At 42.7% G+C, this 50,347-nt stretch carries 45 protein-coding genes and 1 riboswitch; of the genes, 9 read left to right on the forward strand and 36 right to left on the reverse strand.

Going from position 1 to position 50,347, the window contains the following annotated elements:
* Nucleotides 1–169: 169 nt before the first annotated feature.
* Together BUB77_RS26675 and BUB77_RS26680 are read right to left on the reverse strand one after the other, a co-directional pair.
* Nucleotides 170–1,135, reverse strand: coding sequence for a Gfo/Idh/MocA family protein (locus BUB77_RS26675; RefSeq protein WP_073280228.1), 966 nt, complete (start codon nucleotides 1,133–1,135; stop codon nucleotides 170–172).
* Between the two features lie 80 nt (nucleotides 1,136–1,215).
* Nucleotides 1,216–2,301 (reverse strand): Gfo/Idh/MocA family protein, encoded by a 1,086-nt coding sequence (locus BUB77_RS26680; protein ID WP_073280229.1) that lies wholly within the window; start codon nucleotides 2,299–2,301, stop codon nucleotides 1,216–1,218.
* A 122-nt stretch (nucleotides 2,302–2,423) separates the two neighbouring features.
* On the opposite strand from BUB77_RS26680, the gene BUB77_RS26685 reads away from it, so the two are divergent.
* Together BUB77_RS26685 and BUB77_RS26690 are read left to right on the forward strand one after the other, a co-directional pair.
* Nucleotides 2,424–3,314 (forward strand): AraC family transcriptional regulator, encoded by an 891-nt coding sequence (locus tag BUB77_RS26685; protein ID WP_170866766.1) that lies wholly within the window; start codon nucleotides 2,424–2,426, stop codon nucleotides 3,312–3,314.
* 461 nt (nucleotides 3,315–3,775) lie between these two features.
* The gene (locus BUB77_RS26690; protein ID WP_073280230.1) at nucleotides 3,776–6,790 is read left to right on the forward strand and encodes an insulinase family protein; all 3,015 of its coding nucleotides are present in this window, start codon (nucleotides 3,776–3,778) and stop codon (nucleotides 6,788–6,790) included.
* Between the two features lie 223 nt (nucleotides 6,791–7,013).
* Here the strand turns inward: BUB77_RS26690 and BUB77_RS26695 are convergent, their stop codons facing one another.
* From BUB77_RS26695 to BUB77_RS26730, 8 genes are all read right to left on the reverse strand, one after another.
* A complete protein-coding gene (locus BUB77_RS26695; protein ID WP_073280231.1) occupies nucleotides 7,014–8,138 on the reverse strand; it encodes a glycerate kinase family protein in 1,125 nt (374 codons plus the stop codon).
* Between the two features lie 25 nt (nucleotides 8,139–8,163).
* Nucleotides 8,164–9,846 (reverse strand): phosphoenolpyruvate--protein phosphotransferase, encoded by a 1,683-nt coding sequence (gene ptsP, locus BUB77_RS26700; RefSeq protein ID WP_073280232.1) that lies wholly within the window; start codon nucleotides 9,844–9,846, stop codon nucleotides 8,164–8,166.
* A 13-nt stretch (nucleotides 9,847–9,859) separates the two neighbouring features.
* Complete coding sequence (locus tag BUB77_RS26705; protein ID WP_073280233.1) at nucleotides 9,860–10,126, reverse strand: HPr family phosphocarrier protein; 267 nt, start codon at nucleotides 10,124–10,126, stop codon at nucleotides 9,860–9,862.
* A gap of 54 nt (nucleotides 10,127–10,180) precedes the next feature.
* Nucleotides 10,181–10,813 carry a hypothetical protein gene (locus tag BUB77_RS26710; protein WP_073280234.1) on the reverse strand — a complete coding sequence of 211 codons (633 nt, stop codon included), beginning with the start codon at nucleotides 10,811–10,813 and terminating at the stop codon, nucleotides 10,181–10,183.
* A gap of 88 nt (nucleotides 10,814–10,901) precedes the next feature.
* Nucleotides 10,902–11,786: a class II fructose-bisphosphate aldolase gene (locus BUB77_RS26715; protein ID WP_073280235.1), complete on the reverse strand. Its 885-nt coding sequence runs from the start codon at nucleotides 11,784–11,786 to the stop codon at nucleotides 10,902–10,904.
* Nucleotides 11,787–11,847: 61 nt separating this feature from the next.
* Entirely contained in the window at nucleotides 11,848–12,933 is a 1,086-nt protein-coding gene (locus BUB77_RS26720; RefSeq protein ID WP_073280236.1) for a PTS fructose transporter subunit IIC, read from the reverse strand.
* Nucleotides 12,933–13,241 (reverse strand): PTS fructose transporter subunit IIB, encoded by a 309-nt coding sequence (locus BUB77_RS26725; RefSeq protein ID WP_073280237.1) that lies wholly within the window; start codon nucleotides 13,239–13,241, stop codon nucleotides 12,933–12,935. The genes BUB77_RS26720 and BUB77_RS26725 overlap by 1 nt, the downstream gene beginning before the upstream one ends.
* Nucleotides 13,242–13,244: 3 nt before the next feature.
* On the reverse strand, nucleotides 13,245–13,703 hold the full coding sequence (locus tag BUB77_RS26730; RefSeq protein WP_073280238.1) for a PTS sugar transporter subunit IIA: 459 nt from the start codon (nucleotides 13,701–13,703) through the stop codon (nucleotides 13,245–13,247).
* A gap of 329 nt (nucleotides 13,704–14,032) precedes the next feature.
* Between BUB77_RS26730 and BUB77_RS26735 the strand changes: the two genes are divergently transcribed.
* A complete protein-coding gene (locus tag BUB77_RS26735) occupies nucleotides 14,033–15,211 on the forward strand; it encodes an iron-containing alcohol dehydrogenase (protein ID WP_073280239.1) in 1,179 nt (392 codons plus the stop codon).
* A 16-nt stretch (nucleotides 15,212–15,227) separates the two neighbouring features.
* Here the strand turns inward: BUB77_RS26735 and BUB77_RS26740 are convergent, their stop codons facing one another.
* The 5 genes from BUB77_RS26740 to BUB77_RS26760 all read right to left on the reverse strand — a co-directional run bounded on the left by BUB77_RS26740 (nucleotide 15,228) and on the right by BUB77_RS26760 (nucleotide 22,872).
* A complete protein-coding gene (locus tag BUB77_RS26740; RefSeq protein ID WP_073280240.1) occupies nucleotides 15,228–17,186 on the reverse strand; it encodes a BglG family transcription antiterminator in 1,959 nt (652 codons plus the stop codon).
* Nucleotides 17,187–17,288: 102 nt separating this feature from the next.
* Nucleotides 17,289–18,479 carry a thiolase family protein gene (locus tag BUB77_RS26745; protein ID WP_073280241.1) on the reverse strand — a complete coding sequence of 397 codons (1,191 nt, stop codon included), beginning with the start codon at nucleotides 18,477–18,479 and terminating at the stop codon, nucleotides 17,289–17,291.
* 206 nt (nucleotides 18,480–18,685) lie between these two features.
* Nucleotides 18,686–19,531, reverse strand: a complete 846-nt coding sequence (locus tag BUB77_RS26750) for a 3-hydroxyacyl-CoA dehydrogenase family protein (protein ID WP_073280242.1) — start codon at nucleotides 19,529–19,531, stop codon at nucleotides 18,686–18,688.
* 132 nt (nucleotides 19,532–19,663) lie between these two features.
* Complete coding sequence (locus tag BUB77_RS26755; RefSeq protein WP_073280243.1) at nucleotides 19,664–21,244, reverse strand: acyl CoA:acetate/3-ketoacid CoA transferase; 1,581 nt, start codon at nucleotides 21,242–21,244, stop codon at nucleotides 19,664–19,666.
* Nucleotides 21,241–22,872 (reverse strand): class I adenylate-forming enzyme family protein, encoded by a 1,632-nt coding sequence (locus BUB77_RS26760; protein WP_073280244.1) that lies wholly within the window; start codon nucleotides 22,870–22,872, stop codon nucleotides 21,241–21,243. Before BUB77_RS26760 ends, BUB77_RS26755 begins: the two co-directional genes overlap by 4 nt.
* A gap of 406 nt (nucleotides 22,873–23,278) precedes the next feature.
* Here BUB77_RS26760 and BUB77_RS26765 point away from each other — a divergent pair, with 406 nt between their 5' ends.
* The gene (locus BUB77_RS26765; RefSeq protein WP_073280245.1) at nucleotides 23,279–24,292 is read left to right on the forward strand and encodes a LacI family DNA-binding transcriptional regulator; all 1,014 of its coding nucleotides are present in this window, start codon (nucleotides 23,279–23,281) and stop codon (nucleotides 24,290–24,292) included.
* A 215-nt stretch (nucleotides 24,293–24,507) separates the two neighbouring features.
* On the opposite strand, the gene BUB77_RS26770 is transcribed toward BUB77_RS26765, so the two are convergent.
* Nucleotides 24,508–24,903, reverse strand: a complete 396-nt coding sequence (locus tag BUB77_RS26770; RefSeq protein WP_073280246.1) for a hypothetical protein — start codon at nucleotides 24,901–24,903, stop codon at nucleotides 24,508–24,510.
* A gap of 207 nt (nucleotides 24,904–25,110) precedes the next feature.
* Here BUB77_RS26770 and BUB77_RS26775 point away from each other — a divergent pair, with 207 nt between their 5' ends.
* The gene (locus BUB77_RS26775) at nucleotides 25,111–25,824 is read left to right on the forward strand and encodes a response regulator transcription factor (RefSeq protein WP_073280247.1); all 714 of its coding nucleotides are present in this window, start codon (nucleotides 25,111–25,113) and stop codon (nucleotides 25,822–25,824) included.
* Complete coding sequence (locus tag BUB77_RS26780; protein ID WP_073280248.1) at nucleotides 25,805–27,196, forward strand: sensor histidine kinase; 1,392 nt, start codon at nucleotides 25,805–25,807, stop codon at nucleotides 27,194–27,196. Before BUB77_RS26775 ends, BUB77_RS26780 begins: the two co-directional genes overlap by 20 nt.
* Before the next feature lie 98 nt (nucleotides 27,197–27,294).
* On the opposite strand, the gene hypE is transcribed toward BUB77_RS26780, so the two are convergent.
* The 13 genes from hypE to BUB77_RS26845 all read right to left on the reverse strand — a co-directional run bounded on the left by hypE (nucleotide 27,295) and on the right by BUB77_RS26845 (nucleotide 39,413).
* A complete protein-coding gene (gene hypE, locus BUB77_RS26785) occupies nucleotides 27,295–28,272 on the reverse strand; it encodes a hydrogenase expression/formation protein HypE (protein WP_073280249.1) in 978 nt (325 codons plus the stop codon).
* A 219-nt stretch (nucleotides 28,273–28,491) separates the two neighbouring features.
* Nucleotides 28,492–29,529, reverse strand: coding sequence for a hydrogenase formation protein HypD (gene hypD / locus BUB77_RS26790; RefSeq protein ID WP_073280250.1), 1,038 nt, complete (start codon nucleotides 29,527–29,529; stop codon nucleotides 28,492–28,494).
* The gene (locus BUB77_RS26795; RefSeq protein ID WP_073280251.1) at nucleotides 29,498–29,746 is read right to left on the reverse strand and encodes a HypC/HybG/HupF family hydrogenase formation chaperone; all 249 of its coding nucleotides are present in this window, start codon (nucleotides 29,744–29,746) and stop codon (nucleotides 29,498–29,500) included. The genes hypD and BUB77_RS26795 overlap by 32 nt, the downstream gene beginning before the upstream one ends.
* Nucleotides 29,715–32,030, reverse strand: a complete 2,316-nt coding sequence (hypF, locus tag BUB77_RS26800; protein ID WP_073280252.1) for a carbamoyltransferase HypF — start codon at nucleotides 32,028–32,030, stop codon at nucleotides 29,715–29,717. The genes BUB77_RS26795 and hypF overlap by 32 nt, the downstream gene beginning before the upstream one ends.
* Entirely contained in the window at nucleotides 32,000–32,659 is a 660-nt protein-coding gene (hypB, locus tag BUB77_RS26805) for a hydrogenase nickel incorporation protein HypB (RefSeq protein WP_330392709.1), read from the reverse strand. The genes hypF and hypB overlap by 31 nt, the downstream gene beginning before the upstream one ends.
* Before the next feature lie 99 nt (nucleotides 32,660–32,758).
* Nucleotides 32,759–33,100 carry a hydrogenase maturation nickel metallochaperone HypA gene (hypA, locus tag BUB77_RS26810; protein ID WP_073280254.1) on the reverse strand — a complete coding sequence of 114 codons (342 nt, stop codon included), beginning with the start codon at nucleotides 33,098–33,100 and terminating at the stop codon, nucleotides 32,759–32,761.
* Complete coding sequence (locus BUB77_RS26815; RefSeq protein WP_073280255.1) at nucleotides 33,093–33,431, reverse strand: 4Fe-4S binding protein; 339 nt, start codon at nucleotides 33,429–33,431, stop codon at nucleotides 33,093–33,095. Before BUB77_RS26815 ends, hypA begins: the two co-directional genes overlap by 8 nt.
* A gap of 36 nt (nucleotides 33,432–33,467) precedes the next feature.
* Nucleotides 33,468–34,547, reverse strand: a complete 1,080-nt coding sequence (locus tag BUB77_RS26820) for a hydrogenase large subunit (protein WP_073280256.1) — start codon at nucleotides 34,545–34,547, stop codon at nucleotides 33,468–33,470.
* Entirely contained in the window at nucleotides 34,544–34,891 is a 348-nt protein-coding gene (locus BUB77_RS26825) for an NADH-quinone oxidoreductase subunit C (protein ID WP_073280257.1), read from the reverse strand. Before BUB77_RS26825 ends, BUB77_RS26820 begins: the two co-directional genes overlap by 4 nt.
* Before the next feature lies 1 nt (nucleotide 34,892).
* The gene (locus tag BUB77_RS26830) at nucleotides 34,893–35,351 is read right to left on the reverse strand and encodes an NADH-quinone oxidoreductase subunit B family protein (RefSeq protein WP_073280258.1); all 459 of its coding nucleotides are present in this window, start codon (nucleotides 35,349–35,351) and stop codon (nucleotides 34,893–34,895) included.
* A gap of 46 nt (nucleotides 35,352–35,397) precedes the next feature.
* Nucleotides 35,398–36,258, reverse strand: coding sequence for a respiratory chain complex I subunit 1 family protein (locus BUB77_RS26835; RefSeq protein WP_073280259.1), 861 nt, complete (start codon nucleotides 36,256–36,258; stop codon nucleotides 35,398–35,400).
* Nucleotides 36,258–38,168: an NADH-quinone oxidoreductase subunit 5 family protein gene (locus BUB77_RS26840; RefSeq protein ID WP_073280270.1), complete on the reverse strand. Its 1,911-nt coding sequence runs from the start codon at nucleotides 38,166–38,168 to the stop codon at nucleotides 36,258–36,260. The genes BUB77_RS26835 and BUB77_RS26840 overlap by 1 nt, the downstream gene beginning before the upstream one ends.
* A 651-nt stretch (nucleotides 38,169–38,819) precedes the next feature.
* Nucleotides 38,820–39,413 (reverse strand): TetR/AcrR family transcriptional regulator, encoded by a 594-nt coding sequence (locus BUB77_RS26845; protein WP_073280260.1) that lies wholly within the window; start codon nucleotides 39,411–39,413, stop codon nucleotides 38,820–38,822.
* A 156-nt stretch (nucleotides 39,414–39,569) separates the two neighbouring features.
* On the opposite strand from BUB77_RS26845, the gene BUB77_RS26850 reads away from it, so the two are divergent.
* Nucleotides 39,570–40,331: an EFR1 family ferrodoxin gene (locus tag BUB77_RS26850; RefSeq protein ID WP_073280261.1), complete on the forward strand. Its 762-nt coding sequence runs from the start codon at nucleotides 39,570–39,572 to the stop codon at nucleotides 40,329–40,331.
* 13 nt (nucleotides 40,332–40,344) lie between these two features.
* Nucleotides 40,345–41,202, forward strand: a complete 858-nt coding sequence (locus BUB77_RS26855) for an SDR family NAD(P)-dependent oxidoreductase (RefSeq protein WP_073280262.1) — start codon at nucleotides 40,345–40,347, stop codon at nucleotides 41,200–41,202.
* 232 nt (nucleotides 41,203–41,434) lie between these two features.
* Here the strand turns inward: BUB77_RS26855 and BUB77_RS26865 are convergent, their stop codons facing one another.
* The gene (locus tag BUB77_RS26865) at nucleotides 41,435–42,526 is read right to left on the reverse strand and encodes a helix-turn-helix transcriptional regulator (protein WP_073280263.1); all 1,092 of its coding nucleotides are present in this window, start codon (nucleotides 42,524–42,526) and stop codon (nucleotides 41,435–41,437) included.
* A 416-nt stretch (nucleotides 42,527–42,942) separates the two neighbouring features.
* A riboswitch (cyclic di-GMP riboswitch) is annotated at nucleotides 42,943–43,026 on the forward strand.
* Nucleotides 43,027–43,099: 73 nt separating this feature from the next.
* On the opposite strand from BUB77_RS26865, the gene BUB77_RS26870 reads away from it, so the two are divergent.
* Complete coding sequence (locus BUB77_RS26870) at nucleotides 43,100–44,812, forward strand: bifunctional diguanylate cyclase/phosphodiesterase (protein ID WP_073280264.1); 1,713 nt, start codon at nucleotides 43,100–43,102, stop codon at nucleotides 44,810–44,812.
* 59 nt (nucleotides 44,813–44,871) lie between these two features.
* Here the strand turns inward: BUB77_RS26870 and BUB77_RS26875 are convergent, their stop codons facing one another.
* The 6 genes from BUB77_RS26875 to BUB77_RS26900 form a co-directional block, all read right to left on the reverse strand.
* Nucleotides 44,872–45,999, reverse strand: a complete 1,128-nt coding sequence (locus tag BUB77_RS26875; protein WP_073280265.1) for a DUF4825 domain-containing protein — start codon at nucleotides 45,997–45,999, stop codon at nucleotides 44,872–44,874.
* Nucleotides 45,983–46,477 (reverse strand): RNA polymerase sigma factor, encoded by a 495-nt coding sequence (locus BUB77_RS26880; RefSeq protein ID WP_073280271.1) that lies wholly within the window; start codon nucleotides 46,475–46,477, stop codon nucleotides 45,983–45,985. Before BUB77_RS26880 ends, BUB77_RS26875 begins: the two co-directional genes overlap by 17 nt.
* A 346-nt stretch (nucleotides 46,478–46,823) precedes the next feature.
* Nucleotides 46,824–47,768: a hypothetical protein gene (locus BUB77_RS26885; protein WP_073280266.1), complete on the reverse strand. Its 945-nt coding sequence runs from the start codon at nucleotides 47,766–47,768 to the stop codon at nucleotides 46,824–46,826.
* A complete protein-coding gene (locus tag BUB77_RS26890) occupies nucleotides 47,765–48,595 on the reverse strand; it encodes a helix-turn-helix domain-containing protein (protein ID WP_084124787.1) in 831 nt (276 codons plus the stop codon). The genes BUB77_RS26885 and BUB77_RS26890 overlap by 4 nt, the downstream gene beginning before the upstream one ends.
* A 125-nt stretch (nucleotides 48,596–48,720) precedes the next feature.
* Nucleotides 48,721–49,218: a hypothetical protein gene (locus tag BUB77_RS26895; protein ID WP_139241338.1), complete on the reverse strand. Its 498-nt coding sequence runs from the start codon at nucleotides 49,216–49,218 to the stop codon at nucleotides 48,721–48,723.
* 30 nt (nucleotides 49,219–49,248) lie between these two features.
* A complete protein-coding gene (locus tag BUB77_RS26900) occupies nucleotides 49,249–49,932 on the reverse strand; it encodes an AlkZ-related protein (RefSeq protein ID WP_073280268.1) in 684 nt (227 codons plus the stop codon).
* Nucleotides 49,933–50,347 lie beyond the last annotated feature (415 nt).

The following is a 50,347-nucleotide window of genomic DNA, read 5'->3' on the forward strand; positions in this document are numbered from 1 at the left end:
ATTTTAATATTTAATATTATTTTACTGCCTGATGCCATTTTAATATTTAATATTATTTTACTGCCTGATGCCATTTTAATATTTAATATTATTTTGCTGCCTGACGTCATTTTAATTTCTGGCATTATTCTACTGCCTGACATCCTTTTTATTTCTTATATGATATTTACTATCTGATAGCTGCCTTCTTCCCCGTAATCTGGGATTCATAGGCTGCTTCCATTAGCTTAGTAAGGGTTATGGCATCTTCAATACCAAAGGTCACCTTATCCTCTAACTGATTGTTTGCCCACATAACCAGGGGTGAAGGAAGAGCTTTGGGAAGCTCTGTTACCGTAATCCATTCTCCACTAGTTCCTTTTGTTGCATAGCGGATATTTTCCCCTATCATAAGGGTTCCTTCCGTTCCGCTTACCTCCAGTATCGGAGGTGTGTAAAGGGATACAAATCCTGTCTCGGCCACGCCAATGGTTCCTTCGCCAAATTCTATCACAGAGACAGCATTGTCCTCTACTCCATGACCTGTAACATCCGTAAACAGGGACTGAACGCTTACAGGTGTTCCAAGAAGCCATGCAAGCAGATACATGGGGTGGGCTCCTAAGTCAATCATGGCTCCTCCGCCGCACTGCTCCCTGCTATAGAAATGCTCCGGCAGCCAGTTGCCGATACTTCCGTCATGTACATTCCTCATTCTGGCATAGGTGATATGTCCAAGGCTTCCCTTTTCAATGAGCTCCTTTGCAAAGAGAAAGCGGCTTTCACATTTCTTTACCAGGGACAGGGTAATGTCACTGCCCTGCTTTAAAAGGGAATCCTTTATCTCCAGGCAGTCCGGCACCGTAAGGGCCAGAACCTTTTCGCTGAATACCTGCTTACCTGCTTTAACAGCTTTCAGGATCAGTTCCTTATGAAGGGAGGTAGGGGCGGTTATTACCACTCCCTGTATGTCTGCGTTAGCCAATAACTCGTCATAATCCTTATAAAAGGGGACTAAAAACTCCTTTGCATAGCCCCTTCCCCTTTCTTCTTCCTCATCCCAGACAGCAACAACCTTACTGCCTGTCTTTTCTATTATCTCTTTTGTATAACCCTCTGCATGAACATGCCAGTAGCTGATAATCGCTATATTCATTGATATACCCATTACACCATAAACAGAATACCTGTAAAAGAATCGTAATATGGCAGCCTTTCCTGAGATTTTTATTTTAATTACTCAAAGTATACCGGCTGGCCTGTTTTTGCTGAAGTATAAATAGCTTCCAGTATCTCTGATACCACGCAGGCCTGCTCCGGCTTTACAACAACTTCCGTATCGTTCTTAACGGCATCAATCCAGCGTCTTGCTTCCACTTCGGCAGGATTATCGGATATTCCCTCATAGAAGGCAACACCGCCGCTTGACAGATCAGGCTTAATCTCAACCAGTCTGTTGAACTCTGCCTTGTTGATGGTAACTCCGCCCTTAATCTGTGCTCCCGCATCCGTTCCGCAAAGAACCGTGCTTCCTTCCTGAATTGGCTCTATGGTATTTAAGGCCCAGCTTGATTCCAGGATAATGGTTGCTCCGTTTTTCATTACGATAAAGCCGAAGGCAGAGTCCTCCATGGTATTTTCTCCTTCTTTCCAGCCGCCCCAGGGGTTGCCGCATTCCGGATTGCTTACCTTCTTATATTTTGTACCTACAACCATCCTAGGCTCATAGTTGTTCATAAGGTATAAGGTAACATCCAGAGAGTGGGTGCCGATATCGATTAAGGGACCGCCGCCCTGCTCATATTCATTTAAGAATACACCCCAGTTAGGAGTTCCTCTTCTTCTTACGGCATAGGCCTTGGCAAGGTAAATCTCACCCAGGTCACCTCTTTCAATAACACTCTTCAGATAGATTGCTTCCGGTTTATGCCTGTGCTGGTATCCGATAGTCAATTTCTTGCCGGTCTCTTTTGCTGCCGCTACCATCTTTCTTGCATCCTCTGCTGTCTTTGCCATAGGCTTCTCACACATTACATGCTTGCCGGCATAGAGGGAATCAATGGATATAGGGGCATGGGAACGGTTGGGAGTGCATACATGAACTACTTCAATCTCCCCATCCTTTAACAGCTCCTTATAATCGGTGTAAACCTTGGCATCAGGAGTGCCGTACTGTTCCTTTGCCTTGATTGCCTTTTCTTCTACCAGATCGCAGAAAGCAACCAATTCTACATCAGATAATTTACTCAAGGAAGGCATGTGCTTCCCATTTGCAATACCGCCGCAGCCGATGATTCCGACTTTTACTTTTCTCTCCATCATATCTTCTCCTTTTTGTTTGAATAATTTTATTGAATTTTCTTAAATATAGCATAATTCCTTTGCCCATGATATAATAAATGCATAAAAAAATATCAAAAATTTGTCCTCAGAGGAGTATAGACTTGGAACAGTCATATTATATCGAAAAGCGAAATCCCAATGCGGAACTGCCCTTGCAGTTTAGTGTACATCCCCAGGAAAAAAGGGGGGCAGGGGTTATGGTTCATGCCCATATCCATGATTATATTGAAATCCTTTATGCACAGTCAGGGCATTTCCGCATTCTGCTAAACAGCAGGGATTATACCTTTGATGCGGGGGATATGGTACTCATCAATTCCAATGAAATACACAATGTCTTCTCCCTGGGAGAAGGGTTAAACAGCTATATATGTATCAAATTTGAACCGGAAATACTCTTCACCTCCCAGTCTCTGCTGGAAATGAAGTATTTAATGCCCTTTATCCTAAAGGAATCCACCCATCAGAAGATATTTACAGAGGAAGAAATCAGGGCTACCATTCTTCCCTCCATCCTCCATAATATTTACACCGAATACAAAGAGGCCAGCTATGGCTTTGAGCTTGCTATCCGGACAAATATCCTGACACTTTTTTTATATATTCTAAGGAACTGGCACAAGCAAAATATTGACTTAAATATCGATGTTCCGGTAAATAAGGAAATGGAAAAGCAGCTCAAGAAGGTCTTTGATTATGTCGAGGAAAATTATCAGGAGGATATTACCGCAAGAGAAATGGCAAAGTACTGCAATATGAGCTACAGTTATTTTTCCAGAAGCTTCAAGAGAATTATGAAGAAAAGCTTTAAGGAGTATTTAAGCTATATCAGAATTTCAAAAGCGGAAAGGCTGCTGATAAGCGCTGACAGTAATATTACGGAAATAGCCCAGGAATGCGGCTTTTCTACCTCCAGCTATTTTATCAGCCAGTTTAAGGAGCTGAAGGGAGTAAGTCCCAAGCAGTACCGGATGAATTACAGGAAGCATTGAATTGTTGCCTTTCCATCTATGCTCCGGATTTTGCGGCCTGCTATTGCTGTATATCCCCCAAAATAATAAGGATGCAGAACTAAACCCGTTCTGCATCCTTTTAATATTGTTCAACTAAATTTTTTCTTATTTAATCTGCTTACATAACAATCCTATTTAAAGAAAAGTTCCCTTCTAACAGATGTAAACAGTGCTTCTTTTTATCATTAGTGCTTGCATAAAATAATGCAGCCGTTTCCTTTAATGCAATATTTGGGATTTTTTATTAATCTTACATAAATGTAAGATACGCCTTCAAAATGTAAGCTTATCCTAAGGCTGCCCTCAGAAAAAAATTGTAAAATAAACCTGTATAGTAATCAGTATTGGTCGTAACCAGATAAAAAAGCCAGCTTAACCAACCCAATCTGATTATTAGGATTCTGTTGAATAACTAAAAAAAGAAAAAAAGGAGTTTAAAAATGGAAAAAAAGCTTTCCTTAACGTTAGTATTGATTCTCGTTCTAAGCTTGTGTTTTTCGCCCCATACAGCTGCAAGCGCTTCCCAAACTGCATTAATACCCCTGCCCGAAACAGGAGAAGTGATTTCGGGTTTTAAAACGGTAGAAGCAGGGGATATGGCGCTGATTAATTCCAAATCTGTTTTGTTCGAACATGAAAAAACAGGTGCAAAACTTTTGTACATACAGAATAAAGACATGGACAGGTCCTTTGATATCTCTTTTAAAACCCCCGCACTAGATAATGCCGGTGCAATTCATGTACTTGAACATATGTCGATTTCATGCTCTAATAAGTATCCGTTGAAGGATCTCATATTTGCAATATTGAATCAGACCTACTCAACCTACGCAAATGCATATACCAGGCAGAATTTTACAACCTATCCGGTTTCATCACTGAGTGAAGAACAGCTGCTTAAACTGACGGATGTCTATTTAGACAGCGTATATCACCCTTCCGTAAGTAACAGTAAAAATTTATTTTCAAGAGAAGCCTGGAGATATGAGATGCAGGATGCAAATGCCCCCCTCACTTTAACCGGAACCGTTTATAATGAAATGAAGGGTGATCTGGGAAATATATCTTCAGCAGCCAGCCAGAATGTTTTACAGGCTTTGTTCCCGGGCAGCATACAATCCAATATTGCGGCAGGTGTTCCCGACAATATAAAGGAGCTGACTTATGAACAGGTCCTGAATTTCCGTAATACCTACTATCATCCCTCCAATTCACTTATGGTACTTTACGGTAATGTGGATTATCGGAGATTCCTGAAACATATAAACGATGAATTTCTTTCAAAATATGATAAAAAAGAGATTGCTGTTGAAACCGGTAAAATAACCCCTTTAAAAGAAAAGGCGGAAAGGACTGTTAAATTTCCCGTTGCCGCTTCCTCCAATACAAAAAATTCTTCCCAAATTGATTATGCTTTTGCATTCACGGATATTTCAGAGGAGGACACCGTTGGACTGGGCATCCTTGCTGACATTTTAAATCAGGAAACCTCTCCGGTAATGGAGGCATTAAAAAAATCAGATATAGGAGGCAGCTATTCCGTCAGCTTTGATGCAGCCTTCACTCAGCCAATATTGACCTTTTCTGCAGCTAACGCTGATGAAAGTAAAAAAGCCGAGTTCAAAATGCTGATTGATAATTCCATGAGTAATATCATATCAACCGGCTTTGATAAAACAGCAGTAGATGCCGTCATATCAAATACACTCTTAACCAACTCCAATTTAGCGGAAAACAGAAATACAGGAGTTAACCTGTCTATGAAAATCGCCTCCATGTGGGCAAATCATGGTAGTTTAGATTATTATAATCATTTAATTAAAAATATTAAAACAATTAAGGATAAGGCAGAGGATAATTACTTTGAAAAATTACTGAAAAAGTATATTGAAAACAATAACCATGCAGCCTTAGCTATCACTGTTCCGGAAGCAGGACTTGCCGAAAAGCTGGCAAATGCGGAAAAGAAACACCTGTCAGATTTAAAGGCAGCAATGAATAAACAGGAGCTGGACAAGATCACTGCTGATACCAAAGCATATAATGAGTGGAACAATCAGCTGCCGGATCCCAAAATCGTTGAGAGCTTACAGGCGGTTAAGATCGCTGACTTACCGGAAGAAGTGAAAACTTATAAAACGAATGACAGTTTCACCTCAGACGGAGTAAGGCTCTTATCAGCAGAAGCAAATGTGGGGGAAACGGAAACCTCTTCCCTGCTTTTCGATACCTCTGCCGTTCCAATGAAGAAGCTGCACTACTTACAGCTCTATGCAGACCTGTTCGGCAAACTCAGTACAAAAAACTACACACAAAAACAATTGAATACACAAAAGCTTAGATATTTAAACAATGCTGAATTTCATATAGCCAATGTCACACAGAACAACGCCAGGCAGTATACACCCTATTTCTCAATCTCATGGATGGGCATCGCCAGCGAGTATGATAAACAGCTTTCGTTAGTTAAGGAAATTTTACTGAATACAAACTTTGATAATAGTAAAGCTCTATTAAACCTGGTAAGAGCTCAGGTATCCAATTTAAAATCACAATATACCAATGACCCCTTGTCTATCCTGCTTCTGAGAAATTTAGCTCAAATTGATGAGAGCAGCACTTATCAAAACTATATCAGCGGCCTTGATTATTACAACTTCCTGCTAAAACTTGAAAAGGACCTGGTTTCTAATCCAAAGGCGGCAGCTGCGGAATTAAAAAATATAAACGCATTGATTCTTAACAAGACCAACCTGGTAACCACTTATGTAGGAAATAAGAATGCCATAAAAAATTATGAAGATTCCATAAAAATAATAACAGATGCTTTACCTAAGAAAAAAATTACCAGCCAGGATTACGGAAAGCTGCCAAAGCCCGCACTCAGGGAGGGAATTGCAGTGGATTCAACGGTTCAATATAATGCCATATCCGCCAGCTATAAAAAAATGGGGTTTGCCTTTACCGGAAAACTATTACCGATACAGACTTTAATCGATCAGAATTATATTACGCCTAAATTAAGATTTGGGTATGGTGCATATGTAAGCATCGTAAGTTTTAATTCAAACGGACTTCTGACAGCCTCATACCGTGATCCGAACATCAGGGAAACCTTTGAAGTATATAAGGGATTACCGGCGTATATTAAAAATATGGATTTGACCCAGGAAACCCTGGACCGGTTTATTTTAAATGCCTTTAGTGATTACTCTGCTCCCAGGGGAGAACTTGCCGGCGCGGAAAGTGCTTTGCTAAATTACTTGTCCGGTAAAAAAGCGGAAGATAAATTAAAAATCCTTCATGAAATTAAATCAACAACCGTACAGGATGTAAAGGACACCTTTGCAATGTTCCAAAGCTTTATTAAGAACGGTTCCTATTCCACTGTCGGAAGTAAACAGAAATTGCTGGAAAATAAAGACCTCTTTGATGAAATTCTCTCAATAAAATAAGAAACGAACAAGGGCTCCCTCATTATAAAGGGGCTGTTGCAAATAGAACATTTCTACCAGATACCTTGCATAAATTAGTTTATGTGTACTGTATCCGGCAGTAGTTGTTCTTATTACTACAGCCCCTTTTTAATGAATCTTCTTGAAGATTACTTTTATGTATTATTCCATACCCTTAGTCTGATAGTAACATAAACACTGTGATAGAGAGTGCTGAGCTCCCTTACAACAGCAGCCTGAATACCTGCTCCGCTGTCTCTCTTAAGTTTTCTTTGGCATTTAAGGGGTTCATTGCTTCCTCCAGAGTGGTAATTCCTCTTACAATAGGAAAGAATGCATCAATCCTTCTCCTGTTGCACTCTGCGGCTTCTTTGGTAACACTTCCGGCAAAGGCTATGACCTTTTTATTGTATTTCTTTGCCAGCCCGGCAACCCCGACCGGAGCTTTTCCCATACCGGACTGTCCGTCAAGGCGCCCTTCTCCAGTTATAACATAGTCCGCATCTTTTATATCCTCTTCCAGCTTAACTGCTTTCATGACCATCTCTATCCCCGGTATCATCTGCCCCTTTAAATACGACAAAAAGCAGAAGCCAAGTCCTCCTGCAGCTCCTGCACCCGGATGTTCCGAATAATCCGTGCCTGTAAATGCTTTTGTAAGGGCCGCATAATTTCTCATTCCGGCCTCCAGTTCTTTCAGTGCAGCTTCTGCTGCTCCCTTCTGAGGTCCGTAGACATAAGTGGCTCCAAGGGGTCCGCATAAAGGATTATTCACATCGCAGGCAATCTTAAAACGGCATTCTGCAAGCCTGGCCGGTACCTTTTTGGCAGATATTTTCACAATATCCTTCAGGCTTCCTCCTCCTTGTCCTGCTATTCCTTCGTCCTCTTTCAGGAATTCGTATCCCAGAGCAGTAAGAAGTCCCATACCGCCGTCATTGGTGGCACTGCCTCCGATACCTATAAGAAACTCCACACAGCCTTTGTCCATGGCATCCAGGATCATTTCTCCTACGCCAAAAGTAGTGGCTGTCATGGGATTCTTATTTCTACAGAGGGTAATGCCCGCAGCCTGGGCCATCTCCATGACGGCCGTCTTATTATCCGCCAGAATTCCGTACATAGCTTCCACCGGTTCCCCCGATGGCCCGCTGACCTTTTTATAAATCCTTCTGCCTCCCATTCCGCTCAGCAGGGCTTCTACCGTACCTTCTCCACCGTCTCCCAGAGGCTTTACGATAATCCTGGGATTTTTACTTACCCTTTGTATTCCTTCCTTTACGGCATTACCCGCTTCCATGGAAGTTAAGCTTCCCTTAAAAGAATCCATTGCCACTACTATCTTCATATACCCATCTCCTATTATTTCTGCCCTATATCAGGCAGTTGATAACCCCTTTCACAGAGCTCTGGGAAAGAATATTATCCGCAGCTTTCCTTGCAGCTTTGCAATCTGTCTCCCGTAAGCGGCTCTTGATACGGGATATTTCACCTGCGGACATACTGAATTCATCCAGGCCCATTCCAAGCAATAACACCGATGCCTTTTCATCACTTGCAAACTCTCCGCACATACCTGCCTTAATCCCCTGCTTATGGGCTGCCTGTATCGTTAGGGCAATGGCCCTCAATACGGAGGGATGGTAAGAATTATAAACTTCTGCTACCTTTTCATTCCCTCTGTCCGCCGCAAGAAAATACTGAGTCAGGTCATTGGTACCAATACTGAAAAAATCTGCTTCCCCCGCCAGTTCCTCTGCTATCATAACGGCTGCCGGCGTTTCAATCATAATTCCTGCCTGTATATCCTTTTTATAGGGAAGCCCTTCCCCTTCCAGTTCCATTTTACACTCTTCAAGGATTTTATTGGCTTCTCTTATCTCTTCCACAGAAGTTATCATAGGATACATAATGCGGACATTCCCGTAAGCTCCCGCTCTTAAAATGGCTCTTAGCTGGGGCTTAAAAATATCCGGCTCCTTTAAGCAGATTCTGATTGCACGGCAGCCTAAGAAAGGATTTTCTTCCCTTGGAAGCTGCCAGTAGCTAAGCTCCTTGTCACCGCCTATGTCCAGGGTCCTGATGGTAAGCTCCTTCCCCTTTAACAGGCAGGCTGCTTCTTTATAGGCCAGAAACTGTTCCTCCTCCGTAGGAAAATGATCCGAGCCCATATACAAAAACTCCGACCGAAACAATCCGATCCCATCTATTTCATATTCCGCCGCACTCCGGACTTCCTCCAGATTTCCTGCATTGGCACACAGCTCAAAGCCCACGCCGTCCTTTGTTAGAGAAGGCAGTCCTGCGGACTCTTTCAGCCTTTTTTCTTCTTCCAGCCATTTTCTTTCCTTTAATTCATATTCTTTGATGAAAGCCTCCGGGGGGTCTGCATAGATATCTCCGGCTCCGGCATCCATTATGAGAAAGTCTTTGTTCCCAACCTCACTCAGGATACCTTCCGCTCCCGTAAGACAGGGGATTCCAAGATTTTTTGCCATTATTGAGACATGGCTGGTAGCTCCTCCAAGTTCCATTATAAAGCCTGCTGCCAGCTTAAGATTCATTTTTGCCGTATCGGAGGGAGTCAGCTCCCTGGCCAGTATAATGGATTTTTCCTCCATGCCCTCAAAGGGATTTTCCCTTTCTCCCGATAAAATAGTAAGAAGCCTCTCCCGGACATCCTTCATGTCAGCTGCCCTCTCCCTCATATATTCATCATCCATGCTCTCGAAGATGGCGATAAATTCTCCCGTAGTTTCAAGGAGTGCAGCCTCGGCGCACATCAGCTTTTCCTTTATCTTCGCTTCCACTCCCCCGCGCAGGGCGATATCCGAAGCAATAGCAGCATGGGAGGCAAATATTTCAGATTCCGCGGACAGCTTAGAAAGCTCCCTGCACCCTTCTTCCACCGCCTCATCAAACCGCTTGATTTCGTCGGCAATCCTGTCCGGGACAATATTATCATATACGGTTCTGATTTCCTTTTTTTCAATAATGCACACCGGGCCAAGGGCATAGCCTCTTGAATAGGTTTTCTTCACCTTCCATACCTTCATGATATCCCTCCTTCTATGCTTCACCCAGTCCGCCGGCAATAGCCTCCAGTAGTACTTTTAAGTCCTGCTCTTCTGTCTCTCCTTCACAGATCACCTCAATTTCAGTTCCTTTGGTAATTCCCGCACTCATTAGAATCAGGATGCTTTTCGGATTGATTTCATTGCCGCCGGATAGAATTTTAATATCGGAACTGAGGCCTGCTGCAAGCTTGGAGAGCTCTGTTGCAGGTCTCATGTGAATTCCGGATTTATTTACAACTGTGATTTTTTCCTTTACCATAATTTCCTCCATGCATTTCGCAAGTTTACTTCCCCTTATGTTATCAAAGCTTTGTCAGGTCTCCGCTTTTACATTCCAATTACTTTTTCTTTCCTCCAGCATAAGGGAATCCTTCGCCAGCATATCCCAGACTGCATCAATTTCCCATGGCTCAAGCCCCTTATCACTGGACTTGTGTATATCAATCAGTACCTGTCTTAACTGGGAACGTTTTATGACAGCCATACCTACTTTATTATCCCCTGTATTTAAGCTGCATTGGTCGGGAAATACCGCTATCCGGTAGATTTCCGGCTTTATCTTGGTTATTTTATTCTGCAGCTTTATTACAAAATCATTCATTTCCTGTACAAGCTTTTTGCTTGTGCTGCCTGTCACATTTCCTTTATCACTACATATTTTAAGACAATATATTCCGCTGGGCAATACTAATATAACATATGGAAGGGGTTGTTTTTGATTTGCTCCTTTATAAAATTGGTACAATATTCTGTTTTTTCCAAAGAGCTCCTCAAAATAACTGCTTACAGAAAGCTTTCTAATCCGCTTTCTTTTCATCAGGTACTCCAGATACCCGGAATATATCATCTGGTGGATACTCCTCTTATACATACTGTAGCCGGATACCAGCCTTAATAAATACACCAGCAGGGCACTTATTGCCAGACCAAGTATTATTTCATCCATAACAGCCTTCCCCTTTCCTATTTGCCTATAGACTTAAAGTACAGGGCTGCTGCATCACCAAAAGCCACAGCAGCCCTTCCCTTCTTTCTTAATCCAGCTCCGCACCCTTATAACGCTCAAAGGTATATCTTCCGCTGGAGCCGATTAGCCTCATATACCGTTTTATAAACTGCTTCATTGCTTCTTCCGCTGCCATATTGACATCCATATAGTCTATGTCGGGATTTTTTGCAATAGCCTCCGCCATTGCCTGCCTGCCGTGTTTGAAAAGGTCCGTGCACACATTTATCTTATTAATTCCGTTTTCAACCACTTTTTTTATGTTCTCGTCCCCTGCGCCGGAGCCGCCGTGGAGTACAAGGGGCATTTTTAAAGTTTCCTTTAGCAGCATTAACCTGCCGAAGTCCAGTTCGGGAACAAAGCCCTTGGGATAGCTTCCATGAGCCGTTCCAATGGCAACCGCCAGGCAGTCACATTTGGTCTTTTCCACAAATTCCTTTGCCTGCAAGGGGTTGGTATACAGATCTGTTTTGATATTGTCCTGCTGGTTTGCCATTCCCACGTGACCTAACTCTGCTTCGCAGGATAAGCCTTTTCCATGGGCCAGAGATGCTATCAGGGCCGTTCTTTTTATGTTTTCTTCGAATTCAAAGCCTGAGGCATCAATCATTACACTGGAAAAACCACATTGAATGGCATAAGCTATGTCCTCATAATTGCTTCCGTGGTCCAGATTAAAGGCAATGGGAACAGCAGCTCTTTCTGCCATATCCCGTATCATAGGCGCCAAAATTTCCGGATGTCCGTGAGCCTTCATCTGCCTGGGGGAGATATTGATGATTACTGCTGAATGTTCTTCGGAAGCAGACGATATAATAGCTTTGGCCTGTTCCATGTTAACACAGTTAATAGCCATAACTGCGTAATTATTTTCATGTGCATGAAGCAGCATCTCTTTCATGGATACGTACATTTTTAATTCCTCCTGTTACTTTACTGCTTATGTTTGAAAGGCTTCCAATTTCCGCCTCTGCCTAGATTAGCGGTGAAGAAATATCCTCATCTACGTAGCCTTCCGGAAGGGGTCTTCTTAAAATAGCGTAAAGGACACCCGTTATACATGCGCCAAGAGCCCAGAAACCAATGAATAACAAGGGATTTGAGGTCATGGCGATTACAAATGCTCCGCCGTGCACAGCCGGGGATTCCAATCCCACCATCATACATAGACCGCCGGTGATGGCACCTCCTGTCATACAGGATGCGCATACCCTGACAGGGTCTTTTAATAAGAACGGTATAACACCTTCCTGTACATAGCAGGCAGAAAGCACTACCAGGGATTTGGCCTGTTCTCTTTCCCCGTCGCTGAATTTCTTTTTGCCGCCTAAGAAGGTAGCAAGGGCAATTCCCATAGGTGCTGTCATACCGGCACACATCTTAGCGGAAGTGGGGATAAAGAATCCGTCCGCATTTAAGCCATTGACAAAAAGGGCTGCTGTCTTATTAATCGGACCGCCGTGGTCGGCACATATCATTGCTCCGATTACCGCTCCAAACAGGAATTTGGAACCGCCGTTTAAGGAGGTCAGGAAGTCTGTAAGTAATTTCATAAAGGCAGAAATAGGAATACCCAGGATGTAATACATGATAAGTCCCGCTGCCAAGGTTACCAGGGTAGGTATGACCAGAATGGGCATAATACCGGACAGCGCTTTTGGCACCTTGATTTTCTTAGCCGCAATAACCAGATAGCCTACCAGAATACCGCCTACAAGACCACCTACAAATCCGGTATTCAGCGTATTTGCAATAGCTCCCATGGCAAGACCTGGTGCTATACCCGGCTTATCCGCCATGGCGTAGGCAATAAATGCTGCGATAGCAGGAACTGTAAAGCCCATAAGTGACTGGCCGATCAGCATGATTACCTTTGCCAGGGAATCTATTTCTGTCATTCTTGTTGCAATATCATAGCCTCCGAGCATTTTAGCAATTGCCTGGAGTACACCGCCTCCTACGATTATCGGTATCATATAGGAAATACCGGTCATGATGGAATCTTTCAGGAATATAAACTGACTTTTTTTGCTTTTTGATTTCCTTATAATCTCTGCCATTATTCAATCGCCTCCAACAATTCTTCTACAATACCCTTTGCATCCTTTACTGCCTCGCTTACGCTGGCATTCAGGGTGGGAATGGGATCAAAACGGCTTCCGTTCTTAATCCTGACATCGCTGGCTATAATACAGCCTGCTGCTCTTGCGATATCTTCTTTGGTAATTTCATTTTCAACCCCCTGTGCTCCCTGTGTTTCAACCTTAACCTCCAGACCTTTGGCTTTGGCTGCCTTCTCCAGATTCGCCGCTGCCATATAGGTATGGGCAATCCCGACCGGACAGCTTGTCACACATACAATAAACATAGTCTACCTTCCTCCCATAAATAAATTTTTTATTTCTTCAACGGTGCCGGCATGTGTCAGAATATCTACAAAGTCGTCATCCATTAAATTCCTGGCTAGCTGTGACAGCATTCTTAAATGTTCATCCTCTCCGTTATCGGGAGCCGCAAGCATGATTACATAATTAACAGGCTTCCCGTCCAGTGAATTCCATTCAACACTGTCCTTGAGTTTGATCAGTGCAAAGGAGGCTTCCTTGACCGCTTCACTTTTGCAATGGGGAATTGCAATACCCTTTCCTATTCCTGTGGTGCATTCTTTTTCTCTTTCAAATACACCTTCCGCATATTTATCCTTGTCCGTAACCTTTCCCGCTTCATACATTAATGCCGCAATATCCTTTATGATTTCATTCTTATCCTTTCCGGGAAATTCAAACCGGATAACCTTTTCATCAATCAATGCACCAAAATTCAGTTCCATTACCGTACCTCCTGTTCTTGCACTTAGTATATCAACAGTTTCTCCTCTCCACAAATCAATTACTTGCACTATATTGGTGCATTTTTAGTTTTTTATCCTTCATTTTCCCCATTCATTATGCAAATAGCACAATAACCCAATGACCCCTGCCCCTTTCTTCTTGTTTTCCTGGTAATTTAGCACAGCCACACTCTGATAAATGGAGATTCGTTAACTTTTTTGCATCATATTAGGGTAACTGTATAACTATTCTTTTCCCTATCGTCAGCGCTATAATGAAACTGCCATAGAAATGTTCATAAGGTTTATTTGAAAGGAGGCAACATATTATGATTAATTTTGAATTCCACACACCCACCAAGGTCATCTTCGGCAAGAACACGGAGACCCTGGTCGGAAAGGAAATAGCGTCAAGAGGCTATAAGAAGGTATTGATTCACTTTGGCGGAACCTACCTCTATGAGAACGGGGTACTTGACAGAGTGCACAAAAGCCTTGAAGAAAACGGCATATCCTATACGGACCTTGGAGGCGTCGTTCCCAATCCCCACATGTCTCTGGTCAAGGAAGGGGTAAAGCTCTGCAAGGAAGAGGGCGTGGATTTCCTGCTGCCCATCGGCGGCGGAAGCCCCATTGACTCAGCAAAAGCCATTGCTTACGGCCTTGTAAATGATTTTGACCTGACAGACTTGTACATGGGAAAGGTCACTACCAATAAAATCGCTCCCTTAGGCTGCATTTCCACCATCGCAGCTACCGGTTCTGAAACCAGCAATTCTTCTGTTATAACCATTGAAGAGGGAATGTTAAAGCGCTCTTATAACCACGACTGCTCCCGCCCCCTCTTTGCCATTATGAACCCTGAACTTACCTATACCCTTCCGGCTTATCAGACAGCCAGCGGTGCCGCCGATATTATGATGCATACCATGGAACGCTATTTTACCAACACGGAGCACACCGAGCTGATTGACAGCATGGCGGAGGGACTCCTTGTAACTGTCCGGGAAGCGGCCATCAAGGCCTTAAAGGACCCCTGTGACTACAATGCCAGGGCAGACCTTATGTGGGCCGGCAGCTTATCCCACAATGGACTGACCGGTACGGGAAGAGTATCTGACTTTGCTTCCCACAAAATTGAACACGAGCTGGGCGGTATGTTCGATGTTGCCCACGGTGCGGGACTTTGTGCTGTCTGGGGAAGCTGGGCACGCTATGTATATAAGACAAACATATCTCGATTTGCCAGGTTCGCCATTAAGGTGTTCGATGCGCCCCTGAATCTTTTTAATCTGGAGGAAACAGCCTTAAGAGGAATCGAAGGCTGGGAGAACTGGTGCAATAAGATTGGCATGCCAACGAGTATGGCAGCTCTCGGAATCCATCCAACCGATGCACAAATCGAAGAAATGGCAGAAAAATGCGTTGCAGCCGGAGGCGGACAGGTGGGCTTTTTTAAACCTCTTTCCAAAGAGGATGTTATCCGGATATTCAATATGTCAAAATAAGGTGCCCAAGGGCACCTTATTTTACTATCATATCACTTAACTTTTCAGCATTCAGGATTTTTGCCAGGTAGGACGTATCCTTGGTAAGCTCGGCAAGGTCTGTAAAAACTCTTTTAAACTGCTCCTGGGCTCTTGCATCCAGTGCCAGCATAAGAATGATCTGAACCTTTTCATTTCCCCATTGAATGGGCTTCTTCAATGTAAGAAGCCCTATTCCTATTTTCCTTACATGCCCTTCAAAGGCATGGGGAACAGCAATGGAATCACCGATGGAAGTAGCCGAAAGTTCTTCCCTTTTAAAGGCTGACTCCACAAAGCCTTCTTCCACATATTTCTCATGGAGCAGGCGGCTTCCCAGGAGCCTTATCACTTCTTCCCTGGTCTTTAAGTCACATTTAAAAATGGATATTCTATCATCCATCAGAGAAAATAAGCTTTCATATTTTACTTTATCCGCTGCCTGGGCGGCCATAATATTCCCGTACAGTTTCTTTTCAATGGCAGTAATATCGCTTTCTGCCAGAATGGGGGATACAAAGAGGACCTCTATCCCTTCCAGCGAAAGGGGCACCGTTGAAATCACAAGGTCCTGATATCCCGGACGGACTTCATTCTCCGCATCCTTTACGGAAAGTACCTTGGTGATATTAATATGAGGAAATATCCGCTTTAGCTTTGCCTCAATAAACTGGGAGGTGCCAAGCCCGCTGCCGCATACCACCACAATATTGGGATTATTCCTTGACTTTTGGGCTTTCTCTCTTTCCAGGCTGGCGCCAAGATAGATGGCAATATCGCAGATTTCATCCTCTCCCAGTTCCATACCGAACTTTTCTTTGATGCGCCTTGCGATAAAGGAAGCGACCTCTACTTCATATACCAGTTCTTCCTTTACCATATGTTTCATAGGATTGGACAGATGTATCCGGTGCCTCAGACGGTTGAACATCGCTTTTAGATGCATATAAAGGGCACATTTTAACATCTCATCCCTGGGCAGGTTTTCATGAAAGACAATGCCTGCTTCCATTAATATTTCCTCCCAGCTCTGTAAATCCCAAGCTTCCCCTATATCCGCCTCCGGTATATTCTCTTCCGCAGCCGGGGAGCTTGACCGGGTGTTCATTCCTTCCAGATTCATCATCAGATAGGCCATATCCCCCGGAGATAACGTAATGGAATACTCTGCTTCCAGCCTTTCGGACAGGTACCGGACAATGTTCCATTCCTTTTTATTTTGGTACGCTCTCAGTTCCGCTTCTCCAATGGTACAGCTTCTGCCCTTTTGTATGCGCTTTGCCATAATGGCAAGCTGTATTACCAGCTCCGAATAGGCGGTATCAGCCAGCAAAAATTCAAATTTGTTTTCCGCATCCTGAATAATCGTATTAATAGCTGCCAGGGGGATGCCTTCAAAAAAAGGCTGCAGCCGGTCTGCTATCTGATTTCCCTGTACGGATATGTTCTTCCTTATGATAGAGGCCTTTGCAATACGCAGCTGTCCTTCCTCTCCGATAAGGCGCATACCGTACTTGACCTTTTTTTCCACTATGATCCCCTGCTTTTTAAATAAAGGCTCCAATTCAATCATACAGTTAACAATCGTTCCCTTGCTGACGAACATGGAATTGGCTATGGACTCCATGGAAATATATCCCTCTGCATCCAATAGCTTTAACGCCACAAAATATTTTCTGTTTTCCGGTATCAGATAAGAGGCTTCTTCTCCGTTTCGAAGAAGCTCATCCAGATAATCCTTTCCGTGGGAATCATATGTCAGCCATATCCCTTTCCCGGTTTTGGTATGAAGCACACATCCGCTTCTTTCTTCCGTTAATTCTCCGGAAATGCGCTTAATATCCGTCTTTACGGTGCGGGGACTGATATGCATGACACCCGCAAGTTCAGCCACAGTGAAATCCCTGTTCTTCGTATACAGCAGTTCTAATAATTTCTTCTCCCGGGTCAATAGCATTGCTTCACCTCATTACTTTTTACTGACGCAATTACCTATAGATCTCCCCACTCTCTCTTATTATACCCCAAAGTTCGATTCCGTAAAAGACAAGCTTTCCGTTTATTCTGCCTTGGTAAAGTACATGGAGATTCCCTGTCCTCCGCCAATACACATGCTTATCATAGCATCCTTCTTCTCTGTTCTCTGAAGCTCATACAGAACCTTTACGGCCAGAACGACACCCGTTGCCCCAATTGGATGCCCGATGGAAATGCCTCCGCCGTATATATTGACCTTTTCCGCATCCAATCCCAAATCCCTGCGCACTGCGTAAGCCTGGCTTGCAAAGGCTTCATTGATTTCAAACATATCGATATCCTTTAGCTTCAAGGAAAGCTTACCGGCAAGCTTCTCACTGGAAAGCTTGGGTGCATAGCCCATCAGCGCTCCGTCATTTCCGGCTACCGCAAAACCCTTGATGGTAAGTATGGGTTTAATACCAAGTTCCTTTGCTTTTTCTGCCGACATAAGAATTACCGCAGCGGCTCCGTCATTTAAGCTGGAGGCATTTCCGGGGGTAACCGTACCGTCTTTTATAAAGCAGGGCTTTAATTTCTGGAGCTTTTCTATCGTAAGACCTTCCCTTGGCCCTTCGTCCGTATCAAAAACGGTAACGTCACCCTTTTTGCCCTTTAAATCAACTGGAAGGATTTCTTCCTGGAATCTGCCCTCCTTCACCGCCTTCAATGCCCTTCTATGGCTCTCTAAGGCAAAGCTGTCCTGCTCCTCCCTTGTAACCTGGTATTCCCTGGCAACATTCTCTGCCGTTACTCCGTTATGATAAGGTCCCAGAGGCCAGGTCAGGATATCGATTACACCATCCTCAAAGGACTTATGCCCCATTCTGGCTCCCCATCTGGCATCCTTGACATAGTAGGGCAGCTGGGATAGGTTTTCCGTTCCCGCCGCTGCTACGATATCCGCATGCCCTGTCTGTATTTCCATTACGGCATCGGCTATGGCCTGCAGCCCTGAGCCGCACTGCCTGTTGACAGAATAAGCTGTGGTAGTATCGGGAAGTCCTGCCGTTAAGCTGACTGCCCTTGCAACAAAGCCGCATTCGGCAATCTGTCCTACCTGTCCTACGATTACCTCATCGATATCCTCCGGGGCAAGGCCTGCCCTTTTTACCGCTTCCTTCACTACCATTGCTCCCATATCAATAGCTGATATATCTTTTAAGCTGCCCCCAAAGTTACCTATGGGAGTTCTGGTTCCGCTTACAATTACAACTTCTTTTAAATCTGCCATCGTAATTCTCCTCTTACTTTCCATCTGTTTATTTTTGCTCTGTACTTTCCTATACTTTGCTTTCCTGTATTGTGCTTTCCTGTATTGAGCTTTCCTGTGCTATGTTTTAGGCATATTCCACCGAGCTTCGCTTCCCTTGGCTGCTTTTGCCAATGCTGTACCAACCAAGGTTACACTTCCATGGGCTGCATTTTCATTCCCGCTGCTTACTTATTATAAGAATAAAATCCCTGCCCTGATTTTCTGCCAAGGTGCCCGGCTTTCACCATATTCTCCAGAATGGGGCAAGGTCTGTATTTACTGTCCCTGAAACCGTTATAAAGTCCTGTCATGGTTGCAAGCATCACATCGATTCCTACAAAATCACAAAGCTCCAGGGGACCCATAGGGTGGTTCGCTCCAAGCTTCATAGCCGTATCCACATCTTCCGGCCTGCACCCTTCCATCACCAAAAAAGCAGCTTCATTCATCATGGGCACCAATATTCTATTTACAATAAAGCCCGGCAGCTCAGGACAATCCACAACCTCTTTCCCTATAGCGACGGCAAATTCTCTGACCGTCTGATAGGTTTCCTCGGATGTTGCAATTCCGCGGATTAGTTCTGCCAGTTTCATGACTGGGGCAGGATAGAAAAAGTGTATTCCCATAACCTTGTCCGGCCTTTTGGTAGCGGCAGCCATTTCTGAAATACTGAGGCCTGACGTATTGGATACGATAACAGCACCTTCCTTTGCTGCCTCATCGGCTGCACGGAAAATCTCTTTCTTGATTTCCATCCTTTCCGGAACTGCTTCGATAATGATATCCGCCTCCCTTAAATCCTTCATCTCCGTACTGTAACGGATTCGTTCCAGTATTTCCTGCTTTTGTCCTTCTGTCATAGTACCTTTTGCAACTTTTTTATTGAAAAGGTTCTCGATATTTGCCCTTGCTTTTGAAAGTGCCGGTTCGTAGGTATCCACATTCACCACTTCAAAGCCTGCCTGGGCACAGGTCTGTGCGATTCCGCCTCCCATTAATCCGGCTCCGATAACTGCTGCCTTTAACATAATTTATACCTTTAATACCCCAAGCCTGCCGGAAGGCAAGCCTGCAATACTGCCACAATTAAAACCAGGTTGAAGGAATACAACGTGGCATCCTTTCTGCTTTTAATTTTCCTCCAACCCTTCATCCATTCTTTAATCTGATATTTTATCTTTCAAACCAAAAGTTCCCTCCTGAATAAAGAGTGCCTTATCCATTTCCTTCAGCACAGGACTTATGATTGGCTTAAAATCCATCCGGTCCAGAATATCCTTTTTCAGCTCCAGGCCCGGAGCAATTTCCGTAAGGACCACTCCCTCTTCTGCCAGCTCAAAGACCGCCCGTTCCGTAACAATTACAACCGCCTGTTTTTTCCTTCTGGCAAGGGGGCCGTTAAAGGATATCTGCGCTACCTGGTTCACCATTTTCTTAATCTTGCCTTCTTTTTTGATAACCAGCTTCCCGTCTTCGAATCCATATTCCGCTCCTCCAGCCGTAAATGTCCCAAGAAACACCACCTTCTTGGCATTCTGGGTGATATCTATAAACCCTCCGGCCCCGGTACACCGGGTTCCCATCCTGGTGGAATTGACATTGCCGGAGCCATCCAGCTCTCCCAGGCCCATAAAGGTCAAGTCCACTCCGGCACCGTTATAATAATCCATCTGCTCATGGTGGCCGATCATAGCACACAGATTCTGCCCGATGCCAAAATCAATGCCACCCGCCTGTACTCCTCCGTAAATTCCGGATTCCACCGTTATCATGATATCCTCGGAAATGCCTTCCTCACTGCATATCTTACCTACCATATCGTTGGGAATACCCGTACCCAAATTCACCACCGCACCGGGATACAATTCCAGGGTTCCCCTTCTGGCTATGAACTTTCTTTCATTGAAGGGTGCCGGCTCAATATTACTCCGAGGTACCCTGAGCTGTCCGGAGTAAGAGGGGTCAAAGTACCAGGAGGACGTCTGCCTGTGGTCCGTCAAAGGATTCTCACAAACCACAATGGCATCTATAAATACCCCTGGAACGGTCACTTCCTTGGGATTCAGGGTTCCAAAGGCCGCCACCCTCTTAACCTGGGCGATTACCTTGCCGCCATAGCGTTTTGCTGCCAGAACCGCCGGGAGCACCTCCAGCTTCATTGCTTCCTCCGTAGTCGTCAGATTTCCCATTTCATCGCAGACAGTCCCCCGGATAAGGCAGACATCAATAGGAATCTCCCGGTAAAACATGTATTCTTTCCCATGGTAGGTCAGGATTTCCGTTATATCTTCAAGTGCCTTGGTCCTTTCATTCATCTTGCCGCCCTCAATGCGGGGGTCAATAAAAGTTCCAAGCCCTACCTTTGACATCTTGCCCGGAAGTCCGCAGGCCATGCTACGGTACAACTGGGCTATCTGCCCCTGGGGCAGACAGTATGCTTCCACCTTGCTTTCGGCTATCATCTCCATCCATCTCGGCTGGAGCCCCCAATGGGAGCCGATAATCCTTTTCACCAGCCCCTCATGGGCTAAATGCTGGATTCCGTCTTTTCTGTCACTCTGTCCGCAGGAATGGAGCAGGGTCAGGTTCCCCGGATGCCCTGTCTCATCAAAGCTTTTCTCAATTTCCTTTAAGATGGACTCACTGGCGCTGACCAGGGTCATTGCCACGGGACAGAGGGTATCCCCATCCTGAATCATGGCTGCGGCTTCCTTTGCTGTCACAAAATTTGCTTTTATCATAGGATATCCTCTCTTTCATCATTTTCCTCTAACATTTTCCGGAGGATTTTTTTGTCTGTCTTCATCCCGGGTGTCTTTGGTATCCCCTCCAGAAAGAGGTATTTGACCGGTATCTTGAACCTTGCCATTTTGGGCTCCAGGGCTTTTTTTATGTCCTCTTCCCTGACCTTTTGCCCTCCGGAAATTACAACAGCGGCTGCGGCTGCTTCCCCATAAAGGGTATCCCTTATTCCCACTACTGCCGCATCCCTGATAAAGGGCAGCTTCATCAATTCCTCTTCCACATCGGTACACCATATCTTTTCGCCGCCACGGTTAATCATATCCTTCTTCCGGTCGACGATGTATACATAGCCTTCCTCGTTCAGATATCCCATATCACCGGTATTCAGCCAGTGCTCCGAATCTATGAGCTTTGTATCCAGCTTGTAATAACCTCCGGTAACAACATTTCCCCTTATCCACACTTCACCGGTCTTAAGATATTCCTGTTCCTTTCCCGTCTCATCCAATATCTTAAGCTCCAGACCGGGAACAGGCTTTCCGGCTGCCCCTGCGAAAATACTGGTGGGGGCATCCCCCGGAAATATAATCCCAGGTGATGAGGTTTCCGTCATGCCGTACACCACCTGGATTTTTGCCTGGGGCAGCCATTTATGAAGCTCTCTCAGCTTTTCCGTAGGCATGTAACTGCCGCCGCAGGCGAGAATTCTAAGGCTCGTAAGCTCGGGATAATCCCTCTTATGCTCTAACATCAGGCTGTATACGGTAGGCGCTCCATGCATAAAGGTAATGCCGTTCTGCCGGATGCAGTCTAATATCCTGACGGCGTCATACCGCTTGTACAGGTAAACCGTTCCGCCGGTGTATACGAACAGGCCCAGAAGTGCAACCATTCCGGTAATATGGTAAACAGGCACCGGTATGATGGTCTTATCCTGGGGAGTGACCCCAAGTATCTTATGGTAAATAGTCACCGCATTCATGACATTGTAATTCCTGAGTTTTACACCCTTGCTTTGAGAGGTGGTACCAGAGGTGAACATGATAATTACTTCATCCGGCAGGTTCCCCTCTCCAACACCTTCTTCTTCACAAAAGTCCCTTTGCAGAAGATGCCGGAAACCAAATCCCGTTTCTTCGTTTTCTGTCTTCAACAGCCTGATACCGGCCTCCTCATAGGGCTTCATCCAGTCTTCAAAAGTTTCACTGTATATCAGAACCTCCAGGTCCGCTTTTAAAATAAGGGGCGCTACTTCTGTCTCCTTGTATTTCGTGGGAAAAGGAACGGTAACAGCGCCTAATTTCACAGCCGCGAAAAATGCCGTGGCAAACTCAATACTGTTATGCAGCAGAAGCCCCAGGTGCTTTCCTTTGGTCACCTGCAGCTCATTTTTCAGCCACCATGCCATCCTGTCCGTCATAGTAAGGAATTCCCGGTATGTATAGGAGCGCTCCCAATTATCGCAAAATAATATCTTATCCGGATACCGCTCCGCTGACAGCTTCAATGCATGATACAGACTATCCGGCATATCGGTATAAGATAGGACAGGTATCCCATTAAATACTGTATTCTCCATATTCTGGGTAATGGAGTCATCCCACAGCATGCTTCCTTTTATCATACCCTTCCTCTTTTCCATGTTACTGTTAATTGTACCTGACAGCACCCAACAGCATAAATCCTTCCGCTATTTTGAATAATGCTCCCATTAGGTATTGATATTTATGAGAACGCTCCCATAAATAATTCATGAACTTATCATAATACTGGAACTATGCTCTTGTCAATTATGTAGAATCACTATTTTTTACTTTAAACTTTGTGCATATTTTTTCTGAATTTCAAAGTAATTAACCATTACCTGGCACTTGAAGGGATTTTTTTTAATTTGAATCAAATAAGTAATATTTTATGATACCGCTCCCACTTATTTTAACTTTTCATCTATATTTCTATGTGCTATAATGGTGATAAATTGAAATTGCTGCTTTATTCGCTTTTAAATTCTTCGGAAAAGAGGGGTAAGTTTGTCCAAGAAAATAGACATTGAATATATTGCTAAGGAGTCAGGTGTTTCCCGCTCCACTGTCTCCAGAGTACTTATGAATAGCACGAATGTGAAGGAAGAAACAAGAACCAGGATATTAGAGGTAATGGAAAAGGCTAATTACCATCCCAGCATTGTAGCCAGGGGACTGGCTACCGGCAGGCTCAATATGGTTGCCCTCATCGTAAGTGATATCCGGAATCCATTTTATGCGGAGCTTATCTGGGTCATCAATAACAGCCTTCGTGAAAAGGGCTACCTTATGACCTTATATAACAGTTCCCAGATAGCCGGCGAAAACGACCAGCATCTGCAGAAACTATTAGATTACGGTTTTTCCGGTATTATTATAGCAGATGCCCGTAATGAAAAATCCTTTGGTGAAATCTTAAAGGGTGCTTCCTGCCCCATTGTCCTTGTTAACCGAGAAATTGATTTTATGGCAGGGTATGACAGCATCTCCATAGACAATAAAATGGGCGGCTACCTCGCTGCCACTCATCTGCTGTCACTGGGACACCGGAAAATAGCAATGCTTCGGGGACCGGAAATCTCCACTACCAGTCAGAAACGGTATGAAGGATATCTGCATGCTCTTAAGGAATATCATATTGAGCCTAATCCCTCCTATGTCCGCTGCGGAACCCTGAATATGGAATCCGGCCAGCATTTTGCCCGTAAGGTACTCATGGGCCCTGATGCACCTACCGCCGCTTTTATCGGAGGTGATTTGATGACCTATGGCGTAATGGATGAATTGATACGGAATGGAATACGGATACCGGAAGATATCAGCATCGTAGGTTTTGACGACATCCCTTTATCCGGCACCAGCTTCATCAAGCTTACCACTGTAAGCCATCCTTATGACAAGATAGGGACTTTGGTGGCAGACCGGATCATAGAGCGCATTAACGGCAATGATGAGCCTACCGCAAAGATAGTCCTTACCCCCACCTTAAAAATCCGTTCAAGTACAAGGGCGCTTAATTAAAGATTACCAAAAGCATAACAAAAAAAGAACTATACAGTTTTCCTTTATAACCATACCTGTGACACATTACCAGTTTCATATGCAATAAATTTTAATTTCCTTTTTTAATGCATACAAAACTGAAAACATGTCTTTCAGGCAGCGGGTCGGAAGAAAAGCTATATGGTTCTTTTTCGCATCTTATTCCGTCTGTGAAAGCCAGACTGCTTTCAAGCTTATTTATTTCCTTTGTGTGAATTACCGGTCTTTACAGTACCAATTTTACCGGTATTAGTTGTTGTCTTGCCTGTTTTTGCAGGGGTAGTCTTACCTGTTTTCACAGTAGTTTTTCCAGTATTTGAAGTAGTGGTCTTACCGGTTTTTACAGTAGTTTTGCCTGTAGCTGTCTTGTCAGTTTTTACAGTACTGATTTTGCCTGCTTTTTCTGTAGCAGCTTTCACTACTTTACCAGTGTTTGCCTTATCTGTCTTTACTGTGTTCGTCTGGGTGCTTACTACCTTCTTAGTGTTATTTGCTGCAGTCTGGGCAGCCTGTGTGGGAACGGCTATAATCCCTGTTAAGAGCATGGCAACTACACATACTGATGTGAAAAGCTTGAATGATTTCTTCATAATAATTTCTCCCTTCTATGATCGAAATTCTTTTATTGAGAGGACTCAGGCCTGCTATCCGGTACCTGGTTTCCTTCTCTGCTTCAGAGTATACTCCCTTTCCTTTACGCGTTTCAAAGGTCAAACTGCGGCAAATCTGTGGCAGCTATTTCTTTTGCAAACAGGACATGATAGAATATACAAAACAGCCGAAAGGATGATTTATAGATGGAAAAGAAACGGATTTACCTGGCAGATGACGAACAGTCCATAAGAGATTTAATACAGCTTTTTCTGGCTGCGGAAGGGTTTGATGTGCTGACTTTTCCAGATGGGGATAAGCTGCTGGCTGCCTTCGACAAAAGCCCTGCGGATATGGTCATCCTGGACATTATGATGCCCGGAACAGACGGCCTGGTGCTATGCAGTGAAATCAGAAAAAGAAGTAATACACTGATTATTATTGTATCCGCCAGAGACAGTGAAACCGACCGTATAGCAGGAATAACTCTTGGCTCCGATGATTACCTGACAAAGCCCTTCTCACCCATGGAGCTGGTGACCAGGGTAAAAGCTCTTTTTCGAAGAATGGACCTTGACAAGGGGAACTATAACGGAGAAATCTGCACCTTGGGAAATCTTAAAATTGATGTCAATAAGCGGGAAACTTCCATTGATGGAAAGCCTCTCGAGGCTACACCTACGGAATTCGCCCTTATGGTCTATCTCCTGGAAAGGAAGGAAAAGGCTGTTTCAAGAGAAGAGCTATTAAAACATGTATGGAAATTTGATTTTGATGCAGATACCAGAGCTACTGATGATGTTATAAAGAGACTTCGCAAGAAATTAACAATGGCAAAGGCCAATGTCAAAATTCAATCCGTCTGGGGCTTTGGCTTCCGTCTGGAACTGGGAGATATTAATGAAGAGTATAAAAAGTAAGATTAGAAGGCCTTTTCTCCTTCTGCTGATACTTATTCCCCTGATCACGCTGCTTTTGTTTAATCTCTCCCTTCGGATCTACGTCAATGCGGCTGCCAGAAGTGAATTAAAAGCGACAATTAATGCAGTGGAAAAGGCAATAAAGAGCGAATTGGAAACAGACGGCGGGAAACCCTCAGAAAAAAAGGCCTTAAGCATGGCCCGGAATATTTTAATGGCACTTAAATCCTCCCATTTCTCCCCGGGAATGGAATTTTACTTGTTAAATCAGGATGCAAGGCCTGTTTTTCCGGCAAAAATAAGACTTACCCCTTCTCAGATGGCCTATCTGAATGTTATATCCAACAGATTTCAGCAAATGAAACAGGGGACAGTCTATTCCATACCTGTGAAAGGGAAAAAATATCTGACTATCGCCTATTCCATGAACAACGATGATTTAAGCAACCTTACGGCAGTGTTTGCTCTTCCCACAGACCGTATTAACAACTATCTTAATGCAGTCAACCTTATCCTCTTTGCTATAATACTCCTTGGTATGCTGACAGCCATCTATTTTTCCGAAAAGATAGCAGCTCATATCACGGTACCGGTAGCAGGGCTTGGCAGGCTCTCTTTGCAGATAGGACAGGGGGATTTTGACGTCAGCCGCTTTTCGGTACCTCAGGACACCCTGGAATTCAAACAGCTTTATGAAAGCATCTGTCTGATGGCCGGAAAACTGGAGGCCAATGACAGAAACCAGAAGACTTTTTTGCAAAATGCCTCCCATGAGTTAAGAACACCTCTTATGTCCATCCAGGGATATGCAGAAGGCATCCAAAGCGGAATCTTTCCTGATGCAAAAGAAGCGGCGCAAATTATCAGACGTGAAAGCATCCGCCTGAATGAATTGGTAAGTGAGCTTCTGACCCTGTCCAGATATGAAAGCGGTATCTACAAGCCCCTGTGGGAAGAGATTAATCTCTGCCACCTGCTAAAGGATTATTCCCAGCGTCTTATGGGCTTTGCCTCCAAATCCGGCAGAAGCTTATCACTTCACCTTCCTGAATACGATGTAATCGTAAAGACAGATGACAACCTTCTTTCCCAGGCAGTTATGAATATTGCTTCCAATTGCCTGCGCTATGCCAAAAAGGAAGTCACCGTCACCCTTGAGAAAACAGAAGATAAGGTATTCCTTCGGATATCCGATGACGGAGAGGGGATACCCTCCGATGACCTTCCCTATATCTTTGACCGCTTTTATAAAGGAAAGGGCGGAAATTTCGGCCTGGGACTTGCCATTGCCAAATCTGCCGCAGAGCTGTTAGATGGAGAAATTGCGGCTTATAACAAGGAAAGCGGAGCTGTGTTTGAGATTTCCTTTTAATAGATTGAATACATAGGGCAAAAGTCAAAATACCAGTCCTTGCATAAATTTCACTTAATTCCGCACCTGATATTAAGCGAATTTTATGCAAGGCAATATTAGCAGATTCTTGGAAGCCCTTCCCCGTATAATACATCTATAACACGGCTCCCTCCAAAAGACGTTGTCATCACAACCTTTGAACCTGCCTGTATGCTGCCGATTACTGCAGCATTTTCACCGTATCTGGATTCTTTCATTATCTGGAGGGCTCTTGGGGCATCTTGTTCTGCAACAACAGCAATGAGCTTTCCTTCGTTTGCCATATAAAGAGGGTCTAGGCCTAATATCTCGCAGAATCCCCTTACCTGGGTGCTGATGGGAAGTGACTTTTCCTCTATTTCTACTTTGCAGGAAGAGGAAGCGGACACTTCATTCAGAACCGTGGCAAGTCCGCCTCTGGTCACATCCCGCATACAGTGAAGATCAATTCCTGCTGCTATCAGATTTCCTACAATGTCCTTCAGAGGTGCACAATCACTCTTAATATCATTTTCTATTTCCATCCGGTGTGACATAATAGCCGAATGGTGTTCTCCCAGGTTACCGGACAGGAGAAGGACATCTCCTTCCCGGCAGGCAGAGATGCTGATTCCCTCTCTTACAATCTCACCAATCCCGGCAGTATTGATGTAGATACCGCCTTTTCCTTCGATCACCTTGGTATCTCCTGCTACAATTTCTACCCCTGCTTCCTTTGCCGCTGCCGCCATAGAGGCGGCTATCCGCTCCAGCTCATTAAGGTCTGCTCCTTCCTCAATGATAAAGCCGGCCGTTAAGTATTTGGGATTGGCTCCCATCATAAGAAGGTCGTTGACCGTACCGCAGACTGCAACCTTCCCGATATCTCCTCCCTTAAAAAACATGGGAGTTACCACAAAAGAATCCGTTGTAAAGGCAATCCTTTCTTTCACGGTAAGAACCGCACTATCCTCCATCTTTTGCAATACCGGATTGGAGAAATGCTTGACAAAGACTTCATTTATCAGGCTTGTGGTCTGCTTGCCGCCGCTTCCGTAGGACATATCAATATGCATATCTGAACCTTCTTTCCTGTTCGTTTATCTAAATAGCTTACTATATAATTGCTTTATTTTTGCAAAAACTTATCCGTTCTAATTGCTTTCCTTCTAATTACCAGCATTCTGTAATTACTTATCTGCCATATTGTATTCTTCTAATTACTAGCTTTCTATGATTAACTTTCTTCCTGAGTATTCCCATATATGTCCAAGCTATGAACCACGGTTTACCCCCTACCTGTTCTTATACCAGATTCCGCAGGCTCCTTCTGACGATACCATGCAAGGCCCCAATGCATCCATCGGAGTGCAGCGTTTGCCAAAGGCAGGGCACTCAGTGGGATTTATTCTTCCCAGTATGACATCCGTGCAACGGCAGCCTTTCGGAAGGCTTTCTTCTGCAAAAGCCTCTTCACTGCCGGCATCATATTTTAAGAACTCTTCCTTCAGCCTGAGTCCTGAACCAGGTATGGTGCCGATTCCCCTCCAATAAGCATCACAGGGCTCAAAATACTTCATGATAGCACCGTAAGCCTTCTGGTTGCCTTCTTCCTTTACCGAACTGGTATACAGATTCTTCATCCGGTATTCCTTAGCCTCTATCTGAGTTACTATCTCATAAATGGAAGCCAGGATATGTTCTCCTTCAAAGCCCGTTACCACAAAGGGCTTCTGATACCGCTTAGCCAGGGGCTCATATACCTTACTGCCGATAATCACACTTACATGTCCCGGGCACAAAAACCCGTCAATCTCTTCCTTCTCGCAGAGAAAGTCAAGGGCCGGAATCATAGTCTTTACAGAGGTAAGAAGCTTCAAATTCCTTATTCCCGCCTTTTCCATCTCCTCTAAAAGAATGGCATAAAGAGGCGTAGTGGTTTCAAAGCCCACTGCCGCAAAGATATAGTTTATCTGGGGATTTTCCCTGGCAAGGGCAAGGGACTGCAAGGGAGAATACAGGTATCTTACCTGCCCTCCAAGTGCTTTTGCCTGGGTCAGGGAATACTTATTCCCCCTTACCTTCATCATATCACCAAAGGTAAGCACCTGGTAATTTTCCTTCATTGAATATTCCACCAGCTTATCGATAAAGGCCGAAGGGGTTACGCACACCGGGCAGCCGGGCCCTGATATCAGCTTTATCTCTGCCGGCAGCATGGAACGGATTCCTGCTTTAAATATGCTTGCGGTATGGGTACCGCAAACCTCCATAATCTTAATGTTTCGTCCTTTATAGCTTTTAAGCTTCGACCTTACCTGCTCCAGTGTCATTTCTTATAACCTCATCCAATTCTGCAAAAATATCAATCATTTCCTGTGCCTGATCCGTCTGTACCACTTCTATGGCAAAGCCCGCATGGATAAGAATATAGTCGCCCAGTTTGGCATCCACCAGACTGATATTTGCCTCAAATATATTCCCCATGATGTCGGCTTTGGCAGTGTCACCATGAATCTCAATTATTTTCCCCGGTATTGCTACGCACATATTCTTCACACCTTTCTAATCCAATGAAGGTCTGTCCCAGACTGATACAGCCGTCTCCCGGCGGAACAGCTTCATTGCGGTAAACACAGAAACCATTTTCCGTTAATAATTCCGTGACTTTTTCTAAAAGCAGAGTATTTGCAAATACTCCGCCGCTTAGGGCTATGTCATTTATATTCTGCTTCTCCTTTATTTCCTTGCACAGGTAAAGAACGGCCTCCGAAACAGCATAGTGAAAGCCAAGAGCCAGAGCCCCTGTCTCCTTTCGTTCTTTCAGCCGCACCAGGCCCAAAAACAAAGGCGCCGGGTCCAAACGGTACATACCCTCTTCTATTCTTATTCCAAATTCCAGACCGGCCGGCTCAATGCCGTTTATGAGAGCCTTTCTTGCCTCCTGCTCCAGTAAAATAGCCGCTTCAGCTTCATACCGGCTCTCCCTGCAGATGCCAAGAAGGGCGGATACTCCGTCAAAGAGCCTTCCCATGCTGGAAGTAAGATAGGTATTGGTGCCTGACTTCAGAGCTGCCTTGATAAGAGGCGTCCTCTCATCCTGCATTTCCTTTTCCAGTCCTTCCTGTAACAGATAACAAAGAGCAAGCTTCCTGGCATCCTTTAAGGAAGCGTCCCCTCCTATCAGGGAAGTATAGCGTAAATGGCCTGCCCTTGTAAAGCTGCCGCCTTCGCAGATTAAAAACTCACCACCCCAGACGTTCCCGTCTGTGCCATAGCCTGTACCGTCAAAGGCAATCCCAAGGACTTTTCCCTTCAGGTTGTGCTCCGCCATAACAGAAGCAATATGGGCATGGTGGTGCTGCACCTGCAGCAGGGGAAGGTCCAGGCTTTTGGCAAATCCCCGGGAGAAATAACCGGGATGCAGGTCACAGACTGCAAGTTCCGGTTCCACTGCCAGAAGCTTCTTTAAGTCCTTATAGGAATTCTCGTATTCCTTTAGAATATCATATTCCTCCAAATCCCCAAAATACTGGGAGATTACTGCCCTGCCCTCTTGATAAAGGCAAAAGGCTGCTTTCAGGTCTCCGCCGGCAGAAAAAATGCAGGGTCCTTTCTTCTCCAGTATAAGCGGCAGGGGTACATATCCCCTGCTTCTTCGAAGCATCTGGGGTCCTCCCAGGGTCACTTTCATGACGGAGTCATCTACTGAGCGGAGAATCTTTCTCCTGTGATACAAAACTCCCTCCAGATATTCGCTTTCTACAGACAGCATCTCCTCATCCCGCCTTATAATTGGCTTGCCCGATAAATTGGCGCTGGTCATAACAAGTGGTCCGAGTTCTTTGGTTAAAAGCAATTGTATGGACGTATAGGGGAGAAAGGTTCCAAGATACATGCTCTCCTTACTGACCTCTTCTGCCATCCTGCGTTCCTTTTCATAAAGCAGTATGATGGGTTTCGCCTTGCTGGCAAGAAGCTTTTCTTCCTCCGGCGAAACCTCTGCAAATTCCTTTACCGTATGAATATCCGGAAAGCAGAGGGCAAAGGGCTTCTTCTCCCTTCCCTTTAAAAGTCTAAGCCTTTTTACCGTTTCAGAGGAAAAGGGCGTGCAGACATAATGATACCCGCCAATTCCTTTGACAGCGATAATTCCGCCCTTCTTCAGTACATCCACCGCCTTTTCAAAGGCTTCTTCCCGCTTTCTGCTGCCGTTCCCACCTTTGCCGTCCTCCCACAAAAGATAAGGTCCGCAGTCCTTGCAGGAAATGGTCTCCGCATGAAAACGCCTGTCCCCGGGAGCAGTATACTCCCCCTCACAAGCACCGCACATGTGAAATTCACTCATGACCGTGGTCTGCCTGTCATAGGGCATCTGCTCCAATATGGTATAGCGGGGACCGCAGGCCGCACAGCTGATAAAGGGATGACGATATCTCCTGTTCCCCTCTTCCAGTACTTCCCCTGCGCATTTATCGCAAAGTCCGATATCAGGAGTCAGAGAAAAGGCATGGAGGCTTTCCTCACTGGCTCTTATGATAAAGCCTTCTTCCTGTCCTTCCCTTATAAATCTCTCCTCCGTGATATCTTCCTCTTCTATGGCATGGATTTCATAATCCTTCCCTTCCTCGTCCCTAAGCTCCTCCATAAAGGCATGAAGAGCATCTTTCGGAGCCTTGGCTATGATTTCTACTATTCCGCCCAGGTTGCATACACTTCCTGCTACCTTATGACGAACTGCCAGAGAATATACAAAAGGGCGGAAACCCACCCCTTGCACCAGCCCATATATCAGGTAACCTTTTATAATGTTTTCATTTTTCCCTTTATCCACTCTATTACTTCCTCATAGCCTTCTCCGCTCTTTGCAGATACCTTGATAACGGGAGCGGTTTTATTCTGAGCACGGACACCTTTTAAGAAAAATTCCTCATCAAAATCCACATAGGGTATCAGGTCACATTTATTCAACAGAATAATATCTGCCTTTTCAAAGGCCAGGGGATATTTATAGGGCTTATCACTGCCTTCTGTCACAGTTGAAATCAGCATTTTCACATGCTCCCCAATCTGGAACTCTGCCGGGCACACAAGGTTACCGATATTTTCTATAAAAAGCACACCGGGCTTAAGAGTTAATTCTCCCGCCGCTTTCTCAATAAGAGGAGAATCCAAATGGCAGGCACCGCCCGTATTAATCTGGATAGCCTCGACCCCCATGGACTGCAAAAGCCTGGTATCAAAGTCTGCTTCAATATCTCCCTCGATTACATAGGAGGTGATGCCGGAAAGTCCCCCGATTATCTTTACCAGAGAGGAGGTCTTGCCCACACCGGGCGCTCCCATCACATTTATGGCAAAGATTCCTTTTTGGGTAAAGCTATCCTTAGTCTGAGCCGCAACTTCGTCATTTTTATCGTAAACGGCTTCCATAATCTCAATTTCTTTCGTTTCTTCCATCATAATACCGCCTTTCTTTATTTTCTATTCAAATACAATGGGTGCTGCCAGAATACCGCAAGCCCGGGTACAATCCCAGGGACCAGTAAACCAGCCGCACCTCTATGAAATTTCAATGGATTTTAAGTAAAATTCCTTTCCAATCTCTGTAGGCTCTCCCTCTCCTCCGCAATCCGGACATTCAAAGGAAAAGGGGCGCCTTTCAAAGTATTCTCCGCAGGAGGTACACTTTAATTTCGGCTTTACTCTCTCAATATTAAGCTTTGCCTTCTCACAAAGGGTACCTTCTGCAATGATATCAAAGTACAGGTTAATGGACTCTCCCACATAACCGGAGTAATCTCCTACTACCAGATTAATGGTCCTGACACAGCCTGCCCCCTGCTCTTTCGCATATTTTTCAGCCATTTCAATAATGTGCTGGGTTATAGGATACTCATGCATTGGTAAACTTATCCTTTGACTCACCGTAGGACGGTGCCGTATAGTGATTGTCAATGGACAGGCACTTCTTGGGGCATACCTCGCTGCAATAGCCGCACTGGATGCACTTTAACCTGTCAATTCCCCAGGATGCGGAAGCCTTATCAACCTGGATTGCTCCCGTAGGGCAGCGTCTTTGACACATACCGCAATAAATACACTGGGGCATGTCAATCTCTATCTTTCCCCTGGTACGCTCATATTTCTCCTTTTCCTTTAAGGGGTAAAGGGTCGTATAAGGACCGTGAAATAAGCTTTTAAACAGGGTTTTTGACATATTAAGTATGGCCATAAGTTTCACTCCATTCTAGTTTGTTTCCTTCCTGTCCTATCTTTCCGTGCAGCTGATGCAGGGATCAATGGTAAGGATAAGGATGGGCACGTCTGCTAACGAGCAGCCCTTTAAGGTTTCCAAAAGTGCGGGTACATTGGCAAAGGTCGGTGTTCGAACCCTTACTCTGTCAAGGAATTTTGTACCGTTCGCTTTTGCATAATAAATTACCTCTCCTCTTGGCTGTTCTACTCTGGTGAAATATTCACCGTTGGGATTTCCCACTACCTTTGTCTTTATGTCACCTTCCGGAATCAGGCTGATTGCCTGTCTTATCAGGTCAATGGACTGGAATATTTCCTTAATGCGCACATTGGTCCTTGCATAGGAATCTCCCTCCGTATCGATGATGGGTTCAAAGTTCAAATATTTATAAGCCGCATAGCCCTGGGTTCTCATATCAAAGGGAATGCCGCTGGCTTTTGCCATAGGTCCTACTGCTCCAAGGTCATGGGCTAACTGCTTTGACAGCACTCCCACACCCTTTGTACGGTATTTTACGGAGGAATCCTTAAAGAACACGGCTGTAAGTTCCGTAAGCTCCTTCTCAATTACATTCATTGTTTCGTTAATCTTCTTTAAGGTCTCACTGCTGATATCCTTTCTGACACCGCCGATATCGCATACGGAAAAGATGACCCTGCCGCCGGTGGTTTCCTCAAAGACATCAAGCACCTGTTCCCTCAGACGCCAGGAGTGCATGAAAAGACTTTCAAAGCCAAAAGCATCTGCTAATAGTCCAAGCCACAAGAGGTGGCTGTGCATTCTGGAAAGCTCCGCCCAGATTGTTCTTAAATATTCTGCCCTGTCAGGAATCTTGACATCCATAATGCTTTCTATGGACATGCAATAGCCCATTCCGTGCATAAAGGAGCAGATACCGCAGATTCTTTCTGCTACATAGGTGTACTGCTGAAAATCTTTCTTTTCCACCAGCTTCTCAAGTCCTCTGTGAATGTAACCAATCTGGGGAATTGCTTCCACGACGGTTTCATCCTCCAGCACCAAATCCAGGTGAATCGGTTCCGGCAGTACCGGATGCTGAGGTCCAAAGGGGATTATCGTACGGTCGCTCATGCTTTCTCCTCCTTCTTTGCAAACGGTGTCTGTACCGGTATTCTGTATAGCTGATTGTTAAAATCAATGGAAATATTTTTTATTTTGGCACCGAATAATTCCTTAATTTCATTTTCATACAGGAAGGCATAAGAAAAAAGGGAGCTGATGCTGTCAATTTCCGTTTCTCCGTCAATCTCCAGCCTGATATTGATAAAATCATACTCTTTATCAAAGGAATAGGTAAGCTCGATTCCTTCCTTTGCGGTAGCGGATATGGCTACCAGACGGTACCCATCATGCTTTAACGTAACGACCTGGGAGAGAAGCTCTCCGGTCTGTATCACTTTTATATTTTGTTCCATATTACCTCCCTGCATCTTTCGCAGCTGCTTTTCTATCAGTAAGTGCCTTCTGCTTCTCATCCAGTATAGCCAGAGCCTTTACCACCCCGTCAATAATGGATTCGGGACGTGCCGCACAGCCGGGCACATATACATCAACCGGCAGTACCTTATCCACACCGCCGACAATATTGTAGCATTCGGCAAAGATTCCGCCTGAGGTCGCACAGATACCTACCGCCACAACAACCTTGGGTTCCGGCATCTGCTCATAGAGCTGCTTTACAATGGGAATATTCTGCTCATTGACACTCCCTGTAATTAATAGTATATCCGCATGTTTTGGATTACCGGTATTTATTATTCCGAATCTTTCCACGTCGTATAGAGGTGTAAGACAGGCCAGTACTTCAATATCACAGCCGTTGCAGCTGGAACCGTCGTAATGTAATATCCACGGTGATTTCTTAACAAAATTCATAAGAACCTCTCTCTAGCAACATCTATTCTGCTAATTGTCTAATATTTTATTTGAAATAGGAAAGTATAATTAAATTAAAAGTGCCTAACACTGCTGTAACAAGCCAGGCTGATTTTAATGCAAAGTTCCATTTCATTCTGGCAAATCCATTGTCAATCAAAATCTCCAGGAAATATACCAGAAGACAGGCAATAATACCAACAACAATACTTACCGGATTCTTTGTGGCAAAAAACAGAAATACAAATGTCAGTGCCACGATTTCCTCATACCAGTGTGTAATCTCAATCACTGCCAGATCCTTACCGGAATATTCCGTCGTAATACCCTGCACGATTTCCTGATGCCCGTGATGGGACATGCTGAAGTCAAAGGGAGACTTTCTTAACTTAAAGGTCAGTATAAATACAAAACCGATAAACATACCCGGCAGGTATACAATAGCCGGAATGTCATTCATAACAATATCGCTGACGAAAAAGCTCTTATCTGCCAGGTAAAATCCAATACCTGTAAGAAGCACCATAGGCTCATAGGCCATCATCTGCAAAAGCTCTCTTTCGGAACCCACCAGACTGTAAGGTGAGTTGGAAGCATAGCCTCCCAGGATAAAAAGCACGGAGCCAAGAGTTAAGGCAAAAACTGCCAGCAGAATGTCTCCGCCTACAAGCAGAATCACGGAGGTCAGTATCACAAAGATAAGTGACAGATATACATAAAACCTGTGCATCAGGTTAACCTCTATGGCTTCCTTCTGTAACAGCTTCAATACATCGTAAAAAGGCTGAAGTACGGGCGGGCCTTGTCTGCCCTGCATTCTTGCGGTTATTACCCGGTCAATACCGGTAAGCAATCCACCCAATAAAGGTGTCAGTATTATTATGGTTATAATTTTAATTATTAACATTATTTTGCAAACCCTCCGATTAGAAGTATTACGCCCAGTACTAATATTAGAACAGCAAGGATATCGCCATAATAAAGCATCTTCTTGCTGTCAAAATACTCAGTAAGGTACCAGTTGCGCAGTTCAACCTTACGCTTTTCGCCAAGACCGCCATAGAAGGTCTCGTTGTCTCCGGTATTTTCACCTGCCATATAAATCGGCACGATTCGCCTCTTATCACTCTTGTAAAGAGGAATAAAGCTTATCGGTATAATGATTAGCATTGCTAACATCATAATCATCAAATTTACATCACTGGTGCCGATGGGTATGACCGCTTCTTTTCCAAAAAGCTCCGTAAGGTAAGGTACCAGTGCATAATCTGATATTAAGGGAAATGCAAAACAGGATATTATAACAAGCAGTGCATGAATTGTAATAGGTACCTCCTCATGCCTTGACAGCTTATGGTCATTCTTCTGTTTTTTATTGGAACCGGAAACTAGCTTGCCCATCCACTTTGTCCAATAGAACAGGGTAACGGCACTTCCGTAAGCAATTACTACAACAGATAATATATGCCTGGAATCAATAAATGCTTTCATTGCCACCCACTTGGAAATCAGCATACCAAAGGGAGCAAGGAACATACCGGCAATGCCAATAAACATAAACAGATTCAGCTTTCTGGATACTTCTGCCAGAACACCCATGTCTTCCACGTTACGGCTTCCCAGCTGGTGCTCAATGGATCCAACACAAAGGAACATTAAGGACTTTGAGGAGGCATGGAATATGATCAGAAGGATGGCTGCCCATAAAGCTTCCTGGCTGCCAATGCTGGCACAAATTACGATAAGCCCCAAGTTCGCCACCGTTGAATAAGCCAGTATCTTCTTTCCGTCACTCTGGGTAACTGCTGCCAGAGAGCTTAACAGGAAGGTTACACATCCGATTCCCGTAACTGCGATTCCGACCGGTGAATCTCCAAGCAGAGGTGCCAGTCTGATAATCAGATAAACCCCTGCCTTAACCATGGTTGCCGAGTGGAGCAGGGCAGAGGATGGAGTTGGCGCCACCATAGCTCCAAGTAGCCAGGAGGAGAAGGGGAACTGGGCAGACTTTGTAAGGGCTGCCAGGGAAAGTAAAAATACCGGTATCATAACTGCTGCTTCCGGCTGCATGGCAGTAAGCACAGATAATTCTGTTGTCTGGTAATAGATACCCACAAATACAATCGCAATAGCAAAAGCAACTCCGCCGCCTAAGTTAATTATCAGGGCACGGTAAGAGTTTCTCTTCGCTTCTTCTGTTTTCGTATATCCGATAAGCAGGAAGGAGCATAAAGAGGTAATCTCCCAGCAAAAATACAGCCAGGTCATGTTGTTGCTTAATACCAGTCCGAACATGGCTGATAAAAACAAGAATAATACAGATAGGAAAAAAGATTTTCTTTCGGCAAATTCTGTATGATGGTGGTGGTAATCTCTCATATAACCCACTGCATAAATGCAGATAAGGCTTCCGATAATACCTACAATAAGGACCATTATTCCGGTGAGCTTATCATATACCATATCTTTTGCAACCTCTATCCCATGTCCTTTGGCTAATTCAAACCATAGTATAAGAGGAGTCTGGATAATTGAAAATATAGCTACAATGTACTTTTTGTCCCTTATACCGATGGTAATAATGTAGCCTGCAATAAGGACTTCTAAGACCATTATGAGGTATGAGATTGCTTCCTCTCCCTGATAAGAGAAGGTAATGCCGTCCTGAAAATAATTCACTGTCACCAGCACGGCCAAGAGGGCAACGCCAACTGCCCCAACAGTAACAACAGCGCCTCTTACTTTATCGTTTCGGATAAGAAAGGTTAAAGCAGCTATTGCCAATGGAAATAAAATGAGTGTGGTTATTAAGTTCATATTAGTCACCTTGTCGTCATTTAATTTAAGGCTTGCCATAATAAATGCAGTCCCATGAGACTGCCTTCCATACAACCAACCTTATCAATCACTTTTTACGTGATTATGTCTAATTATACACCCAAATAGTTTACAATGCAAAGCTATTATTTACTTTTTGCATAAAATTTTCTGATTTTAATTAAAATTTTTGGACTAATTGTTTAAATTTTAACAATTTCACTTTGCTTATTGTGTAGACATTTTCTGAATACCCTTGGGTTAATATTGTAATTATATACCTATTATTCGCAATACTTCCGCAATTAATGACAGACTGTATCGTAATACAAAAAATATAAAATAAAATATTAACAAAGTCTGTTTCCGGCTCATTTTTTTATATTTACTTTTATTGTTTTTAAATTGAAAAAACCTCCAGAACGGTAATCCCAAATGATATTCAGGTATCTATCTGAAGTGTTTAAGTGTTTAATTTAAATTTTACCGCTCTGTTTTTAAAGAGTATTAGTCCAAGTTTAATTATCTTGTGTTTATCTTCTTTATTTATACTGTACTTGTTCTTATTGAGGAATGTTCAAGAAAGATGGACGATACTTTTAGAATTTAGATATAAACAATAGAAAATTTACGATAGAATAATAACGAAATCTATTCACAATTATTTCCATAAGTTTTCAGAGTTTTAATACCGTTTATCATTAGATTGCTTCCTATCTTTGCAATTTCAGAGACAGGTGCTTTCATATCGTCTTGAATCCATTCGGTTAAGACGGTATAAAGCGCACCAGCCCAATAGCAGTTAGAATAATATAATTCAGTCTGATTTTTGGAAACATTTTTATTTATATTGCTCTTATATTCATTCAGTATGGTATTACCATATCCAGCCTGTAGGAGAAGTTTATATTGGGGAGCATGCTTTTTTGTGCTCTCAAGCAAGGCAGTCCATGCTTCAAGAGTGTCAGTGAGGGGATTATATTTTTTTAATGTACTTGATGTATCCTGTATGATATTTTGCAGAAAGTTTGAAAGAATGTCTTCTTTGGAATTGTAATTCCGATAATAAGCAGTTCTTGATACACCGGCTTTTTTCGTTATATCTGTAATCGAAATATCCTGAAAGTTTTTTTCTTTCATCAGTAATATCAGTGCAGACTCAATGCATTCTTTTGTAATAGCATTGGCTTCTGCGTTGTTTTGTCTTAAAATATTTCTCTTTTGTAATTCTGTATTATTATCCATGCAACAAATCCTCCGTATTTGTAGCATCCGAGGCTTAAACTCTTGACGCTTATAAATTCTATTGATACAATTATTTCGACGCTACAAATGTAACACCAAAATAATACATGATAAATTAAGAAATTGCAATAGAAAATTTTAGAGAGGATTCAGAATATGAAGATATTTTATTTTACCGCAACTGGAAACAGTCTGGCAGTTGCGAAGCAGCTCGGAGGGGAATTAATATCAATTCCTCAGATTATGAGAGAAAAGAAGACGGAGTATCAAGATAATGTCATAGGGATTGTATTTCCGGTCTATGCCAATGAACCTCCAAAGATGGTCCAAGACTTTTTAGAAAAAGTCAATCTGAAAGCTGAGTTCTGTTTTGCAATAGCTACTTATGGAATGATGTCCGGAAATCCATTTAAGTATGTACAAAGAATCACAGAAAAACATGGATACAAATTTGATTATACCAGGACATTACTAATGGTTGACAATTTCCTGGATAATTTTGATGTGAAAAAAGAAGTGGCAAAAATTGAAAAGAAAAATATACAGAAAAACCTTAATATCCTTAAAAGAGATATTTCAGCTCATAAGAAAGACGAAATGCGTGCAGGAATTATTTCCAATGCGGTGACTAAAATGTGTGAACCATTATATAGAGGAATTGTAAGTGGAAAAACATCAGATAAATTCATTGTAAATAATAGCTGTATTCAGTGCGGTATTTGCAGTAAAGTCTGTCCGGCAGGAAATATTTCAGTTAAAGAAAAGGTGATGTTTAGTATGAAATGTGAAGGATGCTATGCTTGCATTCATTCCTGCCCAAAGAATGCTATACATCTGAAAAATGAAAAAAGTAACGAGCGGTGGCTGAATCCGGAAGTTTCTATAAAAGAAATTATTGATTCTAATTGTCAGATCTAGAAAGGATAAAAACATGAATAAAAAAATTATTTTAATAACAGGAGCAAATTCAGGTATTGGAAAAGAGACAGCCATGACATTGGCAAAAGAAGGTCACACAGTAATCATTCACGGAAGAAATATTGAAAAAACAAAAAAGGTATGTGAGGAGATCAAAAATGTATCGCATAATCAAAATATTGACATGGTCTGCGCAGATCTGTCTATTATGAGCAACATACCTAAAATTGTGGCTGAATTAGAGTCAAGATATAATTCTCTGGATGTTCTGATCAATAATGCCGGTGGCCAGTATGGAAATACCAGGGAGGTTACAAGCGAGGGGCATGAAAAAACCATGGCAATCAATGTGTTAGCACCATTCTTATTGACAAAACTTTTATTACCTATGCTGCAAAAGAGTAAAAGTGCAAGAGTTGTAACTGTATCATCTGCATCATATAGCGTTGGAAAATTTGATGCCAAAGATATCGAATTAAATGATGGGTATTCACTAACACGTTCTTATGGATTATCAAAGAGATATGTATATTGGATCATGCAAAAGTTCGCTCAGTCAGGTATAGACGGTGTGACATTTAATACAGTGGAACCAGGATCAGCAGATAGCGATTTAGGAAGGGTTTCAAGGAATGGGAAATTAGCAAATCTGGTATATTATTTGTGGAAACCAATGATGTGGTCAATGGACAGGGCTGCGGCAACAAGTATCTATATGGCAGTGTCTGATAATTTGGAAGGTGTCTCTGGCAGGTTTTATGGTAATTTAAAAGAGAAGAATATAAAAAGTAAATTTAGAATTCAGAGCGAGATAGATGAAGTATGGAATTACTGTAATAAGATTTGTAAGGATTTTTTAGCGAGCTGCTAGAATTATTTTAGCAGAAATACGGAGTTAGAAGTTCTAATTTATAGGAACTCCTGACTCCTATTTTGTTAACTATTAAATCGACCTTGAAACATAATTGACAATTCTCCATAAACCTTCCCCCAGTTACAAATCGGCATAGTACACTTTTTTGTAGCTTCAAAAGTTGCCAGATAAAGTAACATATTTTAGAGTATTTTTTACTTGATGAACAATACAATACTGGTATTCCGTCTTATTTTAATTCTTTTTTCGGCTCTTCTCTCGACTCTTCTATTAAATCTCTTCTCAGCTCTTCCTTTTGTTCTTTATTAGAATCTTTTAATGGCTGTTCTTTTAAATCCAATTCCAATCCCTCTGATACATCTGTGCTACTGATATTGGTGCCGATAGTTTGAAAAATTCTGGGATAATCTTCATCAACAGATTTATCCATCTCCTCTAATACCTTTGTCTGCTTTGTTATTGTATAGAGGCAGCGCATCTGTTCATAAATCTCTTTTGCCTTATCATAGTTCCCCTGTTTGTAAAGCAATTTAAATTTCATGAAAAATAGACCGGGCAGGAAACGCAGGCTATTTTCCTGAATGGAAAAATCAATACCTTTTTCAATAAGCTGTTCTGCTTTCTCATATCTTTCTTCATTAAGAAGCTGATAACTCAAATTATTAAGCGTGTTCTGATAAACCTTTTTTGAAAACTGAGATGCCTGATACATCGGGTACGGAGATGATAGTACATAATTCTCCAATACATACAATAAATCAAACAATACCTTAACTCCGATGTCCGCTCTGTTAAGTGAAATGTAATCCAACCCCATACAGCTTATAATGGATAAACCAACATTAGAATATGTACTCTTGATTATCGTATCCAATGAAAAAGAAGGATTCTCAATCATAATACCCTTCAGGCAGTAATTCAAGGATGTGGTGAAATTATTTTCATAAGCAGCGCAGATAGCTTTCGCATAACAAATATGCTGCAGGTTCTCACCCTTGCTGAAATCCTTATGCTTTTCATATTTCTCAACCAAGCTTTTAATCAGAGCCGTATCCTTCTTTGCAATTGCATCATTCAATGCCTGGATACCTTCAAATCCGATAACCGTGTTAACTGAAAAATACATTTTGAAATATTCATTTAAATCCATATTAAATTTAATCGATAACTGGTTCAGTAAATACAGGGAAGGCTCAAAATCCCCTTTTTCAATTCGGTAAATCTGTTTGGGCGTACAGATATCCTTAGCCAATTGCTCTCTTGTTAAGTTTCTGGATTCTCTGAGCTCCCGCAGGAATACGCCAAAATGCTCATAACTCATATGTAATATCCGCCTTCTCTTCCGATGGACATAAGTGTCCATTTATACATAAAAAATCCAATGTTATAATCTAATCATAAAGAAATTCCAACCTGAAAGGAGGGTAAGTAAATGAAAAAATTCACAAAGTTACGTTATTTTGTTGCTTTGTTATTGGTCCTTGCTACCGTTTCAAGTGTAGCCACTCCGACCAGAAGCAACGGAACCGTTACACTCATGTCAGAACCTGGATTTAACTGGTTCCTCGAAACAAGATAACTATCCATGATGTATTATAGCATAATTTAACAAAAGTTACAAATTTTTTGGCTCTGCCGAGACACATATAATTTGATAACTTAACTTTTATGTATTTCGGCAGAGTGCGGTACTTTGGTCTTGAAATATCTTAAAAGTATTTACCTAACTTAATACCCGAATAAGATGAGCATAACTGCCCAAAGGCAGTGACGCAAAGCTATAGGGCCTAAGCCTTACAGGTATGGCAGCCAGTTGCAATTATTTCCTGCGAAATATAGTCAAAAATAATATAAGCGGCTGATCTACTGTGATTTGAAAAAGTGAGGGATTTTAATGAGCAAAAGAGGCAGCAGTATCAAAAGTATCCATATGATATCTGAGAGTACCATCTTTGACGATATGTGTGAACGGTATAATGTTATTGCCGAACAGACAAACTTAATTATTTTTGACATGAACTTTGAAGATGATAAGCTCTATGTATCTGATAACTTCATGGAGCTTACCGGGATATCCGTATGCAATAAGAAAAACATATTAAAGACATTACTCGAAATAAAATACATACACCCAAATGATATTTCCCACTTCAAAGATTTTGTAAGAGCTTATAATCCTAAACAGGCTTCGGCATCCATAACTTTCCGCAGAAAGAATGAAAAGGGCGAATTCGCCTGGATTCGCTGTAAGAAAAAATGTTATTTTGATGCGGAAGGCAGGCTGACAAGGGTTCTTGGAACTGCTCAAGATGTTTCTAAGGAAATGGTTGCAAACACGTTGAAAGGAATTGAATTTTACAGAGGAATAGTATTGCCTTCCTTCAACAGGTTCGAAACCAGAACAAACCGCATTCGTGCAAATTTCCCTGATAAGAAATTTGCGGTTATCGTGCTTGATATCAAGCGCTTTAGCGTTATCAATGATCTATATGGTAATAAAGAGGGGGATGGAGTATTAAAATATATCGGAAGTATCTTGTCTTCCAATAAATCCAGCTGTTATGCATATTGCAGATTTTATGCCGATAATTTTGCTGTTTTTACAGAATACAGGAATGACTCCGAGCTCTATGATTTTGCTTCCGTCTTAAAGCAACGCATGAAAAAATATCCGCTGAAAATGGAAATCAGCTTTTCTATTGGGGTCTGCCGTGTGGATAATGCGGACATTTCCATGTCTGCCTTATGTGAACGTGCCAACCTGACAAAGAAATCCATAAAGCATGATGCTATGAAAACTCTTGCTTTTTACGAGGATTCTTTGAGAAGACGTACCCTGGAAGACAGCGATATTGAAAATGAAATGACGTCTGCTTTAACAAATCACCAGTTTGAAATGTATTTACAGCCAAAGATGTCGATTCCTACTACAGAGGTCGTTGGCGCAGAGGCATTAGTCCGCTGGAATCATCCCGAAAAAGGTATAATTTCACCTGAACGTTTTATTAATCTGTTTGAAAAAAACGGATTTATCGTGAAGCTGGATTATTATATCTGGGAGAGAGCATTTCTTACAATAGCTGGTTGGATAAAGGAAAACTACCCGGTCATACCAATATCAGTCAATGTATCACGTATACATTTCGGTAATTCTGATTTTGTAGAAAAACTGATTCAACTATCGGAAAGGTACCATGTGCCTCCTACGTACATAGAACTTGAAATTACGGAGTCTGCCTTCTTTGATTATAAGGAGGATTTACAGATTAAGCTGTACACCTTAAAGGATAAGGGTTTCAAGCTTTCCCTGGATGATTTCGGTACCGGGTATTCTACTCTAAATTGTCTAAAGGATATCCCCTTGGATATTCTAAAGATGGACAGGGCCTTCCTTGCTGGGACTGGGGAGAACCGCAAGGAAGAAACTGTACTCGAATATACCATTGCCTTAGCCAAAAGCCTGGGCATTGAAGTTGTAGCAGAAGGTGTTGAGAATTTCAATCAGGCAGAATTTCTATACAGGTCTGGCTGTGAAATCGCACAGGGTCATTTTTATTCCCCTCCGCTGCCTGTCGTTATGTTCGAGAAATATGCTGGCCTTACTTAACACATAATATAGAATAGCTGGTGCCATTATGGTAATCTTACCTGTGGCACCAGCTTCTTTTATTGTTCTATTCCTATGGTGTATAAGAGATTTTGTATATCTGCGGCAGAAGCTCCGAAGCCTTTGATATCCCCTCCCAAAAGCTTTGCTGCTTCTTCTTTTGTTATGGTCTGGATTACCGGATTTTCCTTTCCTTTTTCCAATACCGTATACTTCCAGCTTACTTCACTTAAGTTTTCTATCAGTGCCAGCATACAAAGAGCATATTTTTTCATGGTGGCATCAAAATCTTTTTGTTCCTCTGCCTTAAGGTTTTTCTCAAAGAGCAGGGTATAACCATAGGGCTCCTTCTTCGTCTGCAGTTCATTGGTAAAATTGCCCAACACCCTTCCAATCTTTAAGTCAGTCAGTATTTTACTGTTGGCAGACATATTCCCGACATAGGGATTCTTGTGCTGGTAAAGGGTGTTTGCCAGCAATCCGGGTTCTATATTTCCCCAGGAATGATAAGTCCTTGCCCAGGCTTTGGCCCTTGTATCAGCACCCTCCAACCTGTTATTACTGCTCCAGATCAGGGTTTTCTCCGTTTTTCCATCATCATAGCCGTTTAACCCTTCGAAAAGGTATATATTTTTAATCCCTCCCAGCCTGGTATCGAATACCCAGTGGCTGTAATTGTCCGTGTTTTCCGCAAAGTCGCTTTCCGCCAATTTCCTTTTATGAAGCTGGATTCTGTTTGTCTGCAAGGTAACATAAACATTCCCGTCCTGTGTAAACCAGTCTGCATCCCTGGCAGTAATATCATCCGCCGTTTTTAAGGAGAAATAGACATTGGAATTGGGCAAGAGACTTAAGTCTTCCACCGTCACTTCCCCGTATTTCACTGCCCTGTCCCCGGAGGAATAAAGATAAAACACCAGTCCGGCTAAAGCAAGAAGCAGCATTGCCAATATTCCTGTAAGCAATGCCTTTGCTCTGGTTTTTTTCCAGCGGTAGGAGATTTTCCTGATTATCTCTTCCTCACCTGAATCCACCGCCGATACCGCACTTTTAAAGTCCTCCAGCTCTTTTCTGCAGCTTTCACAGGTCTTTATATGTTCTTCCACCGCTTTTTTACTATCCTCGCTGCATACACCGTCTATATAGAGAGGCAGCAGGTCTTTTATAATGTCACAGTTTTTTTCCATCAGCCGATTCCTCCATCAATGCTATCATCCTTTTCTTACCGCGATAAAAAGTGACTCTTGCCCAGCTTTCGGTCTTGTTGAATAATTTTGCTATCTGTAAAAATGACAATTCTCCGAAAACTCTCAGAGTAAAGACTTCCTTATAAGGCTCTTCCAGATTGTGCAGATGCTTATGCAGCGTAAACACCATTTCCTTGTCTTCCAGCCGTATAATGAAATCCTTGCTATCCGGTACCTGTTCCCATTCATCAAGGGGTTCCGCCTTTTGCTTTTTGCAGTAGGTAAAATAACTGTTCTTTGCAATCTGGCACAACCAGGTACTGATTCTGGATTCTCCCCGAAAACGGTCTATATTTTTTAATGCCTTGTAAAAGGTCTCCTGGGTTATTTCCTCCGCAATAGACTGGCTGCCGCACATTCCAAGAATATAGGCATACACGGTTTTAAAATAATCCTCATATATTCGGTCAAAATCCATATGTTCCACTTTTTATCACCTCATTTCATCCTGTTACATAGATTAGACTTGCTTCGTTCTGATTCGTTACAAAGATTTTAGATATTTTATTCAAAAATCAACTTTTTCATCTTTCCTCATAAGATAAAAAATTCTGCCCAAAAATTGTAATCATAAAAACATCCTTTCATTGCATAGAAAAGTCCCTCAATGATATTACCACATCGGGGAACTTTTCTATAGATAATCACTATTAATTTTCCAAATTTCTTCTATTTTAAACTTCATCCGTTAATGCACAATGTGCCATTATTAAACTGAGGAGCTTAAGCTTCTGCAACTTTTTTTAATACTGAGCTTGGAATTCTTAGGCGTTAACTTTTATATAGCTTTTCATAAGATCCATCCCTTGCTGTTCCGCCTTGTATGCAGTAAGAAGTTCTTTGTTTATTCCTTCCCGAACTTCCGGTTTGGTAATGTCCTCACTTGCCTTTAGACGATAGGCTTCTTCCCAAGCCTTATAGACTGCTTTGTAGCACTCCGCCAGCTCCGGAAAACCGTGCTTTTCGAAATATCTCCAGGCATAATATTTTAATCCGCCATAGTTTCCTAAATAGTATTCCAGATTCCAGCTTGCCTCTGCATTAAATTTCTCATTGAAATGAGCAATTAATTCCGGATACGCTTCAATGCCCTTCACATTCTCACACCATTCCTCTCCCTCAAGATGGGATAAGGCAAGCTTTATGGTATCCATTGCCGTTTTTTCCTGTTCTTTTTCTGTCTTACCTGTTATCGTAAGCACGGATAGAATCGGAATTTCTCTTTTACCCAGAAGGTTATATGGCATTGTTTCCTTTTTACAGGTTGTTGTCAAGGTATAAAATATCTGCTCTTCCTCGTTATACCCGTTTATCAGTCCCCATTCCGGCATACCGATATCCCAGCAAACAGCTGGTATCCCCCTGTCTATAGAGTCCTTTATAAGATTAATTGCCTCCTGCTGTTTCTCCTCTTCTATCTCATCCTGCCCCCAGTAACGCCCCACATAGCCGCAGAGAAGCCCTCCGTTCTCGACCCAGGGTTTCTGGTGGTCAAAGCTCCAGATGCTGGTGGCACTGGGGCACAGGTCCGCTGCAACCCACATCCGGAAAGCAAATCCACTGGTTGCAACAATGTCTTCTGTCAATTCTTTATAAGGGCTGCTATTTACTGCCGCTGCCAGAGATTTGGCAAAGGAGAAGAGATATCCCGTATGGTCATGGATACCTTCAAAACTTACGTCAAGATTCTTATTAAGCACACTGTTCATTTGCTTACGTTCCTTTCTTTGATTGGGATATAGATTTTTTCAGAAAAGCTTCTGCTCTCTTCCATATAGGTTTCATACTCCGGACAGGCCAGGCGTTCATATTTACCGGAAGGCAGCCATTTTCGATTAATAAAATCCCAAGTGGTGTGGATGGTATTTACAAAGTTATTCTGGCTTGTCTCAGGTGTTGTAAAGATTGCATACAGGCCGCTCTTTAGCACCAATTCAGCTGTCTCCGAGAGATCTCCCTGTGCCAGACTTTTTTCGATACCAATAGAATAATACAGTTTTTCTTTCATAATACTGACACCGTAATCCAGGCATACTTTACCTCCGGAGAGCTTCTTCGATAATTTTCTGCAATTGTACTGATTCCAGAACTTTGGAGGATATGTATTACACCCCTCATATACAATAAGGGTCGTCTCAGGCTGTTCCTTTATTTCCGGCTTGAGTAAAAAGTCCGCCAGATGAAAATCAAATCTCTCATACAGTTTCAGACTGTTCTTCGCCGCCTTATATTCTCCCGGTGCAACTCCATGTTCTGCCTTAAATGCACGTATAAAATTCTCCTTGGAGTTAAATCCATAGCGGTAGCCAATGTCGGACATATAACTATTCTCGGTAAGAATCTTTTTCGCGCACTCCGTGAGCCTTCTTTTTCGTATATATTCCCCTGGTGTAAGCCCTACTGCTTCTTTGAATATCCGCAGGAAATGATATTCCGAATAACCGGAAGTTTTTGCACAGGCTGACAGGTCTATATCAAATATCAGATTCTCCTCCATATAATCTATCGACCTTTGAATATGTTCCTGATAATTCAAAATATCCCCCCTCTTCTAACCAATACAGACTGCAAGCTTGCTTGTGATACAGAAAATAATAAATACAATGTATTATCCCAATTATAATGCATGTCTAATTCCTGCAATTGATAAATATTGCGAAGTTACCCTGTAAGAGCAGATTCCTTTTCATCCAGAAATCGATTAAAATCAGATATTTTCTGCTTATCTATAGGATATACCATTATCTTCCCAAGGTATTCATAAATAGTTAACCCATCTTCTATTTCATACCTGGTTTCATCCTCCGGTTCCTTCGTTAATGTATCCGTCGTCCCATAGCGTTCCAGAAGATAACTATATAAGCTGTTCAATACGTTATATAAATCTTTATTGTCATTATAAGAGGTTATGTAAAACACCTCCATAGCATCATGGAGGTTTGACATTATCTGATAATAGGCTTGCATTTTCTGTTCTTCATCCGATTTGCTGTAATCTATACCTAATCCGTCCATCGTATCACTGATTGCTTTATAAAAGATATTGTCTGCATTTTTCTGCAAGGTTTCATTTTTAAATTTCACCTCTGAGTATTGCAAAGACAGGACTATCAATAGCAGCAATAAGACAGGTGTGACTAACTTCTTAACTATTTTCATATCCCCATTCCCCACTATATCAGATACTCTTTATCCTTTTATAAATTTTGCGGTCTTTTTGGGATTCGCTTCTTTATTCAGTCCGATAATCCACTGGTATAATTTATCGTAGGCTTCTGCAGGATTTATCTCCAATGCCCTCTTTATGATCTCTCCCTCAAAAAAATCTTCTGTCAGACAGAAAACGGTAGAGGACCAGCCATACTCCTCCCCTGCCTTTGATACTTTTCTGCTTCTTCCGCACATGGTAATATAGAACTTCATCTGAAGCTCTGTCATGGCTGCATCAAATTTTGCCTTATCCTCACCTCCAAAACCTCCGTATTGCTTAATCAGATGGAGGGGCAGCTCCTTGTATTCCGTAAGCAGCTGATATATCTTTTTTGCATAGAGACTGATATTTCCGTTCCCATATTCTTCTTCCAGCTCCCTGTCCCCTCTTCTGACTGCATAAAAGTAAGGATACCACTCTCGGGTAATATATCCGCTTTTCTTAAAGAAGAACTTGCCATAGGCAATATCGGTTTCTTCATTCAGTACTCTCATCCTCCATTCCCACGGGTCTGTCTCGCCGTCCTCCGTATGCCATTGTATGGTATCTCCGTAATAATCACAGAGAGAGAATACTCCCTCGTTATTTGCACCTCCCATGCTCATTCCGGCCTTATATAGATTTTCTTTGAAATCCTGAAAATTATTAATAGTGGTCAGCATAATCTTATCCTCCGCTTCGTTCTTCCCTTGAATTCTTAGTTTTATTTTTAACTGCAATTTCTTTTTACTGCTATTTTTTCCTTGCTGTAATCTATATTTGCTGTAATCTTTTTTTGTAATTATTTTATCTTTACTGTACTTTTTACTTAGCTGCTCTTTTTACTTAGCTCAATACGATATAGATATTATACTGTTTATCTTTAAGCTATTTTTATATCAATCCTTCAAGTTATACTTCATAACTTCATTAACTCTTTTATTAATTTTAAATCAAAGCTCAAAGTATATTATGATTAGCTCATCAAATGCCCTGTTTCTATATAGCTAAAGGCAATTGCACAAAATAGAAAGCTTCCTGCGCCTATGGAAATGTATTAGAAGTCCTTTTCTCTGAAGCTTTTGTGCTATATCATCA

The sequence above is a fragment of the Anaerocolumna jejuensis DSM 15929 genome (assembly GCF_900142215.1).
In the GTDB taxonomy this organism is placed as follows: Bacteria; Bacillota; Clostridia; order Lachnospirales; family Lachnospiraceae; genus Anaerocolumna; species Anaerocolumna jejuensis.

Bases quoted from the DNA above. Each gene is read 5' to 3' on its own strand.
- BUB77_RS26845 (WP_073280260.1), bottom strand. From the start codon at position 39,413: ATGGATAATAATACAGAATTACAAAAGAGAAATATTTTAAGACAAAAC.
- BUB77_RS26675 (WP_073280228.1), bottom strand. From the start codon at position 1,135: ATGAATATAGCGATTATCAGCTACTGGCATGTTCATGCAGAGGGTTAT.
- ptsP (WP_073280232.1), bottom strand. From the start codon at position 9,846: ATGAAGGTATGGAAGGTGAAGAAAACCTATTCAAGAGGCTATGCCCTT.
- BUB77_RS26770 (WP_073280246.1), bottom strand. From the start codon at position 24,903: ATGAAGAAATCATTCAAGCTTTTCACATCAGTATGTGTAGTTGCCATG.
- BUB77_RS26710 (WP_073280234.1), bottom strand. From the start codon at position 10,813: ATGGATGAAATAATACTTGGTCTGGCAATAAGTGCCCTGCTGGTGTAT.
- hypB (WP_330392709.1), bottom strand. From the start codon at position 32,659: ATGATGGAAGAAACGAAAGAAATTGAGATTATGGAAGCCGTTTACGAT.
- hypA (WP_073280254.1), bottom strand. From the start codon at position 33,100: ATGCATGAGTATCCTATAACCCAGCACATTATTGAAATGGCTGAAAAA.
- BUB77_RS26755 (WP_073280243.1), bottom strand. From the start codon at position 21,244: ATGATAAAAGCAAATTTTGTGACAGCAAAGGAAGCCGCAGCCATGATT.
- BUB77_RS26855 (WP_073280262.1), top strand. From the start codon at position 40,345: ATGAATAAAAAAATTATTTTAATAACAGGAGCAAATTCAGGTATTGGA.
- BUB77_RS26730 (WP_073280238.1), bottom strand. From the start codon at position 13,703: ATGGAACTGAATTTTGGTGCATTGATTGATGAAAAGGTTATCCGGTTT.
- hypD (WP_073280250.1), bottom strand. From the start codon at position 29,529: ATGACACTGGAGCAGGTAAGGTCGAAGCTTAAAAGCTATAAAGGACGA.
- BUB77_RS26875 (WP_073280265.1), bottom strand. From the start codon at position 45,999: ATGGAAAAAAACTGTGACATTATAAAAGACCTGCTGCCTCTCTATATA.
- BUB77_RS26840 (WP_073280270.1), bottom strand. From the start codon at position 38,168: ATGAACTTAATAACCACACTCATTTTATTTCCATTGGCAATAGCTGCT.
- BUB77_RS26820 (WP_073280256.1), bottom strand. From the start codon at position 34,547: ATGAGCGACCGTACGATAATCCCCTTTGGACCTCAGCATCCGGTACTG.
- BUB77_RS26815 (WP_073280255.1), bottom strand. From the start codon at position 33,431: ATGGCCATACTTAATATGTCAAAAACCCTGTTTAAAAGCTTATTTCAC.
- BUB77_RS26690 (WP_073280230.1), top strand. From the start codon at position 3,776: ATGGAAAAAAAGCTTTCCTTAACGTTAGTATTGATTCTCGTTCTAAGC.
- BUB77_RS26780 (WP_073280248.1), top strand. From the start codon at position 25,805: ATGAAGAGTATAAAAAGTAAGATTAGAAGGCCTTTTCTCCTTCTGCTG.
- BUB77_RS26835 (WP_073280259.1), bottom strand. From the start codon at position 36,258: ATGTTAATAATTAAAATTATAACCATAATAATACTGACACCTTTATTG.
- BUB77_RS26900 (WP_073280268.1), bottom strand. From the start codon at position 49,932: ATGCTGACCACTATTAATAATTTTCAGGATTTCAAAGAAAATCTATAT.
- BUB77_RS26880 (WP_073280271.1), bottom strand. From the start codon at position 46,477: ATGGATTTTGACCGAATATATGAGGATTATTTTAAAACCGTGTATGCC.
- BUB77_RS26795 (WP_073280251.1), bottom strand. From the start codon at position 29,746: ATGTGCGTAGCAATACCGGGGAAAATAATTGAGATTCATGGTGACACT.
- BUB77_RS26715 (WP_073280235.1), bottom strand. From the start codon at position 11,786: ATGTACGTATCCATGAAAGAGATGCTGCTTCATGCACATGAAAATAAT.
- BUB77_RS26745 (WP_073280241.1), bottom strand. From the start codon at position 18,479: ATGGCAGATTTAAAAGAAGTTGTAATTGTAAGCGGAACCAGAACTCCC.
- BUB77_RS26750 (WP_073280242.1), bottom strand. From the start codon at position 19,531: ATGTTAAAGGCAGCAGTTATCGGAGCCGGATTAATGGGAGGCGGAATC.
- BUB77_RS26895 (WP_139241338.1), bottom strand. From the start codon at position 49,218: ATGAAAATAGTTAAGAAGTTAGTCACACCTGTCTTATTGCTGCTATTG.
- hypE (WP_073280249.1), bottom strand. From the start codon at position 28,272: ATGCATATTGATATGTCCTACGGAAGCGGCGGCAAGCAGACCACAAGC.
- BUB77_RS26705 (WP_073280233.1), bottom strand. From the start codon at position 10,126: ATGGTAAAGGAAAAAATCACAGTTGTAAATAAATCCGGAATTCACATG.
- BUB77_RS26760 (WP_073280244.1), bottom strand. From the start codon at position 22,872: ATGATAAAAGGAAGCATGCTGTGGGATGACTCCATTACCCAGAATATG.
- BUB77_RS26735 (WP_073280239.1), top strand. From the start codon at position 14,033: ATGATTAATTTTGAATTCCACACACCCACCAAGGTCATCTTCGGCAAG.
- BUB77_RS26830 (WP_073280258.1), bottom strand. From the start codon at position 35,351: ATGAATTTTGTTAAGAAATCACCGTGGATATTACATTACGACGGTTCC.
- BUB77_RS26850 (WP_073280261.1), top strand. From the start codon at position 39,570: ATGAAGATATTTTATTTTACCGCAACTGGAAACAGTCTGGCAGTTGCG.
- BUB77_RS26740 (WP_073280240.1), bottom strand. From the start codon at position 17,186: ATGCTATTGACCCGGGAGAAGAAATTATTAGAACTGCTGTATACGAAG.
- BUB77_RS26870 (WP_073280264.1), top strand. From the start codon at position 43,100: ATGAGCAAAAGAGGCAGCAGTATCAAAAGTATCCATATGATATCTGAG.
- BUB77_RS26725 (WP_073280237.1), bottom strand. From the start codon at position 13,241: ATGTTTATTGTATGTGTGACAAGCTGTCCGGTCGGGATTGCCCATACC.
- BUB77_RS26825 (WP_073280257.1), bottom strand. From the start codon at position 34,891: ATGGAACAAAATATAAAAGTGATACAGACCGGAGAGCTTCTCTCCCAG.
- BUB77_RS26720 (WP_073280236.1), bottom strand. From the start codon at position 12,933: ATGGCAGAGATTATAAGGAAATCAAAAAGCAAAAAAAGTCAGTTTATA.
- BUB77_RS26885 (WP_073280266.1), bottom strand. From the start codon at position 47,768: ATGAACAGTGTGCTTAATAAGAATCTTGACGTAAGTTTTGAAGGTATC.
- BUB77_RS26775 (WP_073280247.1), top strand. From the start codon at position 25,111: ATGGAAAAGAAACGGATTTACCTGGCAGATGACGAACAGTCCATAAGA.
- BUB77_RS26865 (WP_073280263.1), bottom strand. From the start codon at position 42,526: ATGAGTTATGAGCATTTTGGCGTATTCCTGCGGGAGCTCAGAGAATCC.
- BUB77_RS26695 (WP_073280231.1), bottom strand. From the start codon at position 8,138: ATGAAGATAGTAGTGGCAATGGATTCTTTTAAGGGAAGCTTAACTTCC.
- BUB77_RS26680 (WP_073280229.1), bottom strand. From the start codon at position 2,301: ATGATGGAGAGAAAAGTAAAAGTCGGAATCATCGGCTGCGGCGGTATT.